Source organism: Actinotignum timonense (assembly GCF_030216305.1).
GTDB classification, from domain to species: domain Bacteria; phylum Actinomycetota; class Actinomycetes; order Actinomycetales; family Actinomycetaceae; genus Actinotignum; species Actinotignum timonense_A.
The window spans coordinates 1-44,683 of the sequence record NZ_JASOKT010000015.1; the positions used below are offsets into that span (position 1 = coordinate 1).

The 44,683-nt window shown below is 62.5% G+C and carries 35 protein-coding genes and 1 pseudogene; 17 read left to right on the forward strand and 19 right to left on the reverse strand.

Translation table 11 applies throughout. The features are described from left to right. Both QP305_RS07415 and QP305_RS07420 read left to right on the forward strand, forming a co-directional pair. Positions 1-1,824, forward strand: a pseudogene (locus tag QP305_RS07415) (hypothetical protein); the annotation flags it as partial. A 210-nt stretch (positions 1,825-2,034) separates the two neighbouring features. After that, positions 2,035-2,751: a YczE/YyaS/YitT family protein gene (locus tag QP305_RS07420; protein WP_284904747.1), complete on the forward strand. Its 717-nt coding sequence runs from the start codon at positions 2,035-2,037 to the stop codon at positions 2,749-2,751. Between the two features lie 62 nt (positions 2,752-2,813). Here QP305_RS07420 and QP305_RS07425 read toward each other — a convergent pair whose 3' ends face one another. The 4 genes from QP305_RS07425 to QP305_RS07440 all read right to left on the reverse strand — a co-directional run bounded on the left by QP305_RS07425 (position 2,814) and on the right by QP305_RS07440 (position 9,351). Next, positions 2,814-3,857: a glycosyltransferase family 1 protein gene (locus QP305_RS07425; RefSeq protein WP_284904748.1), complete on the reverse strand. Its 1,044-nt coding sequence runs from the start codon at positions 3,855-3,857 to the stop codon at positions 2,814-2,816. Then, positions 3,854-6,475: a sodium-translocating pyrophosphatase gene (locus QP305_RS07430; RefSeq protein WP_284904749.1), complete on the reverse strand. Its 2,622-nt coding sequence runs from the start codon at positions 6,473-6,475 to the stop codon at positions 3,854-3,856. The genes QP305_RS07425 and QP305_RS07430 overlap by 4 nt, the downstream gene beginning before the upstream one ends. 194 nt (positions 6,476-6,669) lie before the next feature. Beyond that, positions 6,670-6,867, reverse strand: a complete 198-nt coding sequence (locus tag QP305_RS07435; protein WP_051278537.1) for a YbdD/YjiX family protein — start codon at positions 6,865-6,867, stop codon at positions 6,670-6,672. Positions 6,868-6,879: 12 nt separating this feature from the next. After that, positions 6,880-9,351: a carbon starvation CstA family protein gene (locus tag QP305_RS07440; protein WP_284904750.1), complete on the reverse strand. Its 2,472-nt coding sequence runs from the start codon at positions 9,349-9,351 to the stop codon at positions 6,880-6,882. 542 nt (positions 9,352-9,893) lie between these two features. Here QP305_RS07440 and nrdD point away from each other — a divergent pair. From nrdD to tal, 5 genes are all read left to right on the forward strand, one after another. Beyond that, positions 9,894-12,053: an anaerobic ribonucleoside-triphosphate reductase gene (gene nrdD / locus QP305_RS07445; protein WP_284904751.1), complete on the forward strand. Its 2,160-nt coding sequence runs from the start codon at positions 9,894-9,896 to the stop codon at positions 12,051-12,053. Positions 12,054-12,230: 177 nt separating this feature from the next. Then, positions 12,231-12,860 carry an anaerobic ribonucleoside-triphosphate reductase activating protein gene (gene nrdG / locus QP305_RS07450; RefSeq protein WP_087069818.1) on the forward strand — a complete coding sequence of 210 codons (630 nt, stop codon included), beginning with the start codon at positions 12,231-12,233 and terminating at the stop codon, positions 12,858-12,860. A 1-nt stretch (position 12,861) separates the two neighbouring features. Further along, complete coding sequence (locus QP305_RS07455; protein WP_159454962.1) at positions 12,862-14,133, forward strand: MFS transporter; 1,272 nt, start codon at positions 12,862-12,864, stop codon at positions 14,131-14,133. Positions 14,134-14,169: 36 nt separating this feature from the next. Further along, positions 14,170-14,580, forward strand: coding sequence for an OsmC family protein (locus QP305_RS07460; RefSeq protein WP_284904752.1), 411 nt, complete (start codon positions 14,170-14,172; stop codon positions 14,578-14,580). A 34-nt stretch (positions 14,581-14,614) separates the two neighbouring features. Then, entirely contained in the window at positions 14,615-15,718 is a 1,104-nt protein-coding gene (gene tal, locus QP305_RS07465) for a transaldolase (protein ID WP_284904753.1), read from the forward strand. Here the strand turns inward: tal and QP305_RS07470 are convergent. The 4 genes from QP305_RS07470 to QP305_RS07485 form a co-directional block, all read right to left on the reverse strand. Beyond that, on the reverse strand, positions 15,715-17,358 hold the full coding sequence (locus QP305_RS07470) for a glycoside hydrolase family 32 protein (RefSeq protein ID WP_284904754.1): 1,644 nt from the start codon (positions 17,356-17,358) through the stop codon (positions 15,715-15,717). The genes tal and QP305_RS07470 overlap by 4 nt on opposite strands. A 2-nt stretch (positions 17,359-17,360) precedes the next feature. Beyond that, a complete protein-coding gene (locus tag QP305_RS07475) occupies positions 17,361-18,239 on the reverse strand; it encodes a carbohydrate ABC transporter permease (protein ID WP_087069813.1) in 879 nt (292 codons plus the stop codon). Then, positions 18,236-19,219 (reverse strand): carbohydrate ABC transporter permease, encoded by a 984-nt coding sequence (locus QP305_RS07480; RefSeq protein ID WP_284904755.1) that lies wholly within the window; start codon positions 19,217-19,219, stop codon positions 18,236-18,238. Before QP305_RS07480 ends, QP305_RS07475 begins: the two co-directional genes overlap by 4 nt. A 66-nt stretch (positions 19,220-19,285) precedes the next feature. Then, positions 19,286-20,584, reverse strand: a complete 1,299-nt coding sequence (locus tag QP305_RS07485) for an ABC transporter substrate-binding protein (protein WP_284904756.1) — start codon at positions 20,582-20,584, stop codon at positions 19,286-19,288. A gap of 232 nt (positions 20,585-20,816) precedes the next feature. Between QP305_RS07485 and QP305_RS07490 the strand changes: the two genes are divergently transcribed. Next, positions 20,817-21,833, forward strand: a complete 1,017-nt coding sequence (locus QP305_RS07490; protein WP_284904757.1) for a LacI family DNA-binding transcriptional regulator — start codon at positions 20,817-20,819, stop codon at positions 21,831-21,833. A gap of 15 nt (positions 21,834-21,848) precedes the next feature. Here the strand turns inward: QP305_RS07490 and QP305_RS07495 are convergent, their stop codons facing one another. Then, positions 21,849-22,958, reverse strand: a complete 1,110-nt coding sequence (locus tag QP305_RS07495) for a hypothetical protein (RefSeq protein ID WP_284904758.1) — start codon at positions 22,956-22,958, stop codon at positions 21,849-21,851. A 130-nt stretch (positions 22,959-23,088) separates the two neighbouring features. Here QP305_RS07495 and QP305_RS07500 point away from each other — a divergent pair, with 130 nt between their 5' ends. Next, a complete protein-coding gene (locus QP305_RS07500; protein WP_284904770.1) occupies positions 23,089-24,030 on the forward strand; it encodes a nucleoside hydrolase in 942 nt (313 codons plus the stop codon). Between the two features lie 2 nt (positions 24,031-24,032). After that, positions 24,033-25,442 (forward strand): MFS transporter, encoded by a 1,410-nt coding sequence (locus tag QP305_RS07505; protein ID WP_284904759.1) that lies wholly within the window; start codon positions 24,033-24,035, stop codon positions 25,440-25,442. Positions 25,443-25,475: 33 nt separating this feature from the next. Here QP305_RS07505 and QP305_RS07510 read toward each other — a convergent pair whose 3' ends face one another. Beyond that, on the reverse strand, positions 25,476-26,306 hold the full coding sequence (locus tag QP305_RS07510; RefSeq protein ID WP_284904760.1) for a hypothetical protein: 831 nt from the start codon (positions 26,304-26,306) through the stop codon (positions 25,476-25,478). A gap of 223 nt (positions 26,307-26,529) precedes the next feature. On the opposite strand from QP305_RS07510, the gene QP305_RS07515 reads away from it, so the two are divergent. Then, complete coding sequence (locus QP305_RS07515; RefSeq protein ID WP_431832362.1) at positions 26,530-28,011, forward strand: class II fumarate hydratase; 1,482 nt, start codon at positions 26,530-26,532, stop codon at positions 28,009-28,011. A 32-nt stretch (positions 28,012-28,043) separates the two neighbouring features. On the opposite strand, the gene QP305_RS07520 is transcribed toward QP305_RS07515, so the two are convergent. The 7 genes from QP305_RS07520 to QP305_RS07550 all read right to left on the reverse strand — a co-directional run bounded on the left by QP305_RS07520 (position 28,044) and on the right by QP305_RS07550 (position 33,216). Continuing rightward, on the reverse strand, positions 28,044-29,078 hold the full coding sequence (locus QP305_RS07520; RefSeq protein ID WP_284904761.1) for an SGNH/GDSL hydrolase family protein: 1,035 nt from the start codon (positions 29,076-29,078) through the stop codon (positions 28,044-28,046). After that, positions 29,079-29,645: a dihydrofolate reductase gene (locus QP305_RS07525; RefSeq protein ID WP_284904762.1), complete on the reverse strand. Its 567-nt coding sequence runs from the start codon at positions 29,643-29,645 to the stop codon at positions 29,079-29,081. Between the two features lie 9 nt (positions 29,646-29,654). Next, entirely contained in the window at positions 29,655-30,455 is an 801-nt protein-coding gene (locus QP305_RS07530; RefSeq protein ID WP_087069792.1) for a thymidylate synthase, read from the reverse strand. Positions 30,456-30,565: 110 nt separating this feature from the next. Next, positions 30,566-31,024: a DUF2505 domain-containing protein gene (locus tag QP305_RS07535; protein ID WP_284904763.1), complete on the reverse strand. Its 459-nt coding sequence runs from the start codon at positions 31,022-31,024 to the stop codon at positions 30,566-30,568. A gap of 95 nt (positions 31,025-31,119) precedes the next feature. After that, positions 31,120-31,380 (reverse strand): helix-turn-helix domain-containing protein, encoded by a 261-nt coding sequence (locus tag QP305_RS07540; protein WP_284904764.1) that lies wholly within the window; start codon positions 31,378-31,380, stop codon positions 31,120-31,122. Between the two features lie 5 nt (positions 31,381-31,385). Beyond that, entirely contained in the window at positions 31,386-31,571 is a 186-nt protein-coding gene (locus QP305_RS07545) for a hypothetical protein (RefSeq protein WP_284904765.1), read from the reverse strand. Next, positions 31,552-33,216, reverse strand: a complete 1,665-nt coding sequence (locus tag QP305_RS07550; RefSeq protein ID WP_284904766.1) for an amino acid permease — start codon at positions 33,214-33,216, stop codon at positions 31,552-31,554. Before QP305_RS07550 ends, QP305_RS07545 begins: the two co-directional genes overlap by 20 nt. A gap of 150 nt (positions 33,217-33,366) precedes the next feature. Here QP305_RS07550 and QP305_RS07555 point away from each other — a divergent pair, with 150 nt between their 5' ends. After that, positions 33,367-34,824 (forward strand): sensor histidine kinase, encoded by a 1,458-nt coding sequence (locus QP305_RS07555; protein ID WP_101595621.1) that lies wholly within the window; start codon positions 33,367-33,369, stop codon positions 34,822-34,824. A 111-nt stretch (positions 34,825-34,935) separates the two neighbouring features. Here the strand turns inward: QP305_RS07555 and QP305_RS07560 are convergent, their stop codons facing one another. Next, positions 34,936-35,196, reverse strand: coding sequence for a WhiB family transcriptional regulator (locus QP305_RS07560; protein ID WP_016441656.1), 261 nt, complete (start codon positions 35,194-35,196; stop codon positions 34,936-34,938). Positions 35,197-35,432: 236 nt separating this feature from the next. On the opposite strand from QP305_RS07560, the gene ligA reads away from it, so the two are divergent. After that, entirely contained in the window at positions 35,433-37,979 is a 2,547-nt protein-coding gene (gene ligA, locus QP305_RS07565; protein ID WP_284904767.1) for an NAD-dependent DNA ligase LigA, read from the forward strand. Between the two features lie 87 nt (positions 37,980-38,066). Here the strand turns inward: ligA and QP305_RS07570 are convergent, their stop codons facing one another. Further along, on the reverse strand, positions 38,067-39,308 hold the full coding sequence (locus QP305_RS07570; RefSeq protein ID WP_087069777.1) for a phospholipase D-like domain-containing protein: 1,242 nt from the start codon (positions 39,306-39,308) through the stop codon (positions 38,067-38,069). Between the two features lie 80 nt (positions 39,309-39,388). On the opposite strand from QP305_RS07570, the gene gatC reads away from it, so the two are divergent. From gatC to QP305_RS07590, 4 genes are all read left to right on the forward strand, one after another. Continuing rightward, positions 39,389-39,685: an Asp-tRNA(Asn)/Glu-tRNA(Gln) amidotransferase subunit GatC gene (gene gatC / locus QP305_RS07575; RefSeq protein ID WP_284897581.1), complete on the forward strand. Its 297-nt coding sequence runs from the start codon at positions 39,389-39,391 to the stop codon at positions 39,683-39,685. Further along, the gene (gene gatA / locus QP305_RS07580) at positions 39,686-41,215 is read left to right on the forward strand and encodes an Asp-tRNA(Asn)/Glu-tRNA(Gln) amidotransferase subunit GatA (protein ID WP_026429254.1); all 1,530 of its coding nucleotides are present in this window, start codon (positions 39,686-39,688) and stop codon (positions 41,213-41,215) included. A 3-nt stretch (positions 41,216-41,218) separates the two neighbouring features. Further along, positions 41,219-42,718 (forward strand): Asp-tRNA(Asn)/Glu-tRNA(Gln) amidotransferase subunit GatB, encoded by a 1,500-nt coding sequence (gene gatB / locus QP305_RS07585; RefSeq protein WP_284904768.1) that lies wholly within the window; start codon positions 41,219-41,221, stop codon positions 42,716-42,718. 133 nt (positions 42,719-42,851) lie between these two features. Continuing rightward, positions 42,852-44,075: an NAD(P)-dependent malic enzyme gene (locus tag QP305_RS07590; protein ID WP_284904769.1), complete on the forward strand. Its 1,224-nt coding sequence runs from the start codon at positions 42,852-42,854 to the stop codon at positions 44,073-44,075. Positions 44,076-44,683: the final 608 nt, after the last annotated feature.

Here is a 44,683-nt window from a genome sequence, read left to right on the forward strand (position 1 = left end):
AACCCGGACACTGACGGTGACGGCGTGAACGACGGTGACGAGAAGAAGGACGGCACCGATCCGAATAACCCGGACACTGACGGTGACGGCGTGAACGACGGTGACGAGAAGAAGGACGGCACCGATCCGAATAACCCGGACACCGACGGTGACGGCGTGAACGACGGTGACGAGAAGAAGGACGGGACTGACCCGAAGAACCCGGACACCGATGGTGACGGCGTGACGGATGGGGATGAGAAGAAGGACGGGACTGACCCGAATAACCCGGACACTGACGGTGACGGTGTGACTGACGGTCGTGAAAAGGACCTGGGCACCGACCCGAAGAATTCCGACACCGATGGTGACGGCCTGACTGACGGTCAGGAAGTTGGTACGGACATTGACGAGAACGGCAAGCCTGCTCGTAACGAGGATGGCACCCCGAAGGTTGATGACTCCAAGGCCACCAAGACCGACCCGAAGAACCCGGACACCGATGGTGACGGTATCAACGACGGCGACGAAGTCAACGGCACCAAGAACCCGTTCAAGGACGACAAGTCCGATCCGAATGGGAAGCCTGGTAACACCGACCCGCTCAACCCCGACTCGGATGGTGACGGGGTCAATGACGGTGACGAAGTCACTGGCAAGAACAACGGTGGCAAACCGACCAACCCGAACAAGGCCGATACCGATGGCGATGGCGTCACCGACGCTGACGAAATCAAGGACGGCACGGACCCGAATAACGCTGACACTGATGGTGATGGCGTGAATGACGGGGACGAAAAGAAGGACGGGACCGACCCGAAGAACCCGGATACTGACGGTGATGGTGTGACTGATGGTCGTGAAAAGGACCTGGGCACCGATCCGAAGAACCCGGATACTGATGGGGATGGCCTGACCGATGGTGAGGAAGCCGGTACGGATATCGACGAGAACGGTAAGCCTGCTCGCAACGAGGATGGCACCCCGAAGGTCGATGACTCCAAGGCCACCAAGACCGACCCGAAGAACCCCGATACTGACGGTGACGGCCTGACCGATGGTGAGGAAAAGAAGATCGGTACTGACCCATTGAACCCGGATACTGATGGCGACGGCATCAATGACGGTGATGAGGTCAATGGCACCAAGAACCCGTTCCAGGACGATAAGTTCAATAAGGACGGCAAGCCTGGTAACACTGACCCGCTCAACCCGGATACCGACGGTGATGGTCTCACTGATGGTGACGAAGTTACCGGCAAGAACAACGGTGGCACTCCGACTAACCCGAACAAGGCCGATACTGATGGTGACGGCGTCAATGATGGCGACGAAATCAAGAACGGTACGGACCCGAATAAGGGTGATACCGATGGTGATGGCCTGACCGATGGTGACGAGAAGAAGATTGGTACTGACCCGAAGAACCCGGACACCGACGGTGACGGCATCACGGACGGTGACGAGGTGAACGGCACCAAGAACCCGTTCCAGGATGACAAGTTCAATAAGGACGGCAAGCCTGGTAACACCAACCCGCTCAACCCTGACACCGATGGTGATGGTCTCACTGACGGTGACGAAGTGACCGGTGCTAAGAACGGTGGCAAGGCAACCAACCCGAATAAGGCCGACACGGATGGTGACGGTATCAATGACGGTGACGAAATTAAGAACGGCACCGACCCGTTGAACCCGAACGACCCGGGCAAGCCTGCACCGAAGACCAAGAAGGTCAAGAAGACCCTCCAGGTCACTGGTGCAACGAGCGTTGGTCTTGCTGGAACAGCAGCACTGCTCCTGCTCACTGGCGGGCTCGTGGTGACGCGGCGCCGCAAGGCATAACCGCTGAACTGATCGCGTAACGCAAGAGAGGGGCTGGCAGACGACCCTGCACAAGGGTGACCTGCCAGCCCCTCCTTGATGCATAAAACCGTTTACCCATAATAAAAGCGACCTCCGCCACGGCCCAGGAATTGCCCGCTCGCATGCACTACGCTGGTGATGCCGCGGTGTGGCACGGCGGCTTCCCTGAGATTGAGAAGGTAGCTCGTCATGTTTGAGTCACTGTGCTGCGCCCGCGAATGGACCTTGCGCCCGGGCAGCTTGCTGCGCCGCTCGCTGGTCTGCCTCATCGGCGTGATTCTCACCGCCATCGGCATCACCGTGGCCCTCAAAGGTCACGCCGGCGTGGACCCCTTCACCGCCCTGCTCCAGGGCGTCAGCCACATCACCGGCCTGTCCTTCTCCTGGGTGGTCCCGGTGGTCAATATCGCCCTCATCGCGCTCATCTTCCCCTTCGACCACAAAGTCCTCGGACTGGGCACCGTCCTCAATTTCACCCTGGTCGGGGTGCTCGTCACCAGCTTCACCAGCATCCTCGACTCCATCTACGTTTTCACGTATTCAATCCCAGGGATGCTCGCCCACCTGGCCATCGGCCTGGTGATTTTCGCGCTGGGGCTCTCGCTTTATATCACCCCGGACATCGGCCAGGGTGCCGCCGACTGCATCGTCCCCGTGCTCCTGCGCCGCTTCCCGGGCCAGTCCTACCGCACCTTCCGTGTGGCCCAGGACTTCATCGTGGTTCTCATCGCCCTCGCGCTGTTCCGCTTCGATTTGAGCAGCGGCGTCATCGGCATTGGCACCGCGATCATGGCGCTGGGGATTGGCGTCGTCGTCGATTTCTTTAACCGTACGGTCGCGTACCGTCTTGTTGGTACGACGGCGTCCTACACGGCACGCCCCGCCCCCGCTATCACCGAGGAATAAAACACGGGGCGCGCCGCGGGCGCCGTCGTTATATGTGCTAGTGATCGTTACGCGAAGCAGCGCTACCCGAACCAGCGCTGCACCGCGGCCACGATTTCGCGGTCGAACGCATCATCGGAGTGATGCGCGGCGATCCACTCGCGGAAACTCCCGCCGCAGGCCGCGTCCAGATCCGCCCGGCACTGCGCGGTGCGGGTGAGGACCCGGGTGAGCATGGCCGCCGCGGCCGCCTCATCGCCATCCGGATAGAGGAAGGGATAGTTTTCCGGCAGTAGCGCGCGGGCCCAGGGCACGTCCGGGAACACCCCGAGCGCCCCGGCGCCCAGGGCTTCCACGTAGGACAGCCCGTAGGATTCCTCCGCGGCGGTGGCCAGGAAGGCCGTGGTATGGGCGAGGGCCTGGTAATACGAGGTGCGGGTATCGGTCAGCGGCCCCACGTGCATCCACGGCAGGCGCGAGTACCGCATGGCTTTCTCGGAAACCAGGTGCGCTTCGTGCAGGCGCATCTCCACCGTGAGCGGGATGAGTTCGCGCACCCGGCTCAGCACATCCATGAAGAAATCGGGGCGTTTGCGCGCCGAGAGGTAAATCGCGGGATAGAGCACCACCGGGACCTCCGGTTCGCGCCGCTCTTGCACGTGGTCGAGGCGGAAACCGAGATTCACCCAGCCGAGCTTGAGCCTCCCGGCCAGCGGGGGCACCGTCCACTTATTCACCATCTCGCGGATCTCACCGGCGGTGCGCTCCGAATTGGCAAACGTGGGGAAGAGCGCGCAAGAAAGCGCCACCGGGGCGATCTCCTCCGCGCTTTCCAGGGTGGAAACCGGCAGCCACACAAAATTCATGAGCCGCGGGGCGGGCCGGCCGGCCGCCGCCTGGCCCGCGGCCCGTAGGCGCGCCCACAGGGCCGGGGTATCATGCACATCCATAGTGATGACCACCGTATCTGGGGCGAGCTCTTCGGCGGAAACCCCGCTGGGGTCAAGCACCACCGCATCCGGGAAAATACGCAGGAGGCGGCGCAGCAGGGTAGCGCCGGCATCCTGGCCGGCTATTTTTCCTTCCGGGCTGATCTGAGCGCCGGACCAATGCACGGCGATATTCATGCCAGGACTCCCTTCTCGGGTTCGGATCCGGTGTAAAACCGGGAATGCGGTTCGAGCGCCGGTTCGGATACGGGCGAAGATTCAGGTGAAGATTCACGCGAAGATTCAGGTTCGGGTTCGTCCAGCAGCGGATCCTCGGTGGATGCCTGGATGCGCATGCTGTAGAACGAGCGGTAAATAAAGACGAGCGCGAGAGCCCCGAAGCACACCGCCAGGCCGGTGACCACCGCGGTGAGATTCTGAGCGTTGAGGCTCACGGCCAGCTCCACGGCGAGCAGGCCGAAGAGAGTCGTGAACTTAATAATCGGGTTGAGGGCCACCGAGGAAGTGTCCTTGAAAGGATCACCCACGGTATCGCCCACGATGGTGGCATCGTGGAGCGCGGTGCCCTTCGCGTGCAGATCCACCTCCACGATCTTCTTCGCGTTATCCCAGGCCCCACCCGCATTCGCCATGTAAATCGCCTGGTAGAGGCCGAAAATAGCGATGGAAATGAGGTAGCCGATAAAGAAGTACGGCTCGATAAACGCGAAGGAAAGAGTAGCGAAGAAGACCGCCAGGAAAATGGTGAGCATCCCCTGCTGTGCGTATTGGGTACAAATTTCGACGACGCGCCGCGAGTCATCGTGGGAAGCCCGCTCCGCATTTTTATCTAGATGGATGGACTCTTTGATGAACTCCACCGCCCGGTACGCACCCGTGGTCACCGCCTGCATCGAGGCGCCGGAGAACCAGAAGATCACCGCGCCCCCGCTGATAATCCCGAGCAGGAACGGGGCATGCATGAGGGACAGCATCTCGATTCCGCTGGTCAGCCCACCGGTCAGCCCGATAATAATCGAGAAGATCATCGTGGTCGCCCCCACCACCGCGGTGCCGATGAGCACCGGCTTGGCGGTGGCCTTGAAGGTATTGCCGGCGCCGTCGTTCTCCTCCAGCATGAGCTTGGCGCGGTCCCATTGCGGGGCGAAACCAAAACCGGAGCGAATATCGGCGTCGATATCGGGGAGCGCCTCGATGCAGGAAAGCTCGTAGACCGACTGGGCGTTATCCGTGACCGGGCCGTAGGAATCCACCGCGATGGTCACCGGCCCCATGCCGAGGAACCCGAAGGCCACCAGCCCGAAAGCGAAAACAGCCGGCGCCAGCATGAACTCACCGAGCGTGGCATCCGCGATCACGAAAGCCCCGGCCATGAGCCCCACGATGGTGATGCCCAGCCAGAAGGCGGAGAAATTCCCGGCTACCACGCCGGAAAGGATATTGAGGGAAGCCCCGCCCTGGCGCGAGCTCTTCACCACTTCGCGCACGTGCCGCGAGGTTGTGGAGGTGAAGACCTTGACCAGCTCGGGGATAAGCGCTCCCGCCAAAGTCCCGCAGGTCACGATAGTGGCGAGCGCGAGCCACAGTGCGCCGTCGTTCCCACCCAAAACGAGCCAGGAGATCCCGTATACGCAAGCAATGCAGAAAATCGAGGTGAGCCACACGAGTGAACTCAGCGGTTTTTCGAAATTGAGGGTAGTCGCGGTGGCGTAGCGGGTGGCGGCCAGGCGCGCGTTGAGGCCGTAGGCCAGCGCCGAGGCGATAATCATGGCCACGCGCACCGTGAAGACCCACACCAGCAGGGTTGCTTGCAGGGCCGGCTCATGCACCGCGAGCACGATGAAGGTCACCAGCGCCACCCCGGTCACCCCGTAGGTTTCGAAGCCGTCCGCGGAGGGGCCCACCGAATCCCCGGCATTATCGCCCACGCAATCGGCGATGACGCCCGGGTTACGCGGGTCGTCCTCATCAATTTTGAAGACGATCTTCATGAGGTCGGAGCCAATATCGGCAATCTTCGTGAAAATACCACCGGCGATGCGCAGCGCCGAAGCGCCCAGCGATTCCCCAATCGCGAAGCCAATAAAGCAGGCCCCCGCCACATCCGCGGGCAGGAACAGCAAAATGACCAGCATCATGAGCAATTCCAGGGAAATGAGCACCATCCCGATGGACATCCCCGAACGCAGCGGCACCTGGTGCAGCGGGAGGGGCCGCCCGCGCAGCGAAGCGAAAGCCGTGCGCGCATTGGCCAGGGTATTCACGCGAATCCCGAACCACGCCACCGCGTACGAGCCGCCCATACCCAGCAGCGAGAACGCCACCACAATCGCGAGCTTCCCCCAGGTGAAGCCCACCAGGAACTTGTAATAGACCACGATGACCGCGGTAATAAAAGCCCAGAGCACCAAGAGGAACCGCCCCTGTTTGACCAGGTAGGCCTTGCAGGTTTCGTAAATGAGGTCGGCGACCTCGGCCATGGCCCGATGCACCGGAAGCTTACGCAGATTCATATACGTGATGAGCCCGAAGCACAGCCCCAGCACGCAGACCCCCACCCCGATGAGGAGGAGCAACCGGCCGGATACCCCGCCCACTGCGCTCACGCCCGACAGATCAGGCAATACGATATTTGCTTCACCTCCGTGCACAGTTGCCGCACCGGCGGGCGCGCTCGCGGAGGCGGCGCACGAACCTAGGGCAACGGGAGCCAGCGCGAGCGCCCCGAGCAGGGCCAGCCGCCGGCGTGGACGCGAGGTGTTCTTGTGTGTGGATACAGAAAAACAACGTCCCATAATTACCTCGACATAAAATGATGAGGCTCCTTTGCCTCTCTTTTATCCTATGCCGCTTGGGCTGCTAGTTCTTGGGACCAGGTACGACGACGCCGCCCCTGCGCGGGCACCACTGTGGCCGCGCAGGGGCGGGTTGGCCGGTTTCCAGCCCGGCGCCTAAGGCCAAGCCTGGTGATGAACGCCAAGCCCGGCGCTTAGCAGCAGCCGGTGGAGACATTCTCCTCGTCGAAGGCTGCGCGCTGGCGCCAGAACTCGCGTTTGGCGAGCGGCGGATGATCGGGATGTTCACGGGCGTGCCGGGCTACGTATTTCTCGTAAGCCGATTCACCGGTGAAATCCCGCCACAGGCCGCGAGCGTGCGCCGCGAAGGCGCGGAGCTGGGTCATGAACATTGGCCTGATCTCCTAGCTCTGAGCGGACCCGGAAGAATCCGAGTCGCTGGCAGAGCTCGCCTTGGCTGCTGGCGGCGTCGTCGTACCGGAACCGGAACCGTGCGCGCCCGCACCCTTACGGTGATCGAAACCGGGAATCAAAGCCGGGTCGCCCACGACGGCGTATTCCGCCACCACCTTCTTCTCCAACTTGGTCGGGAAGAGCTGGGTGGGCGCGTAGAAGTTGGACTCCTGGTAGGGATCCTCGGAGTTCACGTACTTCTTCGCGGCGATAACCCGGATGATCTTGATAATCGCGCACACCAGCACGAAGGCCACCGTGGCCAGGAAGATGACCGAGAGCCAGCCCTGGATGAAGGTGTTACGCACAATCGCGGACTGGATGCCGATGGCTCCGGTATCCCCGGCGGCCTGCGCCTTGGCGAGCGCTGCCTTCGCGTTGGTGTTCTGGGTGAAGTACCCGATGGCGGCGTCGGAGGAGAAGATCTTCTGCCAGGACGCCGCGAAGGTGACGATCAGGTCGAAGGTCGCGGCGATGCCCGGGATCCAGGCCCACTTCGCCCAGCCCTTATTGACCACCACCACGGTGCATAAAATCAGGGCCAAAGCGGCGATAAGCTGGTTCGCTACGCCGAAGAGCGGGTAGAGCGTTTGGATACCGCCGCGCGGGTCGGTCACGCCCATGAGCAGCAGCGAACCCCAGGCCGCCACCACCACGGCCGTGGTAATCCACGCGCCCACTCGCCAGGAAGGATCCTTGAACTTGGGCAGCACATTGCCCAGGGCGTCGCCCAGCTGGAAGCGGGCCACGCGGGTCACGGCGTCCACGGCGGAGAGGATGAACAGCGCCTCGAACATAATCGCGAAGTGGTACCAGAAGCCCATCATGGCCTGGCCGCCGCCTACCTGGTGCAGAATATGGGCGATGGCCACCGCGAGGGTGGGCGCACCACCGGTACGCGAGGTGACGGAGGTTTCCCCAACGTCCTCGGCGACCTTATCGAAGGCTTCCGCGCCCACGTAGGTCTTCTCATTGCCGTTCTCATCCCAGGATTCCCAGCGGGCTTCCACCGAATTGCCGTGGGTATCGGTGACCGCGAGGTTTTGCACCGCGGCCGCCGAAAGCTCGGAGCGGTTATCGGTCATCTGCACGATGGCCGTGCCCGCCAGCTTATCGGTGGTGTGCTCGGAGGTATTCATACCGAAGTAGATACCCATATTGAGGGAAGAGGCCGCGGCCAGCGCCATAATCGCCACGAAGGATTCCATGAGCATGCCGCCGTAGCCGATCATGCGGACCTGGGATTCCTTCTGGATCATCTTCGGGGAGGTACCCGAGGACACCGTTGCGTGCATCCCGGAAAGCGCCCCGCAGGCGATGGTAATAAAGAGGAAGGGGAAGAGTTCCCCGGCGAATACCGGGCCGTCCGTATTCGAAGCGAATTCGGTGACGGCCGGCATTTCCACCAGCGGGCGCACGATGAGAATGCCCAGCGCCAGCACCACGATAGTGCCGACCTTCATGAAGGTGGACAGGTAGTCACGCGGGGTGAGGAGCAGCCAAACTGGCAGCACGGCCGCGAAAAAACCGTACACAATCATGCACCACACGAGGGTGGTGGGGGACAGGTGCAAGAACGCCTGGCCGAAATCGGATTCCGCCACGTAGCGGCCCCCGATAATCGCACCGAGCAGCGCAATGAACCCAACAATGGACACCATCGTGATATTGCCGGGCTGCACGAAACGCAGCCACAGGCCCATGCACAGCGCGATGGGGATCGTCATACCGACGGCGAAAACACCCCAGGGCGAATCGGCCAGCGCGTTCACGCAGATCATGGCGAGCACGGCCAGCACGATCATGAGCATGACGAGGATCATGACCGCGGCCACGGCCCCGCCGATCTTCCCGATTTCATCCACGGCCATCTGGCCGAGGCTGCGCCCGCCGCGGCGCATGGAGAAGAAGAGGACGAGCATGTCCTGGACGGCACCGGCCACGCACACCCCGAAGATAATCCACAGGGTGCCGGGCAGGTAGCCCATCTGGGCGGCCAGCACCGGGCCCACCAGCGGGCCGGCGCCGGCGATAGCGGCGAAGTGATGCCCGTAGAGCACCACGCGGTTCGTCGGGTCGAAATCGCGTCCGTTATTGATGCGTTCGGCCGGCGTCGCGTTGGAATCGTCGGGCTTCATAATGGTTTTTTGAATAAAGAGCGCGTAGAAGCGGTAGGCGATCATGTAGGTGCAGACCGACGTCACCACGAACCACGCGGTATTGACTTGTTCACCGCGATAGAAGGCGAGCATGTACCAGCCCGCAACGCCGAGGGCTGTTACGAGGACCCACACCGCGATGCGCGGCAGCGTCCACTTCGTATGCGGTTTTGTTCCGACCGGAACACCGTGGCGGTTCCGGATAATATATTTTTCCTCTTCTTCGCTATAGCTCGGAAGAGCAGTGTCAGCTGGTGCACTCATGGCTGAAACTCCATTTATATGGGCCGGCGCGGTCCGCGTGGACGGCAGCGCTGGCATCTCGAGCGGATCCTCGGTTGAGTACCCGGGTGGCGTACGCCACCACATCCGATAATAAACGCGTGCAACAGTAATGGGTTAACTTACGTTAGCGTTAGCGCGCTATTTGTGGGCTAGACCACTGAAATTGTGGCTTGCGGTGATGAAGTACGACGACGCCGCCAGCTGGCCACCGGGCGCTTTGGGGTGGAAATGGCGGTTTGGGGCCAGTTTCGCACCTATCGCAAGATGTAGGGGTGGCGGGCGGGTGGTGCCCCTATAGGTAGTGGTAAGCTCGCCCGGTGAGCGCGAAACGCGGCGCCGAAAAAATGTGTTGCACATCATAAATCCGGCGGGCGCGGGGCGAGAGTGGCGCGGCGTCGCCCTTTACGGGGGTAGGCGCGGCGTGCGCGGCGTAAAAAACGCACCCGTGTGGCGCACGAAGCACACCGGTGTCATTCTGGCCGACTACTATATGTAGTGTTCGAATTTTACGGAGGCACAAGATGTTGATTGATACCTCAACGACCACGGGGGTAGTCGTCACCAAGCGTGACGGTCGGTCGGTTAGCTTTGACGCCGGTAAGATCTACCGCGCAATCGCGCTGGCAATGAACAGCCAGGGCATCGACGATTACGCATTCGTTGAGGAAGCCACCCGCACGGTAGTCGATCATCTTGATGCTGCCAAGCTTGACGTTCCCACCATCCAAACGGAAGTGGAAAACGTGCTCATGGCATCCCGCTACCCGCAGGTGGCACGCGCCTATATCGAGTACCGCCATGATCGCGATACCGCGCGCGAACAGGCCATGGATATTTCGCGCTCCCTGGATAAGCTCATGCAGCGCGATAAGACGGTGGTAAACGAGAACGCCAATAAGGACTCCACTGTTTTTAACACCCAGCGTGATCTAACCGCGGGTGCGGTGGCCAAGGCGTACGCCCTCAAGTACCTGCTGCCCCCGGCGGTAGCCAACGCGCATATTAAGGGTGATATCCACTTCCACGATCTGGATTACAACCCCTTCCAGCCCATGACCAATTGCTGCCTCATCGATATTGAAGGCATGCTGCGTGATGGCTTCCAGATTGGTAACGCCCGGGTGGAATCCCCGCGCTCCATTAACACCGCTACCGCGCAGATCGCTCAGATCATCGCGAATGTGGCCTCCAGCCAGTACGGTGGCTGCTCGGTGGATCGCTGCGATGAAGTGCTCGCTCCTTACGCGGAACTCAATTACGCCAAGCACCTCAAGGATGCGCAGCGTTGGGTTGCCGAAGATAAGCGCGATGAGTACTGCTGGGAAAAGACGAAGAAGGACATCTACGATGCCATGCAGTCCCTGGAGTATGAGATCAATACTCTCTACTCCTCGAACGGGCAGACTCCTTTCGTCACCCTCGGTTTCGGCCTGGGCACCAACCGTTTCGAGCGGGAAATCCAGAAGGCCATCCTGACCATTCGCATTAAGGGCATCGGGGCCGATGGCCACACCGCGATCTTCCCGAAGCTCGTTTTCGGGCTGCGCCGCGGCGTTAACCTCAACCCCGAGGATCCTAATTACGACGTCAAGCAGCTGGCCCTGGAATGCTCCACGAAGCGCATGTACCCGGACGTCCTCTCCTATGATCGCCTCACCGAGCTGGAAGGTGATTACAAGGCTCCCATGGGTTGCCGTTCCTTCCTGCCCAAGTGGGTGGATCCGGAAACCGGTGAGGCTGTGAACGCCGGGCGTAATAACCTGGGCGTGGTCACCCTCAACGTGCCGCGTATCGCGCTGCAGGCGCGCGGGGATAAGCAGCGTTTCTGGAAGATCTTCGACGAGCGCATGCAGGTGGTTAAGGAAGCTCTGGTCTACCGCGCCCAGCGCTGCGAGGATGCCACCCCGGAAAACGCCCCCATCCTCTACCGCTACGGTGCCCTGGGTATCCGCGCGGAAGAAGGCGATGAGGACGTCACGAAGTTCTTCCACAACCAGCGTTCCACGCTCTCCATTGGCTACATTGGCCTGTACGAAGCGGCTACCGCCTTCTACGGCCCGAATTGGGAGCACAACGCGGAAGCGAAGGAATTCACCCTGGATATCGTGCGCCGCTTGAGTGCGTACGCTGACCAGTGGAAGAAGGAGTACCCCTACTGGTTCTCCGTGTACTCCACCCCGGCTGAATCCCTCACCAACCGTTTCTGCTCCATGGACCGCGAGCGTTTCGGTGCGGTTCCGGATATCACCGCGAAGGACTACTACACGAACTCCTTCCATTACGATGTTCGCAAGAAGATCACTCCCTTTGAGAAGATCGACTTCGAAGCGCCCTACGCGGAGTACACCAAGGGTGGTTTCATCCACTACTGCGAGTACCCCAAGCTGACCCACAACACCGCGGCTCTGGAAGCGGTCTGGGATTACGCTTACGATAAGGTGGCCTACCTGGGCACCAATACTCCTATTGATAAGTGCTACGAGTGCGGCTTCAACGGGGAATTCGATCCCACGGCGGAAGGTTTCAAGTGCCCGAATTGCGGCAATGATGATCCCGACCGTTGCGATGTTGTCAAGCGCACCTGCGGGTACCTCGGTAACCCGGTCAAGCGCCCCATGGTGCACGGCCGGCACGAGGAAATCATTTCCCGCGTCAAGCACATGGACGGTCCCTGCGCTTAAGCGCTGTGGGTGTTCGGTGCCGCGCGGTTGAGTGCCGCGTGCCGGCGTACCCCAGCACCTAAGGCCCCGTGCGTCTCAGCTTTTCGCGGGCGCACTCTCGCAAGGCTCCCCGCACTCGGCGAATGTGCCGGGCACGGGGAGTATTGCGACTCAGGGACTGTGAAAAGGTAAGGAAGAATGCGAGAATTGCGCCTGCTCTCCACACCTCCGGAAGCTCCGGGGGTGCACCAACCCAAGCGCCCCGGCGCCTGGGATGGGCGGCGCTTATCGCGCAGCTATGTTGCCGATTACAAGCCCTTCGTTATGGTGGACGGGGAAGGGGTGCGCTGCGCGATCTACGTATCCGGCTGCCCCTTCAAATGCCCGGGCTGCTATAACGTGGCTGCCCAAAGCTTCCGTTACGGCACCCCCTACACGGAAGAACTCGAAGAACGCATCCTTGAGGACTGCGCGAAAAGCTACGTGGCCGGGGTGTCCTTCGTGGGCGGGGAACCGTTCCTCAATACTCCGGTTCTGCTGCCGTTAGCGCGGCGTTTCCGGGAGCGCTTCGGGAATAGTAAAACAATTTGGAGCTGGAGCGGCTACACCTTCGAGCAGCTCCTGGAAGAAACCGAAGATAAACGCGAACTTCTTTCCCACGTGGACGTGCTGGTGGACGGGCCTTTTATCCAATCCCAGTTCATTCGTGACCTCACGTTCCGCGGCTCGAAGAACCAGCGCATTATCGACGTGCCCGAAACATTTGCCGCCATGGAAGCCGGGTGCGAAGCCCCGGTGCGGCTCTGGAAAAATGGAGATTACGACTAACGTGACCAGCACTCACCCTGCCGCTCAGGAACCCGCGGCCCAGCCGCCGGCAACGATGCCGCGCCGCAGCCGCGTTCTTATCGGAACACTTCTTGCCATTATGACCACGGGGGCGCTCACCGCCTTCTCTATTTTTGTGCGCCCGCTTGCCGCGAGCCGCGGATGGGCAGCGCCGGATATTATGCTGGCCTTCGGGCTCGCCTCCCTGGTAGTGCCCTTTATTATGATTGCCTCCGGCACGCTCTTGCGGCGCGGTTACGCGGCCCAGATGATGGCGGTGGGCGGTATCTGCTTCGGGCTGGGGCATATCCTGGCCGGCCTAGCCCCCACCCTCGCGCTGTTCGTGCTTAGCTACGGGTTGGTCACCGGCGGCGGTCAGGGTCTCTTCTACTCGGCTGCGCTCACCAATACCATGCGTTTCTTCCCGGACCGGCGCGGTATGGTAGCTGGTCTTATCACCGCAGGGATGGGAATTGGCCCCATGATCATCGCTCCGGCCGGCCAGCATCTCATTGCCGGATACGGCGTGCATAGCTCCCTGGTGATTCTCGGCATTGCTTTCACAGTGATTAACGCCGCCGCGGTCATCTTCCTGGTGCGTCCCTTCCGCGAAGAATACGGGGCCTACCTACCCCGCCCGGCGGGCACGGCCGCAGCCGCCGGACCGCGCGCGAGCCTGAGCCCGCTCCAGATGCTCGCCACCCCCACTTTCTGGCTCATCCTCGCTATTTTCGTCACAGCTGCTTTCGGTGGCATCATGGTCAATGCCAATATGGCCCCGCTCGCCACGAGTATTGGGTTCGACGCCGCAGCCGCGGCTCTCACCGTCTCGCTTTTCGCGGTCGCGAACGCGGCCGGGCGGCTGGCCTGGGGCTGGCTTTCCGACCGTATCGGCATCCCGCTGTGCCTGGTGGCGGTGCTCGGCTGCGCGGCAGGCGGGCTCGCGCTTCTCGCGCTATCCGAGCGCGGGGCAACGGTACTCTTCCTCAGCGGTGCCATCCTGGTAGCCCTGGCCTTCGGGGGCACCATGAGTCTTTTCGCGCCGCTGACCATGCACAGCTTCGGGCCGCGTCACAATGGAACCAACTACGGCCTCATGTTCCTCGGTTTCTCGCTGGCTGCCGTCGTCGCCCCGCGTTGGGCCGCTGCAAGTGCCGGCGCCCACGGAGGATCCTTCACCCCGGCGCTGTGGGGTGCTTGCGTACTGGCAGCGATCGGTCTTTTCTTGGCCGGACTTTTCCGCTGGTGGAAAGCGCGCTCACCACAGCGCTGAGCTTTCCCGTAAAGTGAAAGAAACAAGGAGGTAGCTATGGCTCAGCTCTCTGCCCGGCGTATCGGGCATCTTCATTTCACCGCCGTTAATGATCGCGGCGCCAGTGTGGAAATCGGGAAAGGTCCCGAACAATTCACTCCCGGGGAACTCATGCAGCTGGCGGTGGCTGGCTGCCAGGCCCTCAGCGCGGATTCCCGCTTCGAGCAGCTCCTCGGGGAGGACTATAGTGCCACCTTCACGGTGAGCGCGGATGCGGATCGGGAAAATAACCGCTTCGCCGCTTTCCACACCGCGATGGAGGTGGAATTCGCCGATATGCCTGAAGAACAGCGCGGTGCCTTGCTCCAGCGCGTGGACCGGGCCATTGCGCGAGCCTGCACGGTGGGTCGCACCCTCGACCATCCCGCCCCGCATGACCTGGAGATCCGCAGCGCCGCGGATAACTAGAAGCCCGCCGGGCACACCAAGAAAGGACACGAATATGAGTACCGCTAGCCTGAGCGCCGCCGGAGTGAGTATCTGGCTGGACGATCTATCCCGGGAGCGTATCGCTTCCGGGAACCTTGCTTCCCTTATCGAGACGCATACCGTGCGGGGCGTGACCACGAATCCCACGATTTTCGCCGCGGCCCTGCGCAACGGGGAAAGCTACACCGAGCAGGTGGCCGCCACCGCCGCGGCCGGCAAGGACGGCGACGAAGCGATCTTCGACATCATCATTAAGGACGTCCAGGACGCCTGCGATATTTTCCGCCCCATTTTTGAAGAATCCGGCGGGGAAGACGGCCGCGTTTCCATCGAAGTTTCCCCGGAACTCGCGCATGACACCTCGGCCACCGTGGCCCAGGCCCGCCAGCTGTGGGACCGGGTGGATCGCCCGAACGCCATGATTAAAATCCCGGCCACTAAGGAGGGCCTGCCGGCTATTACCGAAGTGATCGGCCACGGGATCTCCGTGAACGTTACTCTCATTTTCTCCCTGGCTCGCTACGGCGAAGTGGTGGATGCCTACCTCGCCGGTCTGGAAAAGGCCCAGCGTTCCGGGCATGCGCTCAGCGATATCCACTCGGTGGCTTCGCTTTTCGTTTCCCGCGTGGATACCGAAGTGGATGCCCGCCTGGAGAAGATCGGCACCGAGGAAGCCCTGGCGCTGCGCGGCAAGGCCGGAGTAGCCAATGCTCGCCTGGTCTACGAAATCTTCGAGAAGAAATTTGCCTCCGAGCGTTTCACTACCCTCGCGGCGGATCACGCGCATGCCCAGCGCCCGCTGTGGGCTTCCACCGGGGTAAAGAACCCGAATTATCCCGATACTCTCTACGTCACCGAGCTGGTGGCGCCGGCTACCGTCAATACCATGCCGGAGAAAACCCTGGAGGCCACCGCGGACCACGCGGAGATCACCGGGGATACGGTGCGGGAGAACTACGGCCAGGCCCACCGGGTCTTCGAAGAGCTGGCCGCGGTGGGCGTGGATATGGGCGATGTGGCTGCCCAGCTTGAGCGCGAAGGCGTGGAGAAGTTCATCGTCTCCTGGAAGGAACTGAGCGAAACCGTCAGCGCCGCGCTCGCGGCTGCTCGCGCTTAGCTTCCCGCTAAGGCGTCAATTTCTAGCACTGGCTCCGCCTGGGGGAAGGCATCCGTCATCTCCCATACCGAGGCCGCGACCGTGATATCACCCTCCTCAGCCAGGAGGGTGATATCACGTTTGCCCTCCACAAAGGCCAGCGAGGAGAGCACCCGCTCGCCGTTCCCGGCTATCACTTCCACCGAGCCGGCATCCACAAGCACCCGGAAACTTAGCTCAGCAAGGGGAGCCAGCGGTGCTGCGCTCGTTGCGCCCGCGGCACCCGTGGCGGCAGATTCGCCCGCAATCTCGGCGGCGCGCTCGCCCCAAAGCCGGTAGGCCGGAGCCCAGGGCGCAGCCCGGTAACCCAGATTACCCACCGCCCCGCCGCGATCCACCCCGATGGTGCCGCTATTACGATCCACGATAATGCTCACCGAACTGGTATCCGAACCAATGCGCAGGCGCAGCCGTTCACATGCACCCGCAAGCAGAGTCACGGAAATATCCGCCGCGGTAATATCCCGGGCGAGGATAGTAGGCGCGCTGGCCGGAAGGGCGGCGTCGTCGTTCCATAAACAGCGGCCGCGCAGGCGCGTGAGGGTAGGGGCGGGCCGTAAGCACAGTTCACCGGACTCGAGGTGGACGCTCATCGGTACCGTGAGCTGGCCGGACCAGCCGTCGGCCGCGGAGGCCGGGGCGCGCCCGAAGCTGCCCATCCAGCCAAAAAGCGTGCGCTGCCCAGCAATGAGGCAGGTCTGTGGCGCGTAAAAACTGTGACCCCAATTGAGGGTGCGGTACGGCGCGCCGGGTTCGAAACTTTCCCCGGGCCGCCAGCTGCCCAGCAGATAGCCCGCGCTATTGACGTTGCAATGCGCGAAACCTTCCGGGCGGATGCCCATGGGTGAAAAAATTAGCACCCAGGTGTCGCCCAGTGGGAAGAAATCGGGGCATTCGAGCATGAACACCCGCGGATCCGGGTGGCGGTAGAGCACGCGGTCGAAAGTCCAACGGGCCAGGTCGGGGGAGGTGTACATCCACACTTCGCCGCGGCGGTCGCGGCTTTGCACGCCCACGACCATGCGGTAGGTATCGCCGTGGCGCCAGACCTTCGGGTCGCGGAAATCGCGCACGTCTTCCGGGGTAGGTACGACGACGCCTTTCTTCTCAAAGGTCACTCCGTCGCGTGAGATCGCCCGGCACTGCGACTGCCCGCAGCGGGCGGGTGGTTCTCCGGCAGAATCGGGATCGCTACCGGCGGCAGGCAGCTCCGCCACATTGCGGTTCCCGGTGTAGAACACTTCGAGGTGCCCGCAGGGGGCCTGGAGGGCCGAGCCGGAGAAGACGCCGTCGCGGTCGGCTTCCAGGGAAGGAGCCAGGGCGAGGGGGCGGCGCTCCCAGGTGGCGCCGTCGCGCGAAACCACGTGGCCCCAGTGCATGGGCCCCCACTCGGTGGAATAGGGGTGGTGCTGGAAGAAAACGTGGAGTTCCTCGCCGGTGTGGACCAGGCCGTTCGGGTCATTGATCCAGCCGGCGGGTGCCGCGATATGGAAACGCGGGTACCAGCGCGGGTTCACGGCGGCGGCGAGCTGAGCATTCGCGGCGCGGGCTCGAGCCAACGCGGCATCGTGGTCGGCGGTGAACTCAAAGGAAAGCGACATGGTTATCCCTTAATACCGGAAGCGGCAATAGAGTTGACGAATTGTTTCTGGAAAGCCAGGAACAGCATGATGACAGGAACGGTGATCAGCGTGGAGAACGCCATGATCTGGCCCCAGGATACGTTGAGCTGCTGGAAATAGTCGATTCCGATCATCGCCGGGCGCAACTCCTCGGAGCGCACCGTCATGAGTGGCCACAGGTAGGAATTCCACGCCGGCAGGAAAGTCAGAATCGCGACCGTTGCGGTAGCCGGGCCGGAGAGCGGCATGACGATAGAACGGTAGATCTTGAACCAGCTTGCCCCGTCCACACGCGCCGCTTCATCCAGCTCGCGCGGAATGGAATCGAAGTACTGGTAGAAGAGGTAAATCGAGAGCGCATTGGCAATAAAGGGCACAATCTGGACCTGGTAGGTATCCAGCCAGCTTTGCGAGAAGCCGTTCGCATCCAACCACGGGAGCTTATTAACCCACCACAGCAGCGGCAGCGCCAGAGTCTCGAAGGGAACAATGAGGGTGGCGATCACCAGCGTCAGCGAAATCTTGCGGCCCCGGAATTGCAGGCGGGAGAGCGCGAAGGCCGCCATGGAATTGACGATGAGCCCGAAAACCACGATGCACACCGAGATAATGACGGAGTTGAGGAGGAAACGCCAGAAAGGCACCCGGTTGAAGACTCCGGAGTAATTATCGAAGCTGAGGTCGCCCACCGGGAGGAAAGCCTCCAGGCCGCCCATATCCCCGAAAATCTGGGTATCCGGTTTGAAACTGGAGACCACCATGAAAAGGAGCGGTAGGCCGAAAATGGCGGCCAGCCCAATACGCAGCGCCCAGATTCCAATAGCGCGGGGGATGCTGCGAGATGACGTCGCGGTGCTCATGCGCGGGCCTCCTTATCGCGAGTGAGATAGCGTTGCACCAGATTGACGGCGAGAACCAGGACGAAGAAGACCAGGGAAATCGCCGCGGCGTAGCCGGTTTGCTGCTGGTCGTATCCGGTGCGTACCGCCTGGTAGACCACCGTTGAGGTGGAATCGAGGGGCCCACCCTTCGTCATAATATTGATCTGGGTGAACAGCGAGAATGCCGCGATGGTGATCGTAATGAGAATAAAGGTGCGGGTTTGGCGCAGACCCGGCCAGGTCACGTGTTTGAATTGCTGCCATGGCGACGCCCCGTCCAGAGCCGCCGCTTCATAAAGTTCACCCGGGATTGTTTGCAGGCCGGAAAGCCAAATAATCATATGCATCCCGGCGGCCTGCCAGGCAGACATCACGATAATGGCGAAGAGTGCCCAACTGGGATCGCCCAACCAATCCGGCCCGGAAATACCGATTTTGGCCAGCAGTGCGTTGAGCAGACCATCGGGCTGATACATGAAGAGCCACAGCATGGATACCACCACCATGGAGGTGACCATGGGCAGGAAGAAAACGGTGCGGAAGAAATTCAAGCCCGGGAACTTCTTGTTTACGAGCAGCGCCATAATAAGCGCCAGGCCCGACTGTCCCGGCACAATAACGAGGGCGAAAATCAGGGTATTACGCAGGGAGGCCCAAAAGACCTCGGTTCCAAACAACCGCTCGAAATTCTCCAGGCCGATGAATTGCATCGGGCGCGGGGAAATGAGGCGCGCGTCGGTAAACGCAAGGATAAAAGTCAGGACGATGGGAACCACAAGGAAAAGCAGCATGAGGATTCCCGCGGGGGCCAGCATTCCCCACCCGGCCCGTGCTTGCGCGGACGTTTCGCGCCGGTATTTTCGCGACGGCGCAGCAGCTGGCTGAGCACGCTGAGAAGATGCTGGCGCCGGCCGGAGCGCGTGCTTACTCTCCGCGGTGGCCTGGGGTGCAGAAGTCATATCACTGGCCTTTCGGCAGGGCGCGTGAGCTGCCGGTGGTAGCTCACGCGCCTCGCGCATCAGGTGTTACTTGAAGAAGCCGTTGGCTTTTTGGTTGGCGTCAATATTCGCCACGGTTTGGTCGAGAATCTTCTCGGGATCCCCGCCGTTGAGAATGTCCTGGGTTGCCTTGGTGAATTCGGTAGCGATGAAGGGATAGCCGGCAGTTTCGGGGCGCAGCACCGCGTACTTCTTGGAGAATTCCCGGAAGATGGAGTACTTCCCGCCCTCGGCGAAGGCCGGAACTTCCGCGGTGGCGGCATCGGTTGCCGGGATATTACGGGTAGCCACCGAAACCGAAGCCACGTACTTATCCTGGGCGGCGAACTTCATGTAATCCAGCGCTCCCTCGGGGGCTGGGCACGAGGGCGACATGCCCCACTGCCAGGAGCCGCCGCCAATCTTCGGACCCTTGCCAAAATCGGGCGGTGGGAGGAAGACGACGTCGTCGCCAAAAGCCTCTTCGGTGGGCTGCGCTGCCCACGAACCCATCCACAAGAAAGCCGATTTTCCGTTAATGAAGTCCTGGGTGGGATCCGAACCGGCATTGGCCGGCGTGTAACCCTCGGTTACCAGGGAACGCATCCACTTTGCCCATTCCAGGGCTTCGGGACCGTTGAGGGCACCTTCCGCACTTTCGAACTTCGAGCGGTCGATAAGATCCCCGCCGAAGCTTTGCAGGTAGGGGGAGTAAGCGTAGGGATACCATTCGCCCTGGTCAGCGGTGTTGATATCGAAAGGTACCGCGTACTTCCCGGAAGCCTTCAGCTTGGCGAGGGCATCGGTGAACTCCTCACGCGTCCAGGGCTGATCCACGGTGGGGGTGCGGATACCGAATTCGTCGAGGATGGACTTGCGGGTAATGATGGAGAGGGCTACGTCGTAGTAGCCGTACGAGTAGATCTTGTCCTCGTAGCGTCCCACCGTGGTGGGGAGGAATTTATTGAGGGTGTCATCCATGCCTTCGAGCGGGGCAAGGTAGCCGGCCCAGGCCCAGTTAGGAACATTGGGGCCGTCAATATCCATAATGCACGGCAGGCTATTGGAAGAAGCGGCCGCCACCACGGATTGGTTGTAGGAAGCCTGCGGGAAAGCCTGCATGGTGACCTGGTACTTATCGGATTGTGCGTTGTAATCAGCAACGATCTGCTCGATAGCGGCGAGCTCTTCTTCGTTGCCGGCGTTATGAGTCCACATGGTGACTTCTTGTTTCCCGTCCGCAACATTGCCTTGGGACGAGGTTCCGCCCTTACTGCAGGCGCTCAGCGTGAAAGCGAGTGCAGCGGCGGATGTTAGTGCGGTGAGTTTCCGGAATCTTTTACTCATCACCCCTCCTTGGGTTTGGTTGGCGCCCCGCCCGGGAAGCGGGAACGTGCTAAGAACCATCACGCGGCACCTTTGCACCGTGATAAATGCATTTAGCACTTGCCAGAAACTATAGGACCGCCGGTGAGTATGCGCAATGTGGGGGCGTGGGTGAGCTTGGTCACCTTGGTGATCGGATACTCTTAGCTCAGACTGTGGCCCAAGGGTGGGAAGAACGGCGCGAGGAGGTTGAATGAAGCGAGCGACGATCGCTCAGGTGGCACAACGAGCGGGTGTTTCACCCACCGCGGTGAGCTTGGTGCTCAATGATCGCCCCGCGCGTCTCTCCCAAGAAGTACGGGATCGGGTGATTGAGGCGGCGGCTGCTCTCAATTACCGCCCCAACCCGGCCGCGCGTTCTTTGCGGACCAATACCACCGGGATTTACGGGGTGATCAGCCGGGATGTTACGGTCACGCGCTACGCCTCGGCCATGCTGAGGGGCATCCTCGACGCCGCTGACCAAGCGGAGAAAATCGTGTTCCTCGCGGAGGTGGGGGATAGCGTGAGCCGGGCGGAGAACTCGGTACGCGAGATGCTCAATCGCAATGTTGATGGGCTTATCTTCGCGGAAATGGGCGCGAAGATGATCACCGTTCCGGAGATTGTGCGTGGCCTGCCGGTGGTGGTGTGCAACGCGGTGCCGGATCGGGAAGGAAGTTTCCCGGCGGTGCTTCCGGCCGAATACGAAGCGGGGCGGCGCATGGCCAATGTGCTTATCGAAGCGGGGCATCGCAAAATCGCGATTATTGGCATGGATGATGAATTGCGTGAGCCACGCATTTCCGCCACCATCGGCCATCGTTTTGACGGAATCCTGGATGCTTTTGCAGAGGCGGGCCTCAAGCCGGTGAAGATTTTCCCGGGTACGCTGTGGGACCCGGATCTCGGTTACGAGGCGATGGGCGAGCTGCTGGATAACGGCCCGGAGTGCACCGCGATTCTAGCTCTCAACGACCGTATTTCTTTGGGGGCGATTCAGCAGTGTTTGGGGCGCGGCATGCATCTGCCCTATGATCTCTCGATTGCTTCGTTCGACGACGACGAAATCGCGCTCTACGTTCACCCGGCCCTCACCACCATCGCAATTCCCTACTGGGAGATCGGGCAAACTGCCACCCGGCTCCTGGGGGAAGAAGGCACGGGGGACCGCGATATCCACCTGGTGGATATGCCGCTACGCATGCGCGAATCAGTACGCCGAATCTAGGGGCGGGGCTCGGGCTTATTCTGCCCGCAGCACCTGCACCACCCGCCGAGCGAGCTCGGGCATCTGGCCGGGGCAGTAGCGCTGGTCGATGGGCAGGGCGAGGATATGCGGCCAGTCCACGCTGTGGCTGAGCCGCGGCCAAAAAGCGGGGGTGTAAACCCCGCGGGCGGCGAGGTGCTCGGCAATGTTATGTGGGTTATGCGCGGCGGACCGGCTTGGCGGTAGTGCGCCTAGACGGAGGGCGAGGGCGTAGGGCGCATGGTTCGTTGATTCGTTACTGTTCACTGCGCTGCTCGTGGCCCCACCGTTCATAGCCCCGCCGATTCCTGCCCCATCGCCGAAGAGCGCGGTTTCAGGCACACCCTCACTCACCAAAGCCGCCCGCAAAGCCCGGGCATTGGCCCGCCGCCGCTCCAGCGCTTCCCCGACATCCAGGTGGCCAAGAATATCCCGAGCCGCCCCGCTTATCGGGCTCGGGCTGAGAGCGGCATCGATGGCGGCCTCAGCTGCGCCGTCGTGCTCCTCCCCGCGCAATTGCAGTAATCCGCACCGCGTTGCCTCGCGCGCCAACGGATTTTCCGCAGCCGCGGCGGGAAGCGCGGCGCCGAGCGCCCAGGCGCCGTCGGGAATCGGAAACCATTTCCGCAAGGACGCTACCGCATAACGCGTCGGAACCTTGTGCATGGTTGCGGCACTAAAAGGCGCGTGCGTGAGATCGGCGACGACGGCGCCACCGCGGCGCTTCCACCCCTCGAGCACGGCGCGTAACTCTGGCGAGGGCCGGGCCCCGAAGGTGGTGGAGACGAGCACCGCGCAGCGCCGCGGCTCGGTGAGGAGTTCGGCGAGGTGGGCCGGGGCTGGCAGGAGGTCCGGGCCGACCTGCACCCAGTGAACCCGGATGCCTTCGAGCTGGAAAGGCTCAACCGCGGTGGCGCACAGGAATCCGGGCGCGATTAAGCTGCGGATGCCGCGGGCGGCGAGGGCCTGAGCGATGAGGCCGTGAGCCTGGCGCCCCGATTGCACCAGCACCGCGCCGGGCGGAACCGGGAGTGCGCGCGAAGCGGAGCGGGGCGGAAGGGATGTGAATTCGCCGCCGAAGGTGAGTGCGGCAGAAAACACCATCATTATCCCTTTCATTAAAGAGCCCACAGCCTGTATTTGTTTCGTATACTCATGCTATCCGGCAAGGGTGCCGGGTGGTGATGACGGTCAGCACGAAGGCCTTGACCGACTCTAAGGAGGAACCACAATGAAAATGATTCTGGACCTGGACACCGGTGTTGATGATTGCCTGGCAATCACTTATGCTCTCGGCTCACCGGAAGTCGAATTAATTGGCATCACCGGCACCTACGGGAATGTCCTCTTGGGCACCGGGGTGAAAAACGATCTTGACCTCCTCGATCTTTTTGGGCATCCGGAGGTTCCGGTCTATCCGGGTATCCCGCACGCTCGTGAAAAGGATGGTTTTGAGGTCCTCGAGATTTCCGAATTTATTCACGGTAAGAACGGCATCGGGGAGATTGAGATTCCAGCCTCGAATCGGGTAGCGGAAACCACGCCGGCCCCCGAATTCATGGTGGAAGCGGTGCGTGAATACGGTAGCGACGTCGTTATTGTTGCCACCGGACCCATGACCAACCTGGCGCGCGCCATTGAACTGGACCCCACGTTCAAAGATAATGCCCGCATCGTCATTATGGGTGGGGCGCTCACGGTTCCCGGAAATTGCAATGATGTGATGGAAGCGAATATTTCCCAGGATCCGGAGGCCGCTGATCTGCTCTTCCGCTCGGGTGCTCACGTCACGATGATCGGCCTGGATGTCACCTTGCAAACACTGCTCACCTATGAACACACCCAGCAGTGGCGGGATTTGGGAACTCCGGCGGCAACGGCCCTGGCTGATATTACTGATTTCTATATCAAGGCGTATGAGACCACCGCCCCGCATCTGGGCGGCTGCGGCTTGCACGATCCGCTGGCGGTGGCCGTGGCGATTGATCCTTCGCTGGTCACGCTTTTCCCCTGCAATATTAAGGTTGATCTGCACGAACCGGTGCGCGGGCGCACGATCTGCGATGAGGAACGGCTTAACGATCCGGTCAAGACCGCAGATGTGGCCATCGCGGTGGACGTGGAGCGTTTCCTCTCCGAGTTCATGTCTCGCATCACCTCGCTCTTGAAAGGCATCTGACCGTGAACGCGCGTGATCGATCTCAGGTTGATACCGCGGCTGCCGTGCGTACGCTGCCGCAACTCATCATTATTTTCATTACCTCAATTCTCACGATCCAGGGCTTCAACCTGGTTTTCCAAGACATCGGCACGCAGCTCAACGCGGTCGAATACGCCCCGCTCATCACCTCGATTCCCGGCATCGTGCTGGGTATCGTGTGCGTGATTTACGGATCACTCGGTGATTTCGTTTCCCTACGCAAAATGATGATGGTGGGCATTGTGCTCATCGTGATCGGCTCGGTGCTGGGCCTGGTGGCATCCCGATCCTCCATCTGGGTGGTTATTATTGCCCGCGCGATTCAAACTGCGGGCACCCAGGTATCCGGCTCGGTCTACCTGGTGGTCACCACCAAGTACGTTCCCGGAGTGAAAAAGGTGCTGTACTTCGGTGTCTTCACCGCGGCCTACCAGTTCTCCACGGCCATCGGGGTACTGGCAGCCGGATGGCTCATCACCATGTCCTGGGTGTGGCTCTTCGCGATCCCGCTCATTTCGGTGCTCTTCATCCCCACGTTGTGGCGAGGTCTCCCGGATGTTTCCGGGCAGGCCCAGCGGATCGACGTTCCCGGGTTCCTGCTGGCTGGTGTTACGGTCACGGCCCTGGTCATGTACTTCAACTCGATGAACTGGCTCTACCTGGGTGCCTTCGCGGTGCTCCTGGCCCTCTTCATCATCTACATTTCCAAGGCCAAGAACCCCTTCGTCACCCCCGAGTTCTTCCAGAATCGCCGCTACCTCATGGCGGTCTCCCTGGTGCTGCTCTTCTACTTCGGTAATTACGCCATGACACCGCTCTTCAACCTGGCCGGGGGCATTTTCCACGGCAAGACGGCCCTGCAAATGGGCTTCGTGCTGCTCGCCGGTTACGTTGTCGCGACGGTTATGGGCGTGATGAGCGGCGCAATCGTGGCGAAAATTGGTAGTGGGATGGGCATTGTGCTGGCGGGCGGATCCGCCGCTATCGGTGCTTTCCTCGCGGCGTTCACGGTGGATAAGGGCCTGTGGGGCATTATCGTTTCGGCGGTGTTCCTCTTCGGTGGCTTGGGCCTGGCCTACGCGCCGGTGGTGAATACCGTGATGGGAACCGTGGACGTCTCCGAATCGGGGCGTGCGGTGGGTATGAACGACCTGGCCATGAATATTTCGCCCTCGATTGGTATCGCGATTTTGGGCTCGATGATGCCGGCAGCTGCCCGCCCGGAAGGCGTGGCCGAGGCCCAATATCTGGCCGATTCCGCGCACAGCCTCACGCTGCTCTTCATTATCGTGGGTGCTACGTGCCTGGCGGGGCTGTTGGCTTTCTTCGCTTTCCGCCGTCAGCTTTTCCCTGTTGATGGGTGGGGAAAGGTCACGAGCGAGGAGGCGTAGCCCCTTCGCACGGCGCCGCTAAGTGCGCGATTTTCATAAAAGAATAATGAGTAGAGCAATACCCAGCGCTACCGCGAGTCCGCCCATTCCGAGGCTCAGGTAGCGCTGGGTTTGCGCGTGGGATTGCACCTCGCTCAGTTCCGCTTGCGCCTCGGCCAGCTCATCCTCGCTGGTCTCCAGCTGGGTGCGGGTGGCGGCCAGCTGGGCTCGCGCCTCGCGCAGCTGCACCTCAAGGGTGCTGATCTGGCTGGTATAACGTTCCTCATGCGCGGCCGACGTGCGCGCCGAATCCACGGTCAAGCGCGCCTCCCGAGCCCGCCCCGCCGCCTCGAGGGCCGCGTAGCGCCGTCGTTCTTCTTCCAACTGCTGCTCTAAACCGCGCACGCGCGCAACCAGGCGGGCCGCGCGCCGCATCGCGTCCTCGCTGCGGGCCTGCGCGGTCACGGCGCTTTGCTCCACGCCCGAGGCATAGACCACGCCCGCCTCCAATTCTTTTTCACGACGACGCAAATCCGCCACCAGGCCCTCCAGCTCGGTAATGCGACTCTGGAGCGTGGCCGCCTCCGCGCGGGCGCCCTCATGCTCGCCGCGCAGCTGGGAATATTCGGCATTCAGCTGGGAATTTTCCGCGCGCAGCGCTTCTGCTTCGCGGTGGAACGCGGTGCTTTCGCCTCGTAGCTTGTCATTCTCACCGCGCAGCTTGTTGTGCTTTTCGCGCAGGTTCTCGCATTCGGCGTGCAGCCGGTCGCGTTCTTCCCGGAGCGCAGCTTTTTCCGTGGTGGGAGCGGGGGCGGGCGCCGAGGCGCGTTTGCCGCGCGCGGGAGTATCAAGTGCCCGAGAACCGCGCCGTCGCTCCGTAGCCATGACCCTCCTTCGTCCGCGCCTGACTTTACCTAATAAACATAGCGCGCGCAGACCTTCGCGGCCCGCCCGCGGCCGGCTTTCCAGGCCAAATACCACGAGCGTGAGCGATGCCACTTTGGCTTCGTGGTCGGGGCGTGCGCAGGGCGTGCGTGGGTGGCGTGCGCGGCGGCGCGGGCAAGCAGGCGGAGGTAGTGCGTGCGGCGCAGGCGCTACCCTTGGAATCATGACAAAGGATCAGCTCACCGGCGCGGCCGGCACCGCCGCCGCAACGCAGCCCGCCGCCGCAACGCACCCCGCCGCAGCTCAGCTCACCCGCACGGAAACGGATTCGATGGGCCCGGTCGAGGTGCCCGCCGCGCACTACTGGGGCGCGCAGACTGCCCGCTCGCTCCAGCATTTCCCCATCGGCGGGGAACGCTACACCTGGGGCGGCCCCCTCATCCACGCCTTTGGGCTGCTCAAAGGCGCGGCCGCCCGCGCGAATGCCGAGCTCGGGGTGCTTGATCCGCAGCTCGCCTTCCTTATCACCGCCGCTGCCAGCGAGGTGGCTGAAGGCGTGCTCGACGCGGAATTCCCGCTCAAGGTTTTCCAGACCGGTTCGGGCACCCAAACGAATATGAACGTCAATGAGGTGATTGCCGCGCGCGCGAATGAAATCGCCACCGGCCAGCGCGGCGGGAAAAGCCCGGTGCACCCCAATGACCACGTCAATAAGGGCCAGTCCTCGAATGATGCCTTCCCGACCGCGATGTATGTGGCGGTGGCTCGCCAGGCGCACCGCCACCTCATCCCGGCGGTGGAGGCCCTGGCGGCCACGTTCCGCGCTCGTGCGAGCCGGTTCCCGGATGTGGTGATGGTGGGGCGCACCCATCTGCAGGACGCCACCCCGATCCGCTGGGATCAGGTGGTGGGTTCCTGGGCGGCGCAACTGGAGGGCGCGCTCGCGGGGGTGCGGGCAGCAGCGCGGGGCCTGTACCGGGTGGCGCTGGGCGGGACCGCGGTGGGCACCGGCCTGAATTCGCACCCGGGTTTCGCGGCGCGGGTCTGCGAGCTGCTCGAGGAGGCGACCGGCTTGCCGTTCCGCCCCGCGGATGATCTGCCCGCGGCGCTGGCCGCCCACGATGACCTCGTGGCATTTTCGGCGAGCCTGCGCACCCTGGCCGCCGCGGCCATGAAGATCGCGAACGATATTCGCTGGTATGCCTCCGGCCCGCGCACCGGCATCGGCGAAATCGCGATCCCCGATAACGAGCCGGGTTCCTCGATTATGCCGGGCAAGGTGAATCCGACACAGGCGGAGGCCCTCACCCAGGTCTGCGTCGCGGTTTTCGGTTTCGACGCCGCGGTTGCTTTCGCCGGCTCACAAGGCAATTTCCAGCTCAACGTCTACAAACCGGTCATGGTGTTTTCGGTGCTCGAGGCACTGCGCCTCCTCGGCGACGCCCTGCGCACCTTCGAACGTTTCTGCGCCGCCGGCATCGCCCCGCGCGAGGACGTCATCTCCGCGCACCTGAACCGCAATCTTATGCTCGTCACCGCACTCGCTCCTCATATTGGGTACGACGCCGCAGCCACGTTGGCGCGCGCCGCTCAGGCCAGCGGGGCGTCGCTGCGGGAGGTCGCGCTTGCTTCGGGGCAGGTCAGTGCGGCTGATTTTGACACGTGGGTGAATCCGGCGGCAATGACCGAACCGGAAGGTAGTTAGGTGTGCAGCGAGGCGTACAGCGATGGGTGCAATTAGGGGCGCGGTGTGCTTTCGGGGATTGTAGGGATGGCGAAGCCTGCTTGGGCGAGGAGTTCGCGCAGGTAGGCGTGTATTTCGCGATAGCCGCGCGCGGTGGGATGCATCCAGGCCCGAATATCCGTGGAAGTGAAGGGTGAGACCAGCCAGGCTTCTTCACTGTCGTCACTGTCGCCGCTGCCGCGAAACGCTTGGGCGTGCGGTTCGTGCCCGGCGAATAGTGCCCGGGTGGAGGCGAAGAGGAAACGCTCGGAGCCGGTTTCTTTCCGCATCTGGGTGATGACGCGTTCTTGCATGGCGTCCGCGGCGCCTTGGAGCTGGGTGAGCGCGGCCCCGGCATCATAGCTTTCCACGACAGGTGGGATGAGGTAGGAGTGTTCCGCGAAGAGCCGCGGATAGCCCACCAGGATAGCGGTGGCCTGGCCGTGGGAGGCGGCATCAATGGACCGCAGGATCTCAAGTGTGGCGGTCTCGATAGCCGGGAGGGCCGCGGTGGCTGTGTTCATGGCTTCTTCGCAGCTCATCGGGGTGCGGAGCACGAAACAGGAGCTGACGATCTGGGCGAAGTTGGCATCGTTGCCGCCCGCGGTGAGGAACACGACCGAGGTTGCCGGGGTGACGGCACTAACTTGTTCGGCTATATCGGATGTTCGTGCCCCGGAGCACGAGGCGTTGGTGTAGCTGGCGCCGAGTTCGCGGGCGAGCGGGGCGGAGTAGTTATCAGGGGAGCGCCGGCAGGTATCTTCTTCGTAAGTGCCGGCCCCGTTACCGGAGGAAAAGGAATCGCCCAGCTGCACGATGGCGGTGATGGGCCGCGGGGTGGGGGAGGACTGCCCGCCCGCGTTGCCGGTAGCAGTGCAAGCCGCGCAGCTGAGCGCCACAGCGGCAAGGCCGGCAGCGGCCCGCGCGGTGCGTGCGCGAAACGCGAGCGAAGCGCCGGCCTGAACCCGGCCGGAGCGAGACCGCCCGGCACGCGCGATGCCCGCGATGCGCGCGCTGCCTAGCCCGCGGCCGGCGCCCGCACGCGGCATTTAGGCCACCTGCCAGGCCGCATCCGGGGTAGCGGGAAGCAGATCCTCCGGGATAACAACACCGGGGCGAGCCCAAACTTCGTACCGGTAACGCAGCCCGGTACGCGAGGTATGCCAGCCTTTATGAGCGGCTCCCGGTGAGCAGAGCCGCAGCTCCCATTCCGGGGTGATTGCGGGCGCGAAAATATCAGCATCCACATCGGCATCAATAACAGTGCGGATAAGCACCTGTGAGCAGGCCCGAGTTTCGGCATAGACCCCGGCGCCCCCGCATACCCAAGCGGCATCCGCCCCGGTAGCACGGGCTAGGGCGAAAGCTTCCTCAAGATTCGCGGCCAGCTGCGCACCGGGAACCTCAAAATCTTCTTGGGTGCTCACCACGATGGTGGGGGAATGCGGCATAGGCCGCCGCCCCGCAGAAATCCAGGTTTTCCGCCCCATAATCACGGGCCGCCCGCGCACCGCCGCCCGGAAAAAAGCCGAATCTTCCGGAACATTCCAGGGCAGCCGCAAGCCTTTCGCGAGGGCGTGATCACGGGCTTCCGCCCAGATTTGTGCGATAAGCATGGCTTCCTCCTAGACCGAGACCGCGCCGGTGAGCTTGGGGTGGTGCTGGTAGCCCTGGGTGGCCGAAATATCATCCATCTCATAGGAGAAGAGGGAATCGGCTTTGCGCAGCTCCAGAGTGGGGAAGGGATAGGGCTCACGCGAAATCTGTTCGCGCACCTGATCAAGATGATTCAGGTAGATATGGCAATCCCCGCCCGTCCACACAAAATCACCAACATCCAGGCCGACCTGCTGGGCAATCATATGGGTAAGAAGAGAATACGAGGCAATATTGAAAGGCACCCCGAGGAACATATCCGCACTGCGCTGGTAGAGCTGGCAGGACAGCTTGCCATCAGCCACATAGAACTGGAAGAAAGCATGGCAAGGCTGAAGCGCCATCTTATCCAGATCCGCCACATTCCACGCGGAAACAATCATGCGCCGCGAATCCGGGTTGCTGCGCAGGGTTTCCAGGAGCTGGGAGATTTGATCGATATGCCGGCCATCCGGCGCGGGCCAGCTACGCCACTGGTAGCCGTAGACCGGGCCGAGCTCACCATGTTCATCAGCCCATTCATCCCAAATGGTGATGCCATTGCGCTGCAACCACTCAATATTGGTAGAGCCACGCAAGAACCACAACAGTTCCCCCTTGATAGGCTTCATGGCCACGAACTTAGTGGTGATACGCGGGAAACCATCAGCCAGGTGGTAGCGCAGCTGGCGCCCGAAGACAGAGAGGGTACCCGTGCCGGTGCGGTCCCCCTTGCGAGTCCCATTGGCGAGGATATCGGCAAGCAGATCTTCATATTGGCGATTAATCATGAACCCATCCTACGTGGCTACGACGACAGAAAAACTTGCTGCGAAAAAGCACCTGGCTAGGCCGCTTCGGCAAGGCTTCCCCGGGAAGGGCAGCATGCCGGGCGAGCATCCTAGCCCTGCGCGATGATCTCGTGGATAAGCGCGGCGTCGCGCTCCACCACTTTCGCGGCGTACTGGGCCACCTTCTCTTCAATTTTCTTGCCGACGAAAGGAATGGAGACCCGCACCTCACCGGTGACCGTGACGGTGGCCGGCCCAGGGCCGGAAACCTGGAAATCAGCGCTGGCGTGGACGGGAAGTTTGGCTTCCAGCTGCGCTGCGACGTCGTTCCCATTGCGGGTGAATACAATACTGGCCGCTAGACCGGAAGAAAGGAAACGCCGGGCCTGCGCGGGAAGCTGGTCGGCGCTGACCTGCACCGTCATGACCGCGCGCTCGGCGCCGGGCGTGAAGGAAGACGGTTGCGTGTGGAGCGCGGCGAGGCGGCGATTGGCGAGTTCTTCGGACATGAGGACGGTGGCGACGGCGCTCGCGGGGGCGCTGATCTCGTAGCTATGGGAAAACTGCATGGCTATATTTTCCCGCATGGGTGCGGCGCGAGGGAAGCTCGGCCGGATTTTTCAGCGCAGAGCCGGAGGGTGCGGGTATGTGGCGTGCGGAATGGTTACTTAACGTCGAGGTCTCTCACGTTGTATTCGATGGCGACGCCGATAGCTACCGCGTAGGAATGCAGCCGTTGCAGTGTAGGGTTGATGACCCCCGACTCTAACTCGGAGACCCACTCCGGTGTTACGCCGAGGCGTTGGGCCACAAGGTCTTGAGAGATGCCTTTGCGTTCACGCGTGGAACCGAGAGCTTTGAGAAATAGGCGATTTCTCCGGGCTTGCTCATATGAGCGTTGCGTAACTTCAGGAAGGATGTCCATGGTTATTACCTCATAGTCTCTTTCCGAGCCAGCAACCCGTAGGCAATTTCGATACAGCCAATCACCAGCAGCAGCGCCCACGGCACCCACCAGCCGCGCTGGAGAATGACGGTGAGAAGAAGGGGGAGGAGGCCGGCAGCAATTGAGCTCGCCCCGGCCCACATCCAGCGTTTAGTTTTCGCCGATTCCATTACTTGTAGCTCCTTCGCTCCCGGCCGCGGCATTACGCGCAGCTTCGGTACCACGCGCAGCTTCGGTACCACGCGCAGCTTCGGTACCACGCGCAGCTTCGGTGCCGTGCGTGGCCTCGGTGCCCCGCGCAGCATCGCCGCCATGCGAGGCCGCGGCACCCCGCCCAGCTTCCTCACCGGCCAGATCGCGCGGCGCGGGTAGCCCGCGCACCCGATCCAGAAAAACATAGATAAGAAGAAGGATACCCAGATAGGGCAGCCCGGCATACCAGGCTACCGGCATGAGCCAGAAGAGCGCCACAAAAATAGCCAGGCAGCCGGCCATGACGGCCAGATTCGTCACCGGGGCGCCCCAGAGGCGAGCCGGAGGGAGCTCGAGTCCCAGCTGCTTGCGGCGTCGTCGAAAAGCAATATGAGTGGCCATCACTAAAGCCCAGGTGAGCAGGGTCCCGACCGTAGCGCAGCCGTACAAATACGAGAAGCCGGCCTGCGGGGAGGTGAGCGCCAAAATACAGGCGACCACCATTCCCACCATCGCCAAGGTCACCGCACCGCGCGGGGTGCCCTTCGGGGTGGTGCGCGCGGCAAAAGCCGGGGCCATGCGGTCGGTTGCCAGCGCGTGAATCATGCGCGAGGAGGTGTACAGGCACCCGTTCGCCGCGCTCAGCGCCGCCACCAGCAGCACCGCGTTCATAATATGACCGGCGGCCGGAATCGCGGCGGCGTCCAGCGCGTGCACGAAAGGCGATTGGGAAATATCGTGGAGCGGCTCGGCGGTGACCGTCCACGGCTGCATCGCCACCACCACCGCAATCGCCCCCACGTAGAAGAGCAGCAGCCGCCAAATCATGGTGTGCGCGGCGCGCGGAATATCGTAACGGGGATTCCCCGATTCCGCGGCCGTGACCGAGACCGTTTCAATCCCGCCGAAAGAAAAAACCGCCATGCACGCGGCAATGAAAACCGAGCCGGCGCCCAGCGGCATAAAGCCGCCGTGCTCGGTGAGATTGACCAGCCCCACCGGTTCGCTCGCGGGCAGCCCCACAAAAATAATAATGAGACCCAGCAGAATAAAGACCGAAATGGCCGCCACTTTAATCATGGAGAACCAGTATTCCGCGGTGCCGTACAGGCGCACCGTGGCCATATTCAGGCCCACAATAAACAGGGAACAGGCCACCGTTCCCACCGCGCTATTGAGCTGGGGCAGCCAGTGCTGGAGGTATTTCGCGCCGGCCGTCACTTCCGCGCCCACCGCCACAATGTAGGTGACCGCCAGATTCCAGCGCGTTACAAAAGCCCCCAGGTTCCCCAGATAAGCCCCCGCGATGGTGCCGTGCCCGCCGGGAACGGGATGCGCGCTGACCATTTCCGCCAGCGCCCACACCACCGAAAGCGCCAGCAGCCCGGCCAGTGCGTAAGAAATAATCGTGGCCGGCCCGGCCAGTGAAATCGTGGCACCCGCCCCGAGAAATAGCCCCGTGCCCAACGCCCCGGATAGCGCAATCATCGCGATTTGCGGGGAGGTGAGGCTGCGCGCCAGCGCGGTGTGGTGCGAAGTGGCGCGGGTACGCACGTTGGTGCGGCTAGCGGCGGTGCGCGTGCGGGCCCGGGCGCCGGGCGAAGCGTGGTGGCGTGCGGCCATGCGGGCTTCCCTTCGTGGATAGAACGACGGCGCAGCGCGGCGCCGCCCCACCCGGCCTCCACCGCCGGCGCAGCCCGGCCCTCGCACTGCCGTGAATATAACTAACGCGGAACTACTAGTGTACTCGCGCGAGCGACTACTCTTAGGGGTATGCCATCTCTCGGTCATATCTTGGAACGGTCCCAAACGCTCTCCGCTTCGCAACGCGAATGGTTGCATCAGCTGGTGGGGGACTGGCAGTTACTCTCCGATTTTTCCTTCGCGGACCTCGTGCTGGTCACCCCGCTCCAGGATGAACGCTTCATTATCGCGGCGGCCTGCCGCCCGGCCACCAACGCCACCGCACTCGATAATGACGTGGTTAATATGACTTTCGATCCGGCCGATTCGGAGAAATTCCGGGAGATTATCGCCACCGGGCAGCGCGGCACCGTCTATATTCACGGCCTGCGTTACGAAGGCTACCCGGTGCGCCGGGCCGGTGAGGATCCGTTCGCGGTTCTCGCCCTGGTGTATTCCCAGCGCTCGCGCAAAGAAACGGTGCTGCGGCATTCCTCCTACGAGGAAATTGAAGAGCAGCTCCTCGATATGGTCACCCAGGGCCTGTTCCCCATGGAAGGCACCCCGAGCGGTTTCCGCCACGGCGCCCCGCGCGTCACGGATGGCTTCACCCATATTGATGCCGACGGCGCGGTGATTTTCAATAGCCCGAATGCGGTGTCTAATCTGCACCGCCTCGGGATTCGTTCCACTTTCGAAGGCCAGCTGCTCGCCGAGCAAATCACCTCGAGTATTGACGCGGAAACCCGCCTGGATGATGCGCTGCCGGTGGTGCTGCTCGGGCGTGCCCCGTGGATGACGGAACTCGAATTGCGCGGGGCGGTGCTCTCCCTGCGGGCGGTGCCGCTGTGGAAGGACGGCAAGCACGTGGGCGCGGTGGTGCTCTCGCGTGATATTAGCGAGCTGCGCCGGCGCGAATTGGAGCTGGTCAGCAAAGACACCACGATCCGCGAAATCAACCACCGCGTCAAAAATAATTTGCAGACCGTTTCGGCGCTGCTACGGATGCAGGCGCGCCGCGCCGACGATAAAAAGGTGATCGAGGTGCTCTCCGAGGCGCAGCGCCGCGTGGAAACCATTGCCCTCGTCCACCAGATTCTCTCCCAAACCGTGGACGAAATCGTGGACTTTTCCGAGGTCCTCACCCCGCTTATCACCATGGCCACCGATATTGCCTCCACGGATGTGCGTGTTTCTTCCGAGGTGCGCGGCGAATTCGGAATGGTGGACGCAAATACCGCCACCCGCCTGGCCGTTGTCCTCAACGAACTGGTCTCCAACGCGGTGGAACACGGCCTGCCGCACGGCGGGCATATTGTGGTGAGCGCGGACCGCGAAGGTGACGTCCTCACGGTGCAGGTGAGCGACGACGGCGTGGGCGTGCCCACCACCGGCGTCAAGCAGGGCCTGGGCACCCGGATTGTGCGCACCATGGTGGAAGGCGAATTGCACGGCACCATTAAATGGGAGGCCCGGGAAGGCGGGGGCACCACCGTCACGCTCACGATTAATGTGACGGCCGGGCTGCCGCCCACGGATGAAAAATAGTTTCCGTTCCCGGCGCGCGTAAGAATTAAGTACGACGACGCAGCCCACTAAGTACGACGACGCAGCCCACGCGCAAAGCGCGTGGGCTGGTAGGACTTGGGCCGGTTCGCCTTAGGAGGCAAGTTCGCGCACTCGGCGGGCGCGGGCGGTGCGGCGGCGCAGCCGGCGGCGTTCATCTTCGGAGGTGCCACCCCACACACCTGAATCCTGGTTGTGTTCGAGGGCGTAATTCAAGCAGTCGTCACGGACGGTACATTCCTGGCATACCCGCTTGGCCCGATCCGTTTGGGCCAGGGCCGAGGCCGAACTACCAATCGGGAAGAAAAGCTCCGGGTCTTCCGTCAGGCACGCGGCACGCGAACGCCAATCCATGAATCCTCCTTTTCCCCGCCAGCGCGGGGCATTCCCGCCTCTGCGGGATATAGCCGTATGTGAGACCCATATATCTTTGCAAAGAGCGCAGCCGCGGTAAAGAGCCCGCAGGTGTGATATTTCAACGCCCATCCTTTCCGGGCTACTCACTTGTTATTCCAGGCTTAAACGACTATGGGGTAGCCCGCCGCGCGCTGGGGGTTTGAGGTAACCGGGCGGTGAGGGACAATAGGGGCATGAGCATTGACGAGGCCCGCCGCCGTTGGAATGAGATTGCCCCCACGCTGACCCGCGCGCAGATCGCCTACCATTCCGGGGCCGATCCGCTCATGACGGATGACCACTACGACCGCCTCATTCACGAGCTGCGCGATCTGGAAGCACGCTACCCGGAGCTCGCGGCACCGGATTCGCCCAGCCGCGCCGTCGGGGCACCGGTGAAGAGCGACGGCGCAGCCACCCTGGCTGCGGGCGCGATGGTGGATGAAGGTACTGAACCGGAGCTCGGCGGTGCGCCGGTGCCCGATGCTCAGCCCTTCGCGCCGGTGCTCCACCGCGAACGCCTCTACTCCCTCCAGGATGTCTTTTCCCTCGAGGATCTGCGCGCCTGGTACGCCGCACTTCCGGGAGTATCCGGGGAATCCGGTGCCGCCGTCACCGCGGAAGCAAAGATTGACGGCCTCGCGATCAACCTGCGCTACGACAACGGCGCGCTCACCGTGGCCGCCACCCGCGGGGACGGCGTGACCGGGGAAGATGTCACCCGCAATATCGCCACCATCGCCGCCATTCCGCAGCGCCTGCGCGGCAGCGATATTCCGGAGGTCATGGAAGTACGCGGGGAAGTTTTCTTCCCCCTCGCCGACTTCGCGCAATTCAACGCCGAGCAGCGCCAGCGCCGCGAAGCAGCCGAACGCGAGCGCGCGGCCGCGGAACAGGCCGGGGATACCGCAGCGGTGCGCGAAGCCAACCGCATCATCCGCTCCTGCCGCGAATTCGCCAACCCGCGTAACGCCGCGGCCGGCTCGCTGCGCCAAAAAGACCCGGCCGTCACCGCCTCCCGCCCACTTTCCTTTATCGCCCACGGCATCGGGGCGCTCGCGGGAGTTCCGGCCTCCCTGGCCGAAGCGCTCTCCACCCAGGCCGGCGTATACGAAGCATTCGCGCGCTGGGGCCTGCCCATTTCCCCCTACACCAAACTGGTCTCCAACTGGGAGGATATCGAGGCTTTCGTGGCGGACCTGGCCACCCACCGCTACGATCTCATCCACGGGATTGACGGTGCCGTCCTCAAAGTCAATGACCGCGCGGTGCAGGCCGGGCTCGGCTACACCTCCCGTGTCCCGCGCTGGGCCATCGCCTATAAATACCCGCCCGAAGAAGTGGAAACCACCCTCCTGGATATCCAGGTCAATGTGGGCCGCACCGGGCGCGCCACCCCCTACGCCATTATGGAACCCGTACTCGTGGACGGCTCGGTCGTCACCCAAGCCACCCTCCACAACCGCGAAGAAGTAGCCCGCAAAGGCGTGCGCATTGGTGACGTCGTGATCGTGCGCAAAGCCGGGGACGTTATCCCCGAAGTGGTCGGCCCGGTCCTCCTCGAGCGTGACGGCACCGAACGCGAATGGGTCATGCCGCGCGCCTGCCCCTCCTGCGGGGCCACCCTCGCCCCCGCCCAGGAAGGCGATGTGGATATGCGCTGCCCCAATGCGCAATCCTGCCCCGCCCAACTGGCCGAACGCGTGGTCCATATCGGCTCGCGCGGGGCGCTGGACGTGGAAGCCCTCGGCGAGGAAACCGCCCTCTGGCTCACCAACCCGGACGCCCGGCGCCGCGAAGCACTCATCGCCCTCGCTAGCGGCCACCGCCTGGAAATCGAAGGCGCGGACGGGCGCAAAAAAACCCTGCGCCTCGCGCGCGAAGCGGCACGCGACCTGGGCATTGTGGACGGCGACGGCGCTATCCTCGACTCCGAGGTGATTATCCCGCCCGCGGTAGCCCGCAGCCTGGGTGTTCCCGAACCCCAAGAACCGGTGCTCCACAGCGAAGCCGGACTTTTCGCGGTACAAGCCGCGGACGTAGCCACCACCTGGGTATGGAAAGAAATCCGCAACGCCGGCCAACCCACCGGCGACTACCGCTACGTGCGCGCCGCCTGGACCAAACCCGCGTGGGGAAGCAGCGCCGGCCAGCGCGTCATCACCAAAGAAAGCGAACCTGGCAAAGCCCTCCTCACCATGCTCACCGAGCTCGAAAAAGCCCGCGGCAAAGAACTCTGGCGCAAACTCGTGGCCCTCTCCATCCGGCACGTCGGGCCCACTGCGGCCCGCGCGCTCGCGGCGGCGTTCCCGGATTTGGCGCAGCTGCGCGCCGCTTCCGTGGAGGAACTCTCCGCGGTGGACGGCGTGGGGGAGATTATCGCCCGCTCCTTTAAAGAATGGTTCGAGGTGCCCTGGCACCTGGAAATTATTGAGCGGTGGGAAGCCGCCGGGGTAGTTTTCGCCGATAGCGCCGCGGACGCTGAGCAAGTTCCCCAAACCCTCGCGGGGATGACGATTGTGGCCACCGGCTCCCTGGAGGGCTATACCCGCGATTCGGTCAAAGAAGCGATCCTCAAGCACGGCGGGAAAGCGGCCGGCTCGGTTTCCAAGAAAACCACCGCGGTGGTGGTGGGGGAGAACGCCGGGTCGAAAGCCGCCAAGGCTGAAGAACTCGGTATCCCGCGCCTGAGTGAAGCAGAATTCACCGAGCTGCTGCGCACCGGCCAGCTCCCCGCATAAAACTAAACAACGCAAAAACCGAGCGCCGCACAGCGGCGGCGCGGCGGGACGGCGCTGCGGCGTCGTACCCGTTGCGGCCGCGCGCGGCTACAGCAGCGGCGCCAGCGGAGCCATAACCTTTTCGGTCACCCGCGCCAGCGTGCCGCGCTGATCCCATTCCCCCAGGGTGAGTTCGCGGGTATTCCGCAGGTCGAATTCGAAAATCTTTTCCATAACGGCCGCGAAACCGGCATCGTGAATCGACATATTAATTTCGAAATTCCCCCGCAGGGACAGCCGGTCAATATTCGCGGTCCCCACGGTAGACCAGGTGGAATCCATCGTCATGGTTTTCGCGTGAATCATGGCGTCCTGGTAGAGGAAAATCCGCACCCCGGCGCGCAGCAGCCGCTCGTAATGCGGCCGCCCCACCCAATCCGTATAAATATGATTGGAGTACTGGGGGATAAGAATCCGCACGTCCACGCCGCGTTCGGCCGCGTCGGTGAGCGCGTCGAGCATGGGCGCATCCGGAATGAAATACCCCATGGTGATCCAGGCCCGCTGCGAGGAGCGCGCCAGCGCATCCAAATACAGCGAAGAAATAGGATAAGTATTATGCGCGGGAGAATTCGTGACCGCCCGCATGCGCGAATCCCAGTGGTGGGTGAGCGCACGGCGCAGGGTGGGATGATCGCGTTTGCGGTAGGCATTCCACATATCCACAAAAGCCACGTCCAGCTCCCACACCGAGGGGCCCTCCACGCGCAGGTGGGTATCGCGCCATTCCGTCACGTACAGGCCGCCAATATTGTAGCCACCCACGTAGCCGACGCGGCCGTCCACCGTCAAGATTTTGCGGTGATCGCGCCCTTTATCGCGCGAACGCCCGGTCAAAATTCCGGTGCGCACCAGCGGGAAATTCATCCAGTGCAGATTGGCGATCCGCGGCGGGTGCCGGAACGAGGGCGGCTGATTGAGATTCCCCCAGGTGTCCAGCAGCACATGGACCTGCACCCCGCGGTGCGCCGCCGCGATAAGCGCGTCGCGGAAACGGTGCCCCACGTGATCCGCTTTGACAATAAACCACTCGAAATAAATATGGTCCCGCGCATTATTAATATCGGCGAGCATCGCGCGATACACATCCGCCGCACCCGTATACAAGATCGCGTGGTCGCGCCCGACCTGCACTTCTTGCGGGGGCAGATGCGGATAAGAACTGACCGGTGGGGTGCGGCGTTTGCGCATTTCATCTACAACGACGACGGCGCCCGCGGCGGCCAAAGGCGCCGCGGCCGCGAGCATACCCGCCGTGCGCAGCACCCGGCGCGAAGTCCACTCAGTCATAGCGCCAATTGTAGACGCTCCCCGGTTCTCACTAATCCACGGGTGCGCCATCGCGCGGTGCAACCGCGTAGACTTGAGCCATGTCGTCATTTTCTAAGGAAGAGGTAGCGCGCTTAGCGGAGCTATCCCGCATCGCCCTGACGGATGCCGAGGCCGAAAAAATGGCCGGTGAGCTTTCCGTCATCGAGGATGCAGTGAAGGCGGTATCCGAAGTTGTTAGCTCGGATATTCCCTTTACCTACAATCCGCTCCCGCTGGCCAATGTCAAACGCCCCGATATTCCGGGGGAAACCCTTGATCGTGAGGAAGTCCTCGCCGCGGCCCCGGCCGCCGAAGAAGGTAAATTCCTCGTCCCGCGCATTATGGGGGAGGAATAAATGAATAGCTTGTTGCTCAAGTCCGCCGCGGAACTTTCCGCGCTGCTGCGCGCCGGGGAGATCACCTCCGTGGAACTCACCACCGCCTGCCTGGATCGCATCGAGGCACTCAACCCCAAGGTGAACGCTTTCCTGTACGTGGATCGGGAGGGCGCCCTGGAGGTGGCCCGCGGGGTGGATGCCGCCCGCGCGGAAGGCCAGGAACTCCACCCGCTGGCCGGTATTCCTATCGCGGTAAAGGACAATATTTGCACCCGCGGGATTCCCACCACCGCGGCGTCGAAAATCTTGGAAGGGTGGCGCCCGCCGTACGATGCGAGCGTCGTCGTAAAAATTAAAGAAGCCCGGCTCCCTATCGTGGGCAAAACCAATATGGACGAATTCGCGATGGGGTCCTCCACGGAGCATTCCGCTTTCGGGCCCTCGCGCAACCCCTGGGATCTGGACCGGATTCCGGGCGGTTCGGGCGGCGGTAGCGCCGCGGCCGTCGGTGCGTTTATGGTGCCGCTCGCCCTCGGTTCCGATACCGGCGGGTCGATCCGCCAGCCCGCCGCGGTCACCGGAACGGTGGGAACAAAACCCACCTACGGGGCGGTGTCCCGCTTCGGTTTGATCGCCATGGCCTCCTCGCTGGACCAGATCGGGCCGGTCACCCGCACCGTGGAAGATGCCGCGCTGCTCCAGGAACTGCTCAGCGGGCACGATCCCCACGATTCCACCTCGCTTCCCGATACTCCTTCCGGCCTGGTGGCGGCCTGCCACGGCGAAGCCGGGAGCTGGGACGGTGCCGGAAGCGATCCGGAGCGCCCGCTCGCGGGCCTCAAGGTGGGGCTCGTGGAAGAAATGCACGGGGAGGGCTACGCGCCCGGCGTGCTCGAGGCTTTCGAAAACGCGGTGGCGCGCATGCGCGAACTCGGCGCGGAAACGGTGGAGCTTTCCTGCCCCAGTTTCCACTATTCGCTGGCCGCCTACTACCTCATCATGCCCGCCGAGGTTTCCTCCAACCTGGCCCGTTTCGACGGAATGCGCTACGGCCTGCGGGTGGAACCCGAAGAAGGGCCGGTCACCGCGGAAACCGTGATGCGGGCTACCCGCGCGGCCGGTTTCGGTGAGGAAGTCAAACGCCGCATTATCCTGGGCACCCACGTGCTCTCCGCCGGGAACTTCGATGCCTTCTACGGCGCGGCGCTGCGGGTACGCACCCTGGTTCAGCGTGACCTGGAGCAGGCTTTCTCCCGGTGCCATGTGATCGTATCGCCCACCTCGCCCACGGTGGCTTTCCCCTTCGGCTCGAAAACGAACGACCCGCTGGCCATGTACCTCAACGACATCGCCACCATTCCCGCCAACCTGGCCGGAATCCCGGGTATTTCGCTGCCGGCCGGGCTCTCGGAAGGGCTGCCGGTGGGCTTGCAAATTCTCAGCCCGGCCCGGGCGGACGCCCTCATGTACCGGGTGGCCGCGGCCATCGACGCCGCGCTCGGCCACAACGTCCCCGCTGCCTGCCCCGCGCGGGATTGGGAGGAATAAAGCATGGATGAACTTATGAATTACGAGGACGCCGTCGCGCGTTTCGACCCGGTGATCGGTTTGGAAGTGCACGTGGAGCTGTCCACACACACCAAGATTTTCGACGCCGCCCCTGTGGCTTTCGGTGCTGAACCCAATACCGATGTGCAGCCGGTCTCCCTCGGGCTTCCCGGTTCGCTCCCGGTGGTCAATGAGGCAGCGGTGGAATACGCGGTGAAGCTGGGCCTGGCCCTCAACTCCCGCATTAACGAGCTCTCGCGTTTCGAACGCAAGAACTACTTCTACCCGGATCTGCCCAAGGCCTACCAGATCACCCAGAACGCCCAGCCGATTATCCTGGGCGGCTACCTGGATATCGAGCTGGCTGACGGCACTCCCTACCGTTTCCCCATTGAACACGCGCATCTAGAAGAAGACGCCGGGAAGAATACCCACGTGGGTGGGGCCGATGGGCGCCTCCAGGGGGCGCGCTACTCGCTGGTGGATTACAACCGTTCCGGGGTGCCGCTCATTGAGATCGTTTCCGATCCGGCTACCGGGGTGGGGAAGAACGCTCCGGAGATCGCCGGCGCGTACGTGCGCGGGATCCGCGAACTAGTGCGGGCGCTCGGCATTTCCGAGGGGCGCATGGAGCGCGGCAATATCCGCGCGGACGTCAATGTATCCCTGCGGGAAAGTCCGGATGCTCCTTTCGGTACCCGCACCGAAACGAAGAATGTCAATTCTTTCCGCGGTATTGAAAACACCATTCGCTACGAGATTTCCCGCCAGGCCGCTATCCTGGCTGCCGGTGGCACGATTCTCCAGGAAACGCGCCATTACAAGGAGGAAATCCAGGGCACCATTGCCGGGCGCGTGAAGTCCGACGCGGATGACTACCGCTACTTCCCCGAACCGGATCTGGTTCCGGTGATCTGCACTCCCGCGTACGTGGAGGAGGTGCGCGCGGGGCTGCCCGAACTACCGGCGGCGAAGCGCGCCCGTATCACCGAGGAATGGGAGCTTTCCCCGGAGGAATTGCGCGATCTTATCAACGCCGGCGCGGTGGATCTGGTGGATGCCACCGTCCGGGCCGGGGCAACGCCCGCCGGAGCCCGCAAATGGTGGATGGGCGATATCGCCCGTTACGCCAAGGATAACGACGTCGAGCTCGAGGACGCCCCCATTACCCCGGAGGCGGTTGCCGAGCTGGACGGCCTGGTCCAGAGCGGGCGGCTCAATGACAAGTTGGGCCGCCAGGCGCTGGCGGGGGTCCTCGCCGGGGAAGGCAGCCCGGAGGAAGTTGTTGCCGCGCGCAATCTGGAGATCGTGTCCGATAGCGGGGCCCTGGAGAAGGCCGTGGACGAAGCCCTGGCTGCCAACCCTGACGTCGTCGAAAAAATTCGCGGCGGAAAGGTGCAGGCCGCCGGTGCCATTATCGGTGCCGTCATGAAGGCTACCCACGGTAAGGCCGACGCTGGTGCCGTGCGCGCCCTCATTATGGAGCGCGCCGCGGCCGAATAAAGCGGCGGTGGTGAACCGGGCTGGTAAAGGCGCGGTAGCGCGCCGGCCCGATAAAGGCGCGGCGGTCAATGGGCCCGGTAAGCCGCGGTAGTGAACCGGACGAAACCGGGCATATCTCGTGAAGGAGGCGCAGGTGGCGCGAACACAAGCAGGGACAGAGCGACAATCTGACGCGGCATCACCTTCGGGTGAGGCCCAGCAGTTCGTGCCACCTCCCTCCCAACGCGAGATTTTTGCGGCCCACGAAGGCGGCAAATTAGAAACCCGCGCGACGGCCGCCATCGAGAACCGCGAGGACCTGGCCCGGGTGTATACGCCCGGGGTGGCGCGGGTTTGCGAAGCGATTCACGCCCAGCCGGAACTGGCCCGCCGCTACACGGTGAAATCCAATACCGTAGCCGTGGTGACAGACGGCACCGCGGTGCTCGGTTTGGGGGATATCGGGCCGTTGGCTTCCCTCCCCGTTATGGAGGGGAAGGCCGCGCTCTTCAAGCGTTTCGCCGGGGTGGATGCCTGGCCGGTGCCCTTGGCCACCACCGATACCGAGGAAATCATCGCGGCGGTGCGCGCCATCGCCCCGGCGTATGCCGGTATCAATCTGGAAGACATCTCCGCCCCGCGCTGCTTCGAAATCGAAAAACGTCTGCGAGCGGAACTTGATATCCCGGTCTTCCACGACGACCAGCACGGCACCGCAGTTGTGGTGCTAGCCGCCCTCATCACCGCGCTGCGCGTAGTTGGGAAAAAACCCGCAGACGCACGCGTGGTGGTATGCGGAATCGGTGCCGCTGGCACCGCGATTATTCGCCTACTGCTGGAATACGGGGTACGGGACATTATTGCCGTGGACCGCGCCGGCACGCTCGGTCCCTTCCGCAGCGAAATCAACCCCGGTCACGCCTGGGTTGCGGGCCGTACCAATCCCCGGCAGATCGACGGCGACGTGCGTACGGCCCTGCACGGTGCGGATGTGTTCATTGGCGTTTCCGGCCCTAATATTCTCGACGGCGCAGCTCTGGACACCATGGCTGATAAAGCCATCGTTTTCGCCCTGGCTAATCCCACCCCGGAAATCGCTCCCGAAATCGCGCGCGAGCACGCCGCAGTGGTGGCAACCGGCCGCTCGGACTACCCGAATCAGATCAATAACGTGCTGGCTTTCCCCGGGATCTTCCGCGGTTTGCTTGACGCTCATGCCACCGAGGTCAGTGACACGATGCTGCTGGCCGCGGCTAAGGCGCTTGCTGATCTGGTCGGGGAGGATGCGAATCCGGATTACATCATCGTTTCTGCCTTTGACGAGCGGGCTGCCGAAGCGGTGGCGCAGGCGGTTCGCGAGAGTGTGGCAGTTGTCTAGAAAACTCCGACGCGGTTCCCTCGGGTGTGTGGTGGGTGTCTCTCTGGTTTGATTTGCGTCTAGCGGGCTGGGCTTGTAAGCTTGTTATCCGTCGCCGAGAGCCCGGTAAGGGTCTGAGGTGGCACGGAAACTCCTCGTGAGTAGCCTAGTTCACTAGCTTCCCGGTTTGAAAGAATCGGGCCACGGTGGTAGGCTAACGGGGTTGCTCTTCTTGAGCGTGAATGATTCTCTCCGGACCAGCCTGTCAATGGTTATTGGTGGTTGGTGTGGGGTGTGGATATGGTGTTCGGATGCTTAATAGCGTGTCTGACTAATATATTTTTTACGTGAAAATTTTTTTGTTCACACGACCGGGCCAGGTTGACTGATTGTTGGTTTCCTGGTGGTTGTGTGGGTGTGTGCAAGGACAGTTAGCACTCCAACATGTAAAAGGCTGGATGCATTCGTTTGTTATATGCGAGCGTGTTTGGTTTGTTTGTTGGTGGTGTGTTTTTGTTCTTGTTATTTATATTTTATTCGAGCTAGATGTTGTCTTGCTCTCTTACGGTTTTTTGTGGAGAGTTTGATCCTGGCTCAGGACGAACGCTGGCGGCGTGCTTAACACATGC

Bases quoted from the DNA above. Each gene is read 5' to 3' on its own strand.
- QP305_RS07500 (WP_284904770.1), top strand. From the start codon at position 23,089: ATGATTCTGGACCTGGACACCGGTGTTGATGATTGCCTGGCAATCACT.
- QP305_RS07495 (WP_284904758.1), bottom strand. From the start codon at position 22,958: ATGATGGTGTTTTCTGCCGCACTCACCTTCGGCGGCGAATTCACATCC.
- QP305_RS07555 (WP_101595621.1), top strand. From the start codon at position 33,367: ATGCCATCTCTCGGTCATATCTTGGAACGGTCCCAAACGCTCTCCGCT.
- QP305_RS07570 (WP_087069777.1), bottom strand. From the start codon at position 39,308: ATGACTGAGTGGACTTCGCGCCGGGTGCTGCGCACGGCGGGTATGCTC.
- QP305_RS07440 (WP_284904750.1), bottom strand. From the start codon at position 9,351: ATGAGTGCACCAGCTGACACTGCTCTTCCGAGCTATAGCGAAGAAGAG.
- QP305_RS07470 (WP_284904754.1), bottom strand. From the start codon at position 17,358: ATGTCGCTTTCCTTTGAGTTCACCGCCGACCACGATGCCGCGTTGGCT.
- QP305_RS07480 (WP_284904755.1), bottom strand. From the start codon at position 19,219: ATGACTTCTGCACCCCAGGCCACCGCGGAGAGTAAGCACGCGCTCCGG.
- gatB (WP_284904768.1), top strand. From the start codon at position 41,219: ATGGATGAACTTATGAATTACGAGGACGCCGTCGCGCGTTTCGACCCG.
- tal (WP_284904753.1), top strand. From the start codon at position 14,615: ATGAGTACCGCTAGCCTGAGCGCCGCCGGAGTGAGTATCTGGCTGGAC.
- QP305_RS07435 (WP_051278537.1), bottom strand. From the start codon at position 6,867: ATGTTCATGACCCAGCTCCGCGCCTTCGCGGCGCACGCTCGCGGCCTG.
- QP305_RS07485 (WP_284904756.1), bottom strand. From the start codon at position 20,584: ATGAGTAAAAGATTCCGGAAACTCACCGCACTAACATCCGCCGCTGCA.
- QP305_RS07475 (WP_087069813.1), bottom strand. From the start codon at position 18,239: ATGAGCACCGCGACGTCATCTCGCAGCATCCCCCGCGCTATTGGAATC.
- QP305_RS07525 (WP_284904762.1), bottom strand. From the start codon at position 29,645: ATGCTTATCGCACAAATCTGGGCGGAAGCCCGTGATCACGCCCTCGCG.
- QP305_RS07540 (WP_284904764.1), bottom strand. From the start codon at position 31,380: ATGGACATCCTTCCTGAAGTTACGCAACGCTCATATGAGCAAGCCCGG.
- QP305_RS07425 (WP_284904748.1), bottom strand. From the start codon at position 3,857: ATGAATATCGCCGTGCATTGGTCCGGCGCTCAGATCAGCCCGGAAGGA.
- nrdG (WP_087069818.1), top strand. From the start codon at position 12,231: ATGCGAGAATTGCGCCTGCTCTCCACACCTCCGGAAGCTCCGGGGGTG.
- QP305_RS07420 (WP_284904747.1), top strand. From the start codon at position 2,035: ATGTTTGAGTCACTGTGCTGCGCCCGCGAATGGACCTTGCGCCCGGGC.
- gatC (WP_284897581.1), top strand. From the start codon at position 39,389: ATGTCGTCATTTTCTAAGGAAGAGGTAGCGCGCTTAGCGGAGCTATCC.
- QP305_RS07430 (WP_284904749.1), bottom strand. From the start codon at position 6,475: ATGGGACGTTGTTTTTCTGTATCCACACACAAGAACACCTCGCGTCCA.
- QP305_RS07530 (WP_087069792.1), bottom strand. From the start codon at position 30,455: ATGATTAATCGCCAATATGAAGATCTGCTTGCCGATATCCTCGCCAAT.
- gatA (WP_026429254.1), top strand. From the start codon at position 39,686: ATGAATAGCTTGTTGCTCAAGTCCGCCGCGGAACTTTCCGCGCTGCTG.
- QP305_RS07490 (WP_284904757.1), top strand. From the start codon at position 20,817: ATGAAGCGAGCGACGATCGCTCAGGTGGCACAACGAGCGGGTGTTTCA.
- QP305_RS07535 (WP_284904763.1), bottom strand. From the start codon at position 31,024: ATGCAGTTTTCCCATAGCTACGAGATCAGCGCCCCCGCGAGCGCCGTC.
- QP305_RS07510 (WP_284904760.1), bottom strand. From the start codon at position 26,306: ATGGCTACGGAGCGACGGCGCGGTTCTCGGGCACTTGATACTCCCGCG.
- QP305_RS07515 (WP_431832362.1), top strand. From the start codon at position 26,530: ATGACAAAGGATCAGCTCACCGGCGCGGCCGGCACCGCCGCCGCAACG.
- QP305_RS07520 (WP_284904761.1), bottom strand. From the start codon at position 29,078: ATGCCGCGTGCGGGCGCCGGCCGCGGGCTAGGCAGCGCGCGCATCGCG.
- QP305_RS07560 (WP_016441656.1), bottom strand. From the start codon at position 35,196: ATGGATTGGCGTTCGCGTGCCGCGTGCCTGACGGAAGACCCGGAGCTT.
- QP305_RS07460 (WP_284904752.1), top strand. From the start codon at position 14,170: ATGGCTCAGCTCTCTGCCCGGCGTATCGGGCATCTTCATTTCACCGCC.
- QP305_RS07545 (WP_284904765.1), bottom strand. From the start codon at position 31,571: ATGGAATCGGCGAAAACTAAACGCTGGATGTGGGCCGGGGCGAGCTCA.
- ligA (WP_284904767.1), top strand. From the start codon at position 35,433: ATGAGCATTGACGAGGCCCGCCGCCGTTGGAATGAGATTGCCCCCACG.
- nrdD (WP_284904751.1), top strand. From the start codon at position 9,894: ATGTTGATTGATACCTCAACGACCACGGGGGTAGTCGTCACCAAGCGT.
- QP305_RS07550 (WP_284904766.1), bottom strand. From the start codon at position 33,216: ATGGCCGCACGCCACCACGCTTCGCCCGGCGCCCGGGCCCGCACGCGC.